The following is a 57,671-nucleotide window of genomic DNA, read 5'->3' as shown; positions in this document are numbered from 1 at the left end:
AGCGCACCGGAATGCGCAGCGAGGCCACGTCCGGCAACTCGCCACTCATGCCGATGCGGCCACGTTCGGCGGCCGACTGGATCGGCGACAACGGCGGCACATACCAGACCATCGGCAGCGTGCGGTACTCCGGGTGCAGCGGCAGGGCCAGCTTCCAGTCGATGGCCATCTTGTAGACCGGCGACTGCTTGGCCGATTCCAGCCAGCTGTCCGGAATGCCTTCCGCACGTGCGGCGGCAATCACCGCCGGGTCATGCGGGTCCAGGAAGATGTCCAGGTGGGCCTGGTACAGATCCTTTTCGGCGGCCACCGATGCGGCCTCGGCAATGCGGTCGGCGTCGTACAGCATCACGCCCAGGTAGCGGATGCGGCCGACACAGGTTTCCGAACAGATCGTCGGCTCACCCATCTCGATGCGCGGGTAGCAGAAGATGCACTTCTCAGACTTGCCGCTCTTCCAGTTGTAATAGATCTTCTTGTACGGGCATGCCGACACGCACATGCGCCAGCCACGGCACTTGTCCTGGTCGATCAGCACGATGCCGTCTTCTTCGCGCTTGTAGATCGCGCCCGATGGGCACGCCGACACGCACGCCGGGTTCAGGCAGTGCTCGCACAGGCGCGGCAGGTACATCATGAAGGTCTTTTCGAAGGCGCCGTAGATCTCCTTCTGCACTTCATTGAAGTTGTAGTCGCGCGAGCGCTTGCTGAACTCCGAGCCCAGGATCTCCTCCCAGTTCGGGCCCCACTCGATCTTCTGCATGCGCTCGCCACTGATCAGCGAGCGCGGCCTTGCGGTCGGCTGGTGCTGGCTGTCCTTGGCGGTGTGCAGGTTCTGGTAGTCGAAGTCAAACGGCTCGTAGTAATCGTCGATCTGCGGCAGGTCCGGGTTGGCGAAGATCTTGGCCAGCATCCGCCAGCGACCGCCAGCGCGTGGCACCAGCTTGCCGCTGCCGGTACGCACCCAGCCGCCGTTCCACTTCTCCTGGTTTTCCCATTCCTTCGGATAGCCGATGCCCGGCTTGGTTTCAACGTTGTTGAACCAGGCGTACTCGACACCCTCGCGCGAGGTCCAGACGTTCTTGCAGGTGATCGAGCAGGTGTGGCAGCCGATGCACTTGTCCAGGTTCAGCACCATCGCGATCTGTGCACGGACCTTCATCACACCACCTCCTTGGCGGCGGCCGGGACGGCCTCGCCATCCAGCCAATCCACCTTGTCCATCTTGCGCACGATCACGAACTCGTCGCGGTTGGTGCCGCAGGTGCCGTAGTAGTTGAAACCGTAGGCCAGCTGCGCGTAGCCACCGATCATGTGGGTCGGCTTGAGCACGATGCGGGTCACCGAGTTGTGGATGCCGCCGCGGGTACCGGAAATCTCCGAACCCGGTACGTTGATGATGCGTTCCTGGGCGTGGTACATCATCGCCATGCCCGGCATCACGCGCTGGCTGACCACCGCACGTGCGGCGATCGCGCCGTTGACGTTGAACAGCTCGATCCAGTCGTTGTCAACGATGCCGGCACTGTGCGCGTCGTCCTCGCTGATCCACACGATCGGGCCACCGCGCGACAGCGTCTGCATGATCAGGTTGTCGCTGTAGGTGCTGTGGATGCCCCACTTCTGGTGCGGGGTGATCCAGTTCAGCACGATCTCCTTGTTGCCGTTCGAGCGCTGGTTGAGCAGCGGCTCGATGGTGCGGGTGTTGACCGGCGGCCGGTAGCTCATGAAGGCCTCGCCGAAGTCGATCATCCACTCATGGTCCTGGTAGAACTGCTGGCGGCCGGTCACCGTGCGCCACGGAATCAGCTCGTGCACATTGGTGTAGCCCGCGTTGTAGCTGACGTTGTCGTCTTCCAGCCCGGACCAGATCGGCGAGGAGATGATCTTGCGTGGCTGCGCCTGGATGTCACGGAAGCGGATCGCCTCGTGCTCCTTGCCCACCGCCAGATGGGTGTGCTCGCGCCCGGTGAAGCCGCCCAGCGACTCCCATGCCTTCACCGCCACGTGGCCATTGGTTTCCGGGGCCAGGTGCAGGATCACTTCGGCCGCATCGATGGCGGTCGAGATGGCCGGCCGGCCCTGGCTGACGCCCTCCTCGCGCACGGTATGGTTCAACTTGCCGAGGAATTCCACCTCGTGCCTGGTGTCCCAGTTCATGCCCTTGCCGCCATTGCCGTGCTTGTCCAGCAGCGGCCCCAGCGAGGTGAACTTGCGATACAGGTTCGGGTAGTCGCGCTCCACCACCGTCATCGACGGCATGGTCTGGCCGGGGATGGCCTCGCACTCGCCCTTCTTCCAGTCGGCCACGCCGAACGGCATGCCCAGCTCGTTGGGGGTGTCGTGCAGGGTCGGCACCAGCACCAGGTCCTTCTCCACGCCCAGCACGCCGGGCGCCATCTCGCTCACGGTGCGCGCAACCTCCTTGAAGATGTCCCAGTCACTGCGCGATTCCCACGCCGGGTCCACCGCCTTCGACAGCGGATGGATGAACGGATGCATGTCCGAGGTGTTGAGATCGTCCTTCTCGTACCAAGTGGCCGTCGGCAGCACGATGTCCGAATACAGCGCGGTGGTGCACATGCGGAAGTCCAGCGTCACCAGCAGGTCGAGCTTGCCTTCCGGCGCCTCGTCGCGCCACTTCACTTCCTCCGGCTTCACCGCCCCCATCTCGCCCAGGTCCTTGCCCTGCAGACCGTGGCGGGTACCCAGCAGGTGCCGCAGCATGTACTCGTGGCCCTTGCCCGACGAACCCAGCAGGTTCGAGCGCCAGATGAACATCATCCGCGGGTGGTTCTGCTGCGCGTCCGGATCGGCGAAGGCGAAGTCCAACGAACCGTCCTTGAACTTGCCCAATGCGTAATCGGCAGGGGCCACGCCGGCCGCTTCGGCCTCGCGCACCAGCCGCAGCGGATTGCGGTCAAGCTGCGGCGCGCATGGCAACCAGCCCATGCGCACGGCGCGCAGGTTCAGGTCGGCCAGACTGCCGCTGTACTTGCTGGCGTCGGCCAGCGGTGACAGCAGCTCGTCCACCTGCAGCTTCTCGTAGCGCCACTGCCCGGTGTTGAAGTAGAAGAACGACGTACCGTTCATATGGCGCGGCGGCTTGCTCCAGTCCAGGCCGAACGCCAGCGGTTGCCAGCCGGTCTGCGGGCGCAGCTTTTCCTGGCCCACGTAGTGCGCCCAGCCGCCACCGGTCTGGCCCACGCAACCGCACATGATCAACATGTTGATCAGGCCGCGGTAGTTCATGTCGTTGTGGAACCAGTGGTTCATGCCCGCGCCGACGATGATCATCGAGCGGCCATGGGTCTTGTCGGCGGTACGCGCGAACTCGCGGGCGATCTCGATCACCTCGCCACGCGGCACGCCGGTGATGCGTTCCTGCCAGGCCGGCGTGCCCGGCACGTTCTCATCGAAGCTCGTGGCGACATTGGCGCCGCCGAAACCGCGGTCCACGCCGTACTGCGCCAGCAGCAGGTCATAGACCGTCGCCACCAGGGTCTCGCTGCCATCGGCCGTGGCCAGGCGGCGCACCGGGATGTTGCGGTCCAGTACTTCCTCGGCCGGGGCGGCCGTCCAGCCGTCACTCTCGATGCCACCGAAATACGGGAAGCTGACCGCCTCGATGCCATCGTTGGCATCGGACAGACTCAAGCGCAGGCGCGTATCCGCCCCGTTGCTGGCCTTCTCCTCGATGTTCCAGCGACCCTTTTCGCCCCAGCGGAAACCGATCGAACCGTTCGGCACCACGATCTGGCCACTGGTCTCGTCGTAAGCGAGGGTCTTCCAGTCCGGGTTGTTGGCCTCGCCCAATCCACCCAGCTCACTGGCGCGCAGGAAACGCCCGGCCACCAGGCGGCCGTCGGCGCGACGCTCCAGGCGCACCAGCATCGGCATGTCCGAGTACTGGCGGCAGTAGTCCTGGAAGTACTGCGACGGTGAATCGACATGGAACTCGCGCAGGATCACGTGACCAAAGGCGAACGCCAACGCGGCGTCGGTGCCCTGCTTCGGGTGCAGCCAGTGATCGGTCAGCTTGGCCAGCTCGGAATAGTCCGGGCAGATCGAGACCGTCTTGGTGCCGTTGTAGCGCGCCTCGGTGAAGAAGTGCGCATCGGGTGTACGCGTCTGCGGCACGTTCGAGCCCCAGGCGATGATGTAGCGGCTGTTGTACCAGTCAGCCGATTCGGGCACGTCGGTCTGCTCGCCCCAGACCTGCGGCGAAGCCGGCGGCAGATCGCAATACCAGTCATAGAAGGACAGGCAGGCACCGCCCAGCAGCGACAGGTAACGCGCACCGGCGGCGTAGGACACCATCGACATCGCCGGAATCGGCGAGAAGCCGACCACGCGGTCCGGTCCGTACTGCTTCACCGTATACAGGTTGGAGGCCGCGATGATCTCGTTGGCCTCTTCCCAGTTCAGCCGCACGAAACCACCCATGCCGCGCCGGGTCTTGTACGAGCGCGCCTTTTCCTTGTCCTCCACGATGCTGGCCCACGCATCCACCGGCCCCTGGGTCCTGCGTGCTTCACGCCACAGGCGCAGCAGCGTGCCGCGGATAAGCGGGTACTTCAGTCGGTTGGCGCTGTACAGGTACCAGGAATAGCTGGCGCCACGCGGGCAGCCACGCGGTTCGTGGTTGGGCAGGTCCGGGCGCGTACGCGGGTAATCGGTCTGCTGGGTTTCCCAGGTCACCAGGCCATTCTTGACGTAGATCTTCCAACTGCACGAACCGGTGCAGTTCACACCGTGGGTTGAACGCACGATCTTGTCGTACTGCCAGCGCTGGCGGTAACTGTTCTCCCAGTCACGGCCTTCGCTCTTGGCAAACCCATGGCCATCGGCAAAGGGCTGGGGGTCACGCTTGAAGAACTGCAAGCGATCAAGGAAATAACTCATCGGGGGTCTCCCTTTGCGGACATCTGCATCGTGGCTGTGTGTGTCATCTGGCTGCGGTGCGTTTTCATGTCAGCAAGGCGTCTCTGCGCCGCGCCGGTAGTACCACCACCAGGTCACGGCCAGGCAGGTGACATAGAAAACGACGAACCCGTACAGCGCCATGTCGGGGCTGCCGGTCAACGTGATGGAAGAGCCATAGCTCTTGGGAATGAAGAAGCCGCCGTAGGCACCGATCGCACCCGAGAAGCCCACTACCGCGGCCGACTCGATGCTGGCCTGGTGCGCCGACGTGGCCTTGCCCTCAGCATTGGCACCTGCCGACAGGCGCTCATGCAGCGTGCGGAAGATCACCGGAATCATGCGGAAGGTGGTGCCGTTGCCAATGCCGCTGAGCACGAACAGCGCCATGAAGCTGAAGAGGAAGCCGTAGAAATTGCCGCCCTGGCCATCGCTGGGCAGGAAATGCAGCACGCCGAACACCGCCGCGATCATCAGCGCGAACACCCAGAACGTCAGCCGCGCACCGCCCCAGCGGTCAGCCATGCTGCCGCCCACCGAGCGCATCAGCGCACCCAGCAACGGGCCGATGAAGGCGTAGGCCAGCGGGTTCACGGCGGGGAACTGGCTCTTCACCAGCATCGGGAAGCCGGCCGAGAAACCGATGTAGGAACCGAAGGTGCCGATGTACAACCAGCACATCAGCCAGTTGTGCTTGCGGCGGAAAATCACCGCCTGTTCGGCGAACGAGGAGCGGGCGCTGGTCAGGTCATTCATGCCGAACCAGGCCGCCACCGCACAGATCGCAATGGCCGGCACCCAGATGAAGCCGGCATTCTGCAGGTACAACGGCGCACCGCCCTCCACCACCGGCTGCGGCGCACCACCGAGGGCACCGAACACGCCCACCGTGATCACCAGCGGAATCACCGCCTGTGCCACCGACACGCCGACATTGCCCAGGCCGGCATTCAGGCCCAGCGCCAGGCCCTGCTTCTGCTTGGGATAGAAGAAGGAAATGTTGGACATCGACGAGGAGAAGTTCGCCCCACCAAAGCCACACAGGATCGCAATCACCACGAACACCCAGTAAGGCGTCGCCGGGTTCTGCACCGCAAAGCCAAGCCAGATCGTCGGTGCCAGCAGTGATGCGGTGGACAGCGCCGTCCAGCGGCGACCGCCAAAGATCGGAATCACGAACGAATAGAAGATGCGCAGCGTCGCGCCGGACAGGCTGGGCAGTGCCACCAGCCAGAACAACTGATCGGTGCTGAAGCCGAAGCCGATCTTCGGCAGGCTGATGGTCACCGCCGAGAACAGTACCCAGACCGAGAACGCCAGCAGCAGCGAGGGAATGGAGATGACCAGGTTGCGGGTGGCGACCCGCTTGCCGGTGCGCTCCCAATAGCCGGGATCTTCCGGCGTCCAGTCGCTGATGACGCGACCAGGACTGGCAGTGCTGCGGACAACAGGATCGCTACCGACGGTCATACATGGCTCCAAGGCTGTGGAATGACGTGGGTACTGCTTTCAAGTTGTAACCCGTCGTCATGCAGCCATTAGGCCGTGCAGCAGCAACGACGGGGTTGATCTGGATCAATCAGGCGCGGGTTTCCCCCTCGCCCCTGACAAATGTCAAACCGGTGATGCGGAACTGCGGCGGGTCACCCCGCGCTGGCGCACGCTGTCGCGTACATCCACATCGAACTGCAGCTGCAGCGTGGTGCCGTCGTCCAGATACAGCGCAAAGGCCAGACCATCGCGGCATGGCAGGCGCCCAGCCAGGTCCTCCACGGAAGACCGGGGCAATACCAGGCGGCAATCGGTGCCGCTGTCGAGCAGCACGGCCGATTCGCCACCATGCAGCGAAACGGCCGTACCCCAGCCGCCACTGCCACCGAACCGGGTCAGGTTTTCCACCGTTTCACCGGCCAGCAGCTGCGCGAGTTCGGCTTCGTCCAGGCGCAGGCGCATTGTCTGTTCTTGCAACTGCACCTTCATGAGGCAACGTCCTCCCATTGGGTGGGGGTATTGCAGTTGACCAGGGCGCTTTCATCAGCGTGGGCAAGGCGCAGGGTCTGCGCGTCCAGCCGGTGTTGCAGGGCCTGCAGGGAACGCGGGCCGAGGGGATCGTGGATCATGTTTTCGAGGATCGTGCGACTTTCATTGTCCACATTAAACAGCATCGGAAGCGGATGCCCGTCAAAGATCGTGCAAGCGCTGCGATGCCAGTCACGCAATTGCTGCAGCAGATCCGGGGTCAAGCGGGGCGTATCCACCGGCACCACCCAGGCGGGGCCATCGGGCATCTGCATTGCCACGCTGAACAGGCCGCCCAGCGGCCCGCACCGTGTGATCTGGTCGGGCACGCCGCCGAAGGCCGGATAGCGTCCGCTCACCCAGACACGGTCTGCCCCGGCCAGCCGCAACGTGCCGCGCATGTGCTCCAGCAGCGTGCGCCCCTGCCAGGGCAGCAGCGCCTTGTCGCGGCCCATGCGGCTGGACAGGCCACCGGCCAGCACGATGCCGGCGATGGGTCCGGGCAAGGTCATACTCACGGTAGAGCCACGCCATGCGTGGCTGCCCCGGCCGGGCGCGACGGGAAGGCCCCATCCACGCATGGCGTGGATCTACTGGGGTCAATGGTGGTGCTCATGGGCCGGTTCACTGTCGGCGTGGCATAGCGTGCAGCCTTCGCTCCACTCGCTGTCGCCGTCTTCGTAATGTTCCTGTTTCCAGATCGGGCACTGGTGTTTCACCGCCTCGATCAGCTGTCGGCACGCGCGGAACGCTTCATCACGGTGCGGGCTGCCCGCGGCCACCACCACCGCCACATCGCCAATGCCCAAACGGCCCTTGGCATGTGCCACGTACAGTTTCAGCTTCGGCCCGAACGTCGCCTCGATCTCCGCCGCCAAGCGCTGGATCTCGTTCACCACCAGCGGTTCGAACAGGTCGTAGGTGATGCCGGTCACCGGCCGCCCCACATTGAAGTCGCGCACCTTGCCGATGAACACATCGATGCCGCCGAATGCCGGGTCGGACACCGCTGCGATGCCTTCGGCCGGATCGATGGCGCGCTGCGCGCGGTCCACCACTTTCGCAGTCACGTTGCTCATGGCTCAGCCCCCACTCACCGGCGGCAGGATCGCCACCTTGCCATCGGCGGGCAGCGCTTCGTGGTCACGCAGCACGCGCTGCTGGTCGGCGAAGGCCGAATAGTCCAGCAACCCAGCGCGGAAACCGGGAAAGCGCAGCGGCAACAGCTCACGCAACGCCTGGCGCAGATCGGCCACGGTGCCACCGGCCACCTCCAGCGCGATCTCGCGGCTGGCATCCAGATCGGAAAACGCACCGAACAACTGCAGATTCACCTGTTTCATCATGACTCCTGGTTCGCAAGCTGCAGCGGGTCCTGATGGCCCCAGCCCTGCACGCGCACCGGTGTGCCGGCCGTGGCCAGGTCGCCCTCGCCCTCCAGCACTACCCAAGCGTTGGCCTGCAGCATGGATTTCAAACGGAACGATTCCTGGCCGGCCAGCACGCGCGCGCTCAAGCGTCCCTGCGCGTCCACTTCCACCCGCGCCCGCGCGTGGAAGCGCAGGCCCGGCGGCTTGCGCACGTCGGCCTGCAGCGGCAGCTGCAGCAGCGGCTCGGCGGCCAGGCCCAGCATGCGACGCAGCACCGGTTCAACGAAGAAGCGCTGCCCCACTGCCGCCGACACCGGGTTGCCGGGCAGGCCAAAATACAGCGCGCCATTGGGCAGCACTGCAAACAACAGCGGCTTGCCCGGGCGGATCGCCACTTTGTGGAACACGATGCGGGCGCCACGCGCGCGCAGCGCATCCGGAATGAAGTCGTAGCGGCCGGCCGACACCGCACCGGTACTCACCAGCACCTGTGCTCCTGCCGCCAGCGCGTCATCCAACACGGCATCGAAGGCAGCCACCTCATCGCCCACCGTGCCCTGCCACACCACCTCGGCACCGGCGGCCTGCAGGCGACCGATCAGATAGGGCCGGTTGCTGTCACGGATCTGTCCGGAGTCCAGCGCCTGCGCCGCTTCGGTCACCAGCTCCTTGCCGGTGGCAATGACAGCGACCTTCGGCCGCGCCACCACCGCCACCTCGGCCACGCCGATGGCGTGCAGCAAGGTGCGCGCATTGATGTCCAGCGCCTGCCCGGCCTGCAGCACGCGCTCGCCCTCTTCCACGTCCTGTCCACGCAGGCGCACGTTCTGGCCAGGCTTCACCGCGCTCTTCAACGCGATGCGGGTCGGCCGGCCATCGTCGCTGGCAAGGATCTCCACGTTCTCGATCGGCACCACCGTATCCAGCCCGACCGGCATGCGCGCGCCGGTCATGATTTCCCATGCGCCCTCGCCGCCCTCGGCACCGGCATCGCCTGCGGCCTGCCAGCCCTGCACTGCAAACCCGGTACCGCTTTCGAAGGGCGTGCCATTGGCGCGCAGCGCGAAGCCGTCCATCGCCGAATTGTCGAACGGCGGCAGCGACTGCCCGCTGATGATGTCTGTGGCTAGGATGCGACCGCCCGCCTCATGCAGTGTCAGGCGCTCGGCCGGCAGCGGTGTGGCCGCCTCCATCAGGTGCTGCAGCGCTTCGCTGTAGGCAATCATGCGTGGCCACCGCCATCGACCATCGCCAGCGCGTGGCCCAGCACAGGCGCCAGAATGTCCAGGCACTGCGCAGCCGCGCGCGGGCTGCCCGGCAGTGCAAATACCAGCATGCCATCCAGCTGCACCACCTCGGCACGGCTCAGCCAGGCCATCGGCGTGTGCTGCGCACTCAACGCGCGCACCATCTGCGCCAGGCCGTGCACCGGTCGCGCGTTCAACGAACGCAGCGCTTCCGGGGTCAGGTCGCGCGGGCAAAGCCCGGTGCCGCCGGTACACAGGCACAGGTGTACGCCCTCGCCCGCCAGCGCGCGCAGGCGGCCCGCAAGCGGTTCGACGCCATCGGGCAGTACCTCGGCAGCCACTACCTCGCCACCGAGCGACTGCAGCCCGCTCACCAGCTTCGGGCCGGACTCGTCGGCATAGGTGCCCTCGCTCGCGCGATCGCTCAGGGTGATCACCGCACAGGCCGCACCGTTGAGGCCCTTGGGCGGGCGCGGCCGGAAGCGCTCGCGCTCACCCTCGTCCATGCCATCCGGATGCAGCCACAGGCCGCGCTTGCCGCCTTCCTTGAACAGCAGGCGGATGCCCTCGATACGCAGCGCCGGCTCCACCGGCTTGCTCAGGTCGTACAGGGTCAGCAGTGCGGCGTTCACCCCGGCCAGTGCTTCCATCTCCACACCGGTGCGGGCCTCGCTGGCACACTCGCACCACACGCGGATCGACTGCCGTTCCGGCACCGGCGCGCAGTACACCTGCACCAGCTCCAGCGGCAGCGGGTGGCACAGCGGCATCAGCATCGAGGCCATCTTCGCGCCCTGCAGGCCGGCAATCTCGGCCATCACCAGCGCATCGCCCTTGGGCAGGCGGCGCTCGACAATCAGCGGGTAGGCCACCGGTCCGGCATGCAGCTCGCCCACCGCCACCGCGCGGCGGCGGGTAACGCGCTTGTCGCGCACATCGGCCATGTGGAAGGCCGCGTTCAATTCACCACTCATCGTGTTCCTCATCCTCCGATCGACGCCAGGTGCGGGGTCAACCCGGTCTGGCCCTGATGCAATCCGTGCCCGGCCGCTTTCAGGCCAAGCTGTGTGGTGATGCGTGCCAGCAGCGCGTCCTGGTCATCGTCGCTCTGCAGCAGCGGGCGCAGTGGCACGCCGAATTCGCCGAACAGGCACAGCCGCAGGTCGCCCTTGGCGGTCACCCGCAGGCGGTTGCAGCCCTTGCAGAAATCACGCGAATACGGAGCGATGATTCCCACCGTGCCGCGATGCTGCGGGTGGCTGAACTCGCGCGCCGGGCCGGCATCGGGCGCGCGCGGGCGCTCATGCCAACCGGCGGCATGCAGCTGGTCGATCACGTGTTCGGCACGCAGGTGGTGCCGCTGGAAATAAGCTTCGTTGTCGCCGGTACGCATCAGTTCGATGAAGCGCACGCTGAAGGGACGGTCGCGCAGGAAGTCCATCCACTGCGGCAGCTCGTCGTCGTTCAGGCCGCGCAGCAGCACGGCGTTGAGCTTGATGGCCGGCAGGCCCAGTGCCTGCGCCATCTCCAGCCCCTGCTGGATTTCCGGCAGGCGGTCGTGGCCGGTGATGGTGCTGAAGCGCTCGCGCTGCAGGCTGTCCATGCTCACGTTCAGCGCGGTCAGGCCGGCACGGTGCCAGCCCGGCAGGCGGCGCGGCAGCAACGTGCCATTGGTGGTGATGGCCACCTTGCGGATGCCCGGCACGGCTGCCACCGTGGCGATGATTTCGTCCAGATCCTTGCGCAGGCTGGGCTCACCACCGGTAAGGCGGATCTTGGTCATCCCCAGCATGGCAAACGCGCGCACCAGGCGCGCGATCTCGTCCATCGCCAGGAAGCGCGGGCGGCCATCGGCCTGGTAGCCATCGGGCAGACAGTAACTGCAACGGAAGTTGCAGGCCTCGGTCAACGACAGGCGCAGGTAGGGAAAGCTGCGCCCGAATCCGTCGGTGAGTTGGCTCATGGCTGGTCCACCTTGTTGTTCCACCGTCTTGCCTGTGCCCGGAACGGCCCGGATACCCTCGCCTGCTGAGACTGACGCCAGCCTACGCGGCATGCATTGGCAACGGGATGACTTAAATCAATCGCCGCCGGCCACGCCGCGCGGGCGTTGTGGCAGCATGCGGCTTTCCGTGCCGTGTGCGTGTGACAGCCATCATGATGATGAACGATTTCCAGCAATTGCTGCAGGCCGCCGGCGAACAGGCCGAACCGCAACGCCTGCTGTTCGTATTCGCCCGCGCCGACCTGCCCGAATCGCCCACCGACGACCAGCGTGACCGGCATGACCGCCGCGAAGGCGGCACCCTGTCGCCGGTGCTGTGCGTGGACAAGTTGCCGACCGAGGTGCCCAGCTTCCAGGCGTTGGCCAGCGAGTCCACCACCACCGGCGTGGAATGGGACATGGTGTTCGTGGCCGCGATGGACGGCCGTGCGGGTTTTGCCCCCACCACCGACGAGGCCACCCGCCCACTGCGGCTGATGGTCAACGCCATCAACGACGGCCAGATCGGCCGCTTCGCCGCCTTCGACCGCAGCGGTGAGCCGATCCAGTTCTATTGAGCCACCAGCTGCAGGGTCAGGAAGAAAATCACCAGCACCGTGTTCAGGCCCCAGGCCACGGTCAGCCCGCGCGCGGCAACGCCCAGGTTCGGGGTGCGCGCGGCAGGTGCTGCGCGCCAGACCGCGGGGATGATCCAGCCGGTATAGAGCAGCAGCACGGCGAACACCGCCAGCACCAGTGTGGTGCGCTGGTTGGCCAGGGCCCAGAGGGCAACGGCCCAGAGAATGTTGCTGGGAATGACCCCCTGCAGCCAGAAGACGTTCCAGAGGCGTGAACGGCCTTGGGTGTCGGGCGCGGGGTGCAGAGACGCGGTGGCTGTCATAAGTCTCCTTTGTGTTTAGGAAACGTGCTGGGCAAGCCTGCGCTCGGTGGCTGGGAACGTCAAGGCACGACGCAATCGGTAGCGCCGGGTCGTGCCCGGCGGAATGCATCCGGGTTCACTGTGCCGCGCTCGCTGGGGACGGCCCGGCGCTTCCGATGTGATGTCGCCTTCGCCCCGGCCGCCCTGCTCTCTCCACGCCTACAACCACGACACCTGTCGCAGATTGCCTGGTCGCGCTGGACCATCGCGGCGACCAGAGCTACCAGTACTTAACAGCGTGGTTCAATGCCGAAAGCGTCTTCAATCGTGAGTTATTTACAACTCGTCTGATTGGCATTGCACAGCGACGCACGCTCAGATGGCGTGCCACCGAAAACGGGTGGCCGGGTTTCGAATCCCGTGTTGACCTTGAGTGATTGCGCTTGCCAGTCGGCGTCCACATTCCGTGGCGCCGGCTGGCAATCCGTCTGCCGGCTATGGCGGGCGGTGCGTGGGGGCGTTCGCGCCCGCCGGCTTGAGGTCAACCCGGATTCGAACCACGTACCGTCCGCCACCTCTGTGTGGCGGCTACCGATTGCCTTGCACGGAGCCTCGCCATGAACGGATCTGACCTTCCCCATCTGCACGCCTACCGTGACCCGGCCAATGCCGATGACCTGGCAGAGGCTGTGTCCTGCGCGGATGCGAATACCCTGATTGCCAACCTGAAGCGGATCGGCAAAGGCGCTGCCGCCGACGGGCAGCCCTGGCCGGAGCGGCATCAGTTGCCCGGGCGCTGCATGGCGCTGGCCGATGCGGATTGCGCGTTGGCCGGGTTGCGGGTGGTACAGGAGGTGCTGCTGGCGGCAGAGCGGACCCGGCAGAACGGCGAGCCCGAGGACTATGTGGGCGACCGGGTGATGCAAGGGCTGATGCTGGCGTGCCTGGCGTTGAGTGCGCAGGCTGTGAGGCGGTTGCAGGTGGAGGGGTGAATGCCACACGCAACGCTTCAGCGAAGAGCGCTTTCAGCAGGCGTCAGTGCCCGCTGAAAGCGCTCCTCGGATCGAGGCAGATGATCGGTGAGAAGTCCACCGCCCACAATTCGAGCTCGAAGAGCTGATCGTGATCGTCCACATACAGGGTGGCCATCACCGGCATACCGCGACATCGACAAGCGTTGCGGTGGCAGCGTCACGGCCAAGGACCTGAGTCTTGCTGGAGAGAAACAGCACGCCCCGAGTCCGAGGACATCCGCCTGGGCGAGCGCCAGATCCTTCAACAGCTGCTCGGACAACTCGGTAGTCCCAGGCAGCATCCTCTGGATGAGGGAGACCTCGTCGGAGGTGAGCAATCTGGGCATCGGACGTCCTTCAGAGAACCGTATGCGCCATCGACAGGTTCTCGACCCGCCATGTCCTTGCATAGACGAGAATGACGCTTCCGGTCGAGCAGGCCTCGATACGGAAACACTTCAACCCGGACGACGGGTAGCCTACCGCCTTCCAACGATCAAGAAGATCGATGAGCCCCGGCTCGTCATCGTCAACCGGGGGGAAATCTATTCTCTATTCATCTACCGGAATTTCGGATCGCGATCCCCAGGCGCAGGGCTGAAATGCTCACATTTCTGGTCCAATTGGTAGTGGGAGTACTTCTGCCCTTTGGTACCCGGCGGCGTCGCCGGATCTATACGCAGTCGCTCTTGACACTTGCCACCCACCATCTCACCGAAGCTTCCAGGCCCATGGGGATTTTGAACGCAGCGGAACGCACCCGGCAGAACGGCGAACCCGAGCCGTACGTGGGCGGCCGGGTGATGAGGGGGTTGGTCATCTTCTGCCAATCGTTATGCGCGCAGGCGGCGGGGTGGTTGCAGCGGGAGGGGTAGCGTAGTGCATACCGCTCCCAGCGGCGTCAGCCAGCATCTCGCGGACGAGAGGCATTCCTGCCAATTCTTCGCCCACTCTCCTTCCCGCCACAGGATCTCTTGAGCTTCAACCATGCAGCGCAGAAAGAAAGTGCCCCAACAGCCCAGCTGCCAAGTAGCAGCGATACCGGGACGTCCCAAAGAGCAGCAATTGCCCCATATCTTTCGAAGCTGACAACGAGCCGCTGAAAGCCATCAACGATTACCAAATTGGACAGCGTAATGGCGAATGTCCCGCCTACAACGCCGGCAGCAGCCCCGATCCCAGCAACCGCGAGCACCGTCCATTCTTTGCGAATCAATGCAAAGCCATAGAATGCGAAAGACAGAATTAACGAAATCAGCACGACGTATGGAATCCGCATCCCCTCAATCTTCACAAATGCCGAAACCCATCTCCATGCCGCAATGTTGATAACAACACAAAGCATGAAACAAACTGAAGATGCCACCAACCTATCTTTCACTTGACCGGGCATTCGGCCTCCTTCGCCATATCATTCAGGACACCAGGACGGAACGTTTGAGTGATACCACACATTCCACTCAACGCACCCGACACAGAGGCTGCACACCCGAAACCACGAGGATCGCCCCATTCCTCTGCATTCTGGACCAGAGTAGCTTCCTGCTCCGGCGACAGGTGAATAACGGTGAACTCAACACGGCTTCCAGTCGCGCGCTGATACCTGCTGTATCCAGCCAAGCTAGCATCATCCCCCTCGAAAAGCCCACCAGTTCCCCGACGTCCACCGGGCGCGTACGAACCTGCTGGATCGTATAGGAAGTCGGGTTGTCCGGGCCTTGCGACATGGATCGCAGAGTGACTCCCAATTCCAAAATCGTAGGTGGTTATCAAGGTGGTCTTTAGCCCCCTCGGATCGGTGAAATTCATCGGCCTTGAAAATACATAAGCATATGTATTCACACCAGAATTCAACCCAATCGGATCACTCTGGGAATAGCGTCCCACTGCCGGGTCGTATTCCCGCTGGTAGTTGTAGAACAGCCCACTCGCATCCGTCGACTGTTGCCCGGGGAAGCGCAGCGCCAAGTCGAACGCCACGCCATCGCCATCCGGATCAGCACTAGGAATCTGATCACCGAACACTTCGCTCTTGTTGCTCCACTCCCAGATCGCAACATCGCGCACGGAGTCGATCACCACGCGCGGCGTGCCCAGGTGGTCCGGCTGGATGTAGGCCAGCTCCGGCACGCCGGTGCCCGGCACATTGATCAGTGCCACCGGATAGTTGTCCAGCCAGATCGCCTGTTGCTGCGCCTCCCCCGTGGCCGAATAGTTGCCCAGCCACTGCCCTGCCTCGCCATACAGCGTGAGCTGTGCTGCACCACCGGCTGGGGTGCGCAGCACGCGCTCGCCGCGATGGTTGTACGCATAGCTCTCCAGCACGGCGCTACCCTGCTTCACCGCGTTCATCCGGTTGGCATCGTTATAGGTGAACACCTTGCTGCCAATGCTGGTGGTGTTGCCCGATGCGTCGTGATTCCGCACCTCGCCATCCACCGCAGTCAGCCGGTGGCTGGTTGCCGGATAGGTATAGGCGGCCGTTCCAGCCGACGTAGTCAGCGAGGTCCGGTTGCCGGTGGCGTCGTAGCCGTAGGTTTCAATCGGCGTGCCGGTCGTACCGTCCTGGGTCTGGGTCAGGCGGCCGAGCGCGTCATAAGCGTACTTGGCCAGCACTTCGGACCCTGCGCCGTTCTTCAGCTCGGTGATCGAACCCACCGGATCATAGCTATAGCTCAGCGACAGGCCCCCTGCGGCCGGGTCATGCACGACCTGCGGGCGGTAGTCCAGGTCCAGCGGCCGCTGCAATTGACGGCCGTTGCCATAGGTCCAACCGGTCGCCGGGCCGAAGGCTGCATAGCTCACGTTGTTCACCACGATCTGGCGCGCTTGGCCAGGCCGGGTCAGTCCGATCTGGCTGATGCGCCCTTGGGTATCGCGCAAGTAGTCAGCCACGCTGCCGTCCGGGTAGGTCAACGACGTCAAGCGGCCCGACTTGCTGTAGGCGTAGCGCAGTGTACTGGCGACACCGTTGACAGCCTGCACCTTGCGGGTGATCTGGCCGAAGCGGTCGTAGCAGTACTGGGTGCTGCCACTGGCGTGCAGCACCTGCCCCAGCCGCCCCTTGGCGAATCGCTCATCAGCCACGCAGACGGCCGGCGCCACATCATAGCTGTAGCCCACGTCCAGATTGGGGTCCGGATAGGCAATACCAGTCAGGCGGTTAAGTGCATCGTAGTGATAGGTGGCAGTGATACCGCGCGCGTCGGTGGCGGTCTTGCGGTTGCCTGCCGCATCCACGGTGAAGCTGCTGGCGCCACTGTCCGGGCTGACCTGGCCGGTCAGATCGCCAAAGCCGTTGTAGGCGTAGGTGGTGTGCAGGCCCTTCGGGTCGGTCACCTGGGTGACCTGGTCCAGCGCGTTGTACTGGCTGCGGATTTCCGCAGCAACACCTCCCACGTCCTGCAGGGTCCGAGCCAGCCGGTTCAGGGGATCGTACTGCTGGCTGGAGACGCGCTGCAGGGCGTCGGTCACCGTCTGCGGGTTGCCGTTTACATCGTAGGTGAAGCCTGTGGCGTGGTTGCCGGCGTCTTTCAGCGCCGTAAGCTGGCCAATCGTGTTGAAGGTGCGTGCCAGGGTGCGGCGCAGGGTGCCGCCCGCATCCAGAGTGTCCTCCTTCAGGCGATTGCCGGCATTGTCCAGCGTGTAGTGGACGGTGTTGCCGGCGTTGTCCTCGATGTCGGTCAGTCGTTGTGCAGCGTCATACACGTAGGTCACGCTGTTGCCATCGGGCTCGGTGATCTGTTGCACCTGACCGGTGGGCCAGTAGCTGATGTGGGTGGATCGATCATCGGCGGTAGTGGCTCCGCGTACGGTCACCGAGGTGGGCCAGCCACGAGCATGGTAGGCGTAGTCGGTGACCACGCCATTGGCATCCTTCACCGACAACGGTCGCCCGTAGGCGTCGTAGGCCAACGTCTCCACCGTCTGACCGAGTGCATTGGTGACGCTGCGCAGGTCGCCCTTGCGATAGGTGCAGGCCCCATTGGTCGCGCACCCTGCGTCGTCTGCGGCGTAGTAGGCATAGGTGCTGACGTCGGCCACGTCGGTGCGTGCGCCGTCCACGCTCTTCAGCAGCCCCTCCACGGGGCAACTACCCGCTGCGGCCACATCCGCGGCCTCGCAATAGGTATATGTGGTCGTACGCGCCTGCGCGGACGCCAGGTCCTTCAGGGTCACGCTCACCGGCTGTCTACGGGCGTTGTAGGCGGCCCGCGTCTCACGCTGACCAATGGTCGTAGCCAGCACCGCGTTGGTCACACTGTCGCGTGTGGTCTGCACAACACGCTGCTCAGGCAGGCCGACCGCATCGGTGATGGTATGGGTGTTGACCGGTCGGCCCGTCACCGCGTCGACGCCTTCGCTGTAAGTGTGCTTGGTCTGGACGCCGCGCCGGTCCGTATAGGTATCCAGACGCCGGCGGAAATCGACCGCGCCGTCATAGTAGGTGCGGCTGATCGAACCCTGGGCATCGGTCGTGCCCGACACCTTGCGGGGAGGCGCGCTGTCGCCACCGGGCGTCAGCGTGTAATCGGTCTGATGGCCCAATGCATCGGTGACCACCGCACCGCCATTTGGGCTGTAGGCAAGGGTTACGCCATCAGCGCCACCCGCGTGCTGGCTCGAAATGACGCGACCGATGGTGTCATAGGTGAAGGTGCTGTAGCGGCGCCCATCCTCGGCGGTAATGCCGGTCAGGTGCTGGGGGAAATCCTGATTCTCGTAGTGATAGGTGCGCACCCCGCCGCCCGCGTAGGTGACGGTAGCGACCTGCCCATGCGCAGTATAGGTATAGCTCGCCTGCGGCACGCCCGCGACCAGAACGGAGCTGATCAGGGCTTCGTAGTCGTTGGATTGATAGACGAATTCAAGCGTACGGCCACTGCTGTGCACAACGGCAGCGAGGCGCTGGCTGTCGTCATAGACGAAGGTGAGCGAGGTACCGTCCACAAAGCGCTTCGCGGCGAGCCGACCCGCATCGTCGAATGTCGAAATGGCGTCGGACGCGTACAGCGTCCAGTTTCCATTCTGGACCAGGCGATCGCCACTGCTGTCAGCAGCCTCGTAGACCTGGCCGATCTTCTTGAAGGCGCGCTGGAAACCGGTGGCTTCAACGATGCCTGCGCCACCCGCCCCATCCAGTGCCAGTTGCGCTCCAAGCGAATGTGTCCAGCCGTGGCCGAAGCCTCCGGACGAGGTGGATATTCCCGAATGGTAATAGCGCGTCAGTGCGATCCAGCCCAGATCGAAGTCCTGCGCGATCTCGTACTTCTCGCCGGTCTTTACGTCGCAGGGGTTGCCTACCGCTCCAGTGCACGGAGGCTCCTGCGATGCCGAAGTGCTGGAGGGGTTCGGGCTCATGCCACTCATGGCGCCGTTACCCGAGGTCGGACAGTTGCCATTCCCGCCATCCTTGTCGCACTGCGTCGTCTTGGAGGTAATGGTTGCTACGAACTCTTCGCTGACGCAGGCTTCGTACTTGTTGGACCACTGGGTGAAGGGGACCGGGCAATTTAGGCGCCGAGTCCGCGTCATCTGCGCATCGCTTGGATAGGGCGTGCACGGCGACTCGGCTGTGTTGTCGCCGGTCATGTATATCACTTCAAATTCACGTGTCTCGATGGTTCCTTCCATGTCCGGGCTGAGCGCATACCACTCGCTTGTAGGCGTGACGGCTGCACCCGGGCATACTGGATTGAATGCCTTGATATAAGCGAGATAGGAAGCGACCATCGCCTCTTCGGTTGGGAACATATCGGTACTGAGATACGACCATTCAGGATCGGAAGGCTGGGACTTTCCCATCCAGTAGGTAATTGAAGTATTGCCTTCCAGGTCGACCACGGTGGACTTGATCGAATTGACGGATTTCCAACCAATCTGGAACTCCGGCGGGAACGGACTCGGCGCGGGCAGGCTCTGGATCGCCTGCACCGCTGCCTGCTGGGTCTTGTACTGGGTCGAATTTCCGCCTGGCTGCGAGATGCGCCAGGTTTTTTTGCTTTCCTGCGCCTGCGCGGCAAGAGGGGCCGCGCAGCCAAGCGCGACCATCGTCAGCGCCAGACACGCCAGCTTCATTGTCCGTCCGAACATCCGTGTTCTCCTTCCTGGGCGAATACCGCGCCGGGAGGGACGAAGGCGCACAGGCGGATCACCGCCCTGTCGCGCCCTGCTTCGGATCGTCCCTGTTCCGGAATGCGGCAATGCCGCATGGCGCCTTTATCGCGCAAGACCATTACATAATCAAGTCAAGCCCTGAGATATAGGTCACGGTTATCGATAGCGAAAATGGCGGTCGACCCAGGTCGGGAGCAGCCCCCTTCCAAGCTACGTCCCACCCAACATCCGTGATAGCGTGCGCCATCAAACTTTCCAACAGGTGCAAGGATGCGCAGCAGGATTGGATATGGCCTGGTCATCACCTCCGCCTTCCTGGCGACGGACGCTCCGGCAGCACCGCCGGCCGCAACTCCCAGCGATCGGGCCCAGGACTTCGTGCAGACACAGGCGATCTCGGCGCGCTGCCAGAAGATCCTGCCTGGCCTGAAACTACAGTTGCAGGACGGCCGCGAACGTTGGCTGTCGACCTTCGATCCCGCGCAGCTTCAGGTGGCGCAGGCCTACGCTGCCAGCAAGGAGGGAAAGAGGCTCGGCAATGAGGTCGAACGTGATGCCTCCCGAGCCTTTGGCCGCAATACGCTTTCTGCCGCCGCGACCTGCATCAGCCTTCTGGGCGAGTACTCGCCGGCCCATCCCCTGCCGACTGGCTCGGCAATGCCGGCCGAGAGAGTGCAGCATTACATGTTCCATTTCACGCCGATGGCACTGGCAAGGCTGCAATGCGCGCGCCTGGACGGGATCGATGTGGCAACGCAAGCGGACGGCTCGGAGACTTGGCAGTACCGGGCCTGCGGCCGGGTGGAAACCGTGCGCATGGCGCCGGTCGGTCAATCGTGGTCGATGACCGATGCGGATCGAAACCGTCTTTTCGAGGCATTGACCCGGTAGATCGCGAGGCAACGCATGGCAGCAATGACGTTCCGACAACGTGCCAGAAGCAGCATGAGGCTGCCCATCCTCTTCGCACTCTGCTTGATACTCACCTCCTGCGATCTGGATCTGGTGATGGACAGTTCTTTCGCCACGAAGCAGGAAGCCGTCGACGCCGAGATGATTGCCAAGGGCTGGATTCCCGCGTGGGTGCCCGAGGAGGCGACCGACCTGCGCGAGGTGCACGACCTCGATTCAAACGTGAGCGCGCTTGCCTTCACCACGCCACGCAGTAAGCAGCTGTTGTTGCCATCCGATTGCCGGCCCGTCGACCACAGCGCTGTCCAGCCGGCACTGTTCAATCGAAGCTGGTGGCCGAGTGAGGCGGCTCTGAAGCGCGCCTACACCTTCTTCCGTTGTGAGCCCGAGTTCGACAAGTCAGTCTTCGTCGCGACAAACAGAACCGGCAATCGTGTGCTCTTCTGGCGCACGTACGCTCGCTGATGCGCATGCCCGCCCTCCCCTTCAACCCGACACTACAGATGCACATTCCAGGAACGGTCCTCACCACCCTCGCCCTTTGCCTGTTGCCCTGCCTTCCGGCCTACGCAGAGCAAAGCACGCCTGCCGATGTGCAAGCGATCGAACAGGTGATCGAGTCCTTCCGCACCTCGCTGATCAACAAAGACAAGCCGACCTACATGGCGCTGTTCTTCTCTGACAAGCCGGAAGACATTGGCTGGCAGTTGGTGTCCGAGGACCGGCGATTGGCGGACATCCGCAGGGCCAAGCCCGATGCGATCAAGGCACGAAATATCCCATCGAACAACTTCATCTCGCTCATCGATGAGGCCGTGGCCACTGCAGAGCCACGAGAGGAGAAGTTCTTCAACACGAAGATCGACACAGACGGCGATGTGGCATCGGTGTCGTTCGACTACAGCTTCCACGCCAATGGCGCGAAAGAAAACTGGGGCAGGGAAATGTGGCAGCTGGTCCGCACCGAGCAAGGCTGGAAGATCTTTTCAGTGATCTATTCGATACGCGACAAACGCAGTTCCGTGGAGAGCTGATACTTCCTTTCAGCCAGTCAACGTCAATCGCCACGAGCAGCAGAATCCTGATTCCGCAGCCGCGCGACAAAATACCGCGTAGGCGACTGCCCCAGCGCTTTCTTGAACATCGTGATGAACGCTGTCACCGACTCGTAGCCCAGGGTTTCAGAAACCCGTTGCACCGCTGCGCCGCCGGCAAGCTCGCGAATCGCAACCAGCAGATGCAGCTGCTGTCGCCAGCGCCCGAACGACAGACCGGTTTCCCGATCAATCAGGCGAGTCAACGTGCGCTCGCCCAGTGCCAGGCGCTTGGCCCATTCACTGATGGTGCTGCGGTCCGCCGGATTGGCCGACAGCGCCGCAGCCAGCGCACGGATCTTGGGGTGATCGCTCACCGGCAGGTACAACCGCTCGGCCGGCATCTGCACCAGTTCGTCCAGCAGCACCCGCGCCAGCCGCTCGACGTGCCCGCCGCGCGGGTAGTCCTGCGGCACATCGGCCAGGTGCAGGATCATCTCGCGCACCATCGGTGAGATCGACAGCGTCACGCAGTGCAGCGGCAGGTCGACGACGCCCGGCTCGACGAACAGATAGCAGAGGCGCGCGTTCGCCGTGGCGCGATTGCTGTGCGGCATGCTGCCGGGAATCCACACGCCGCACTGCGGCGGCACGATCCAGAGCGCATCGGCCACCTCGCAGGTCACCGCGCCATGAAGTGCCAGGATCAGTTGTCCCTTGCGATGGTCGTGGACCGGAATCTCGGCATCGTGATCGGCCACCTGCAGGCGGCTGGCCACTGCAGGCCGATCCGTCGCGTCCGGGTCCAGATCAAAGCCAGGCAGCGAAATGCGAGTCATTCTTAATGACCAGATTCAGCGATTGTCTGACATTCTAGCGAAATTCGGCGGCGGGGTCGGCTGAATACGATGGCGGCATGCAGATTCCCGCCCCCACCCGCCCCTGGCTTTCGCGCCCCAGTGCGCTGCTGACGTCGCCCGCATTGAAGGTCGACCGCGAAGCGGTGCTGTTCTCGCTCAAGTGCCTGCTCGCCGCGATCCTCGGGCTGTATGTCTCGCTGCGCATCGGCCTGACCCGCCCGTTCTGGGTGATCGGCACGGTCTACCTGGTGTCGCAGCCGATGTCCGGCGCGACACTCAGCCGGGGCCTGTTCCGCCTGCTGGGAACCGTCGGCGGTGCGGTCGCTACGGTGTTGCTGGTGCCGCGGTTCGCCAACGCGCCTTTGGTACTGAGCGTGGTGCTGGCGGCCTGGATGGGCCTGTGCCTGTACCTGGCCATGCTCGACCGCACACCGCGTGCGTATGCCTTCCTGCTGGCCGGGTATACCACCAGCCTGATCGGTTTCCCGGCGGTGATGGTGCCCGGTGAAGTCTTCACCATTGCCATCACCCGCGTGCAGGAGATCTCGATCGGCATTCTTGCGGCAACGCTGGTCCACGGGCTGGTGCTGCCACGCCGGGTCTCGCCGCGTGTGCACGCGCGTGTGGCGTCGATCCTCGGCGATGCGGAACGCTGGACGCAGGACATGCGCGCAGGCGCCAAGGAGACGGTACTGGCGGAGGATCGCTCCAAGGTAGCCGCGGACCTGCTCGAACTGCATACGTTGTCCATCCACCTGCCGTTCGACAGCGCGCACGGCGTTGCCCAGGTGCAGATCCTGCGCGCACTGCATGACCGGATGCTCGATGTGCTGATGCTGTCCAGCGCGGTGGATGAATCGATGGCCCAGCTGCGCGCGCAGCCTGTTGGCACGACAGACACAGCATGGCCTGACCTGCTGCGTGCAGCACTTTGCACACGTCAGGCCGAACTCGATGCTGCGCATCACGACTGCCGGCTGCTGGAAGAGCAGCTGCACGCCGCCCGCCCGGACTGGCGCCGGCGTGTGCCCGCGCACCTCGCCAGCAAGGCGAATGGCCACGTGCTGCACCGTGATCACCGAATCGCCCTGCGCAGCGCCTTGGGTGCATTCGTCGGCATCGTACTGAGCTGCGCGCTGTGGATCGCCACGGCGTGGTCCGATGGGGCAACCGCCGTCTCCATCATCGGCACGGCCTGCGTGTTGTTCGGGACCGCCGAGGCACCTGCCGGGCATGTCATGCGCTACCTGATCGGGTCGACCATCGGCGTGGTCGTCGGGCTGCTCTACGCGCTGGTGATCTTTCCGGGCCTGTCCGATTTCGTCGATCTGGCCATGGCGCTGGCGCCCGCGCTGCTGCTGTGTGGCTCGTTCCTCGCACGCCCACCGTTCATCATGGCGGCGTTGGGCGTAGTGCTCACCTTCCCGCTCATTGCAGGATTGGGCGCCACCAATGCCAGCAACATCGTGGGTGCACTCAACAGCGGCGTCGCGCTGTTCGTCGGCACGGCGGCGGCGCTGTGCAGCATGTCGCTGTTGCAGACCCTGGACAGCAATCGCAGCCGCGCGCGCTTGCAGGACGTGATCAGGCGGGACATCGCGCGTCGGGCGGCCGGGCAGGTGCGAAATGCCAGCGACTGGACCAGCCGCATGGTGGATCGGCTTGCGCTGCTTGCTCCTCGCCTGCGCGGCCATCCGGATGCGGCCCGCACATTGCGGACGATGTTTGCAGACATGCGCGCGGCCAGTGCCGTGGCCGAACTGCGCGTGATCGGCAGGAAGCTCAAGGACCGGAGCAGCCGCGAGTGTCAGGCGCTGCTGATGCACAGGGCCACCGCCCACTTCCGCGCTCCCGCTACCCGCCTGGTGAATGCGCCGCTGCTGGAATCGCTCGAGAACACACGCGACGCCATCCTCGCTGGCAGCCCACCCGAAACCGAGCGCGTTCTCGCGCTGCTTTCCGGCCTGCGCCGCGACCTGCTCGCTCATGAGGACTGATGCGATGTTCTCCGATATCTCCATCGATGGCGTCTTCGTTCCCGGCCTGCTGGCGGTGGCGCTCATTGCGTTGGCCCTGTCGATGATGGCCTCGCGGCTGTTGGCAAGCCTCGGGTTGTACCGGCTGTTCGCCTATCGCCCGCTGGTGGGCCTTTCGCTGTTCGTGATCCTGGCGGAGCTGTTGATCCAGCTCGCCCCCCTGTTCGAGAAACTGAAATGAAACACGTGCTGAGTGTCATTGGCCGCTGGAGCGCAACGCTCTGCCTGTTCGCCGTCGCCGTCATCGCGGCCCTGTCCCTCTGGAACCGATACGAAACGCAGCCCTGGACGCGCGATGGCCGGGTACGCGCGGATGTGATCCGCGTGGCGTCGGACATGGGCGGACTGGTGACCCAGGTGCTGGTGCAGGACAACCAGCGGGTGAAAGCCGGGCAGCTGCTGCTGGTGCTGGACCAACCGCGCTACGCGGCCGCGCTGGAGAAGGCGGATGCCGCAGTGAGCAGCGCGCAGGCCACGCTCACCCTCGCCCGCCGTGAATCGAAACGGGATCTGGCGCTGGGCAACCTGGTCGCCTCGGAGACACGCGAGCGCAATGCGGCCAAGGTTGATACCGAAGTTGCCGGTCTGGCGCAGGCCCGCGCGGAGCGGCGGGTGGCACTGTTGAACGTGCAGCGCACCGAAGTGCGCGCCAGCGCCGATGGCACCGTCACCAATCTCGACCTGCACCCGGGTGACTTCCTGCAGCCCGGCGCGCAGGCTCTGGCCCTGATCGACAGCAGCAGCCTGAGGGTCGAAGGCTATTTCGAGGAAACGAAGCTCAACTGCATCAACGAGGGCGATGCCGCGGTCGCCCACCTGATGGGCGATGGTCGCGACGTGCGTGGGCATGTCGAGAGCATCGCTGCCGGTATCGCCGACGACCAGCGCTCGAGCACCCACAACCTGCTGCCGTCGGTCGCGTCGACCTATACCTGGGTGCGGCTGGCGCAGCGGATACCCGTCCGCATCCGCCTGGATGACGTTGCACCGGCTACCCGCCTGATTGTCGGCAGAACCGCCAGCGTGACCATCACTCCGCGCGCGCAGGGGGCCTGCAAGTGATATTCACCGCATCACGTGTGGGCGTGCTCGCCTGTGCACTGTCGCTGGCGGGCTGCGTGTCCGGCCCCGACTACACACTTCCGGCCAACGCGGTCGCCGCGGCCCCGGCGGCCCGCCGCACATTCGTATCGGGGCACGAAGCTGCCTACATACAAGCCGAGCCGCCGGACCGCTGGTGGCAGCTGTACGACGATCCACGGCTCGATGCCTACGTCAGCGAAGCGCTGCGGGCCAACACCGATCTGCGCGCGGCCGACGCCAACCTGCGGCGCGCCACGGCGATGGCGCTGCAACTCCGGGCCGAGGGCTCAGTAGGCACCGACGCCGACGCATCGGCTACGCTGGCCCGCGCCGGGGGATACACCTCGCCTTCCTCGCCACCGCAGGTGTACGCGCTCGGCATCCACCTGTCCTACCCGCTGGATCTGGCCGGCGGCATCCGCCGCGGTATTGAAGCTGCCAGCGCGGATGCAGAGGCTGTCGCTGCAGCGCGCGACCAGGTTCGGGTGGTTGTCGCCGCTGCCGTCACCCGCGCGTATGTCGGCATCTGTTCGACCAACCTCACCCTGGCGGCGACGCAGCGTGTGCTCGATACGCAGCGCGCCACGTTGGACGCCACCACCCGCTTGGCCAACGGCGGACGCGAAACCGAATTCGACGTGAGCCGGGCGCGCGCGGCGGTCAACCGCAGCGCCGCGGCGGTGCCGCATCTGGTTGCCGAGCGGCAGGCGGCCCTGTTCGAACTGGCAGCGCTGATGGGCCGACTACCAGCGGACTACCCGCAGGACGTCGCCAACTGCCAACAACCGCCGCGCCTGCAGCAGCTGATTCCTGTCGGCGATGGCAGCCAGCTGATCCAGCGTCGCCCGGATATCCGCGCGGCGGAGCGCAGCCTGGCGGCCGCCACTGCAATGATCGGCGTGGAAACGGCGGGGCTGTATCCACAGGTGAGTATCGGCGCGTCCGCTGGCATGGCAGGTTCATTCAAGAAGCTGCTGGGCAGCGACAGCATCGGCGCGTCCATCGGACCACTGCTGTCGTGGCGCTGGCCGAACCGCCGCGCAACCCACGCACGGATCGACGCTGCCGGGGCCAACGCCGATGCTGCGCTGGCATCGTTCGATGGCGCGGTGCTGGATGCGTTGCGGCAGACCGAAACCGCGCTGTCGGCGTATGCACAGGAGATCGATCGCGAGCGCAGCCTTGCCCTGGCCCGCGACGACGCGGCACGTGCGAGCGACCAGGCCGGGCAGCTGTACCGGTTCGGCAGGATCGGCTTCCTCGATGTGCTGTCTGCCGAGGCCGCGCTGGCCGATGCAGAATCCGCGCTCGCAGCGTCGCGTGCGCAGCGGGTGGACCGTCAGGTGGATCTGTTCCTGGCGCTGGGTGGGGGTTGGGCCGAGGCAGGCAATCGGACACTCGCCCCCGGTGGTACACAGGACTGATGGACGAGCGGTTCACGTGCAGCCAAGCATGCCTGCCGGAAACTTCCGCAACACACTTGCATCGAGCGTACCGCGCGGCGACGATGCGGTTCGGTTTAGGGGAACCCTGCATGGAATTGCTGACGCTCGACCATTTCACCCGCCACGTCGATCAGACCTTCTCGGCGGTCATCAACGACGGCGAGGTTCCGTTTGTGCTTGTGGAGGCGCGAGCGTTGAATCCATCGCAACTGCCACCGGGCGCGGCGCGTGTGCCGTTCTCACTGTTGTTCCGCAACGGCTCGGCCTTCCTGTTCCCGCAGCAGATCTATCAGATGCGCCATGACGACATCGGTGAGGTGGGCATATTCCTGGTGCCGGTAGCGCGTGAGCAGGCCGGATTCCTGTATCAGGCGATCTTCAACTGAGAATGTGAGCCCGCGGCCAGGCTTGCGGCGGCGTGTCGCCGGCTCAGCCCGGTGCCCAACGCAGCAGCAGATGCGAGCCTTGATCGTGGATCAGGGCAAAGCCCGCACGCCGGTACAGGCGCTGCGCAGCGACGTTGTCAGCCTGCACGTGCAGGGTCACGCCGCGACCCAGCGCGGCGGCCTCGCCCTGGCTGTGAGCAATCAGGGCCGCGGCCACACCGTGACCGCGCTCACCGGGAAACAAGCAGATATCGACGATCAGGTGATCCGGCGCACTGCGCTGCAGGTAGTAACGGCCCACCACCACGCCGTGGCGTTCGATGGCCAGGAAATCAGAGTCGCTGTAGTGCGCCTGGTAGTGCTGGTGCTGCAGTGCGAACTGGCTATCCAGAAACGCGCGCTTGCTCGCTTCGGGCCAAGGCACTGCCGCCAGTTCCTCCGCGCGGGTGCTGGCGTACAGTTCGCGCAGCCAGCTCAGGTCATCGTCGCACAGCGGCCGCAAAGCGTACCCGCGCTCGCCAAGGAGCGCGGGGACGGCCAGGTGGTCGTTGCGGCCCGCCGGAAACGAAGTGAGCTGCGACATCGCTTGCATGTTGTCAGCCAAAGCTGGGGAACACCCCCTCCAACGCGATGCAGAAGTTCGTCGCGAGGTAGGGCTGGCGGTTTTCGTGGGGCTGGCCGCCGCCAGACGGACCGATCATTTTGGGACTGAACTGTGCGTTGGCGGTGGCGCTGGGCACGAACGGTGCACCTGAGGTCGGCAGACCCAGGTAGTTGCCCGCGACCGGGGTGCCGGTGCGCTTGGTCTGGTCAGGCTGGTTGTAGATCGTCAGGGAGTGGCTGTGCGACGGCATCTCCACAGTGTTCAACGTCACCGAATTGCTGCCATAGGCCTCGCCGATGGTGTGCGGGGTCAGGCCAGGGCCCTGGCCCTGTTCGGTAGCCGCGCGGTTGACGAAGTTGGGCAGCTGGAAATTCGTTCGTCCGTCGCCACCGTACTGGGTGCCCAGCAGCGAAAACAGCGCAGTGTTCTGCTGGATCGGCAGGGTGACGCCATTGCAGCTTGCCCAGCCACGTGGCGGGAAGTTGAAGCCGAAGATCTGGATTTCGCCGATGAAAGGTTCGGTCATGGTCGTGTCCTGGAAGCGGGTATGCGCGGGTGACGACTCAGCTCTGCGACGGGAAGATGCCCGCCCACGCGATGCAGAACTGCACCGTGAGCGTAGGCATCTGGTTGTCGTGCGGCTGGTTGCCACCCATGCTGACAACTGCATTGGGCGACATGACCGCAGCATTGGCGCCGGTGATATCGGTGACATACATGGTCTCGCCCGACAGCGCCGCCGGCAGCACGGTAGCGCCAACCGCACCGGTGGTTGCCAAGGCCGTGGTGGCCATCAGCGACGGGGTATGCTGGGGCAACTGCGTCTGCAGCAGGGTGACACTTTCGTTGCCCGCCTTCTGCCCCATCACGTAGGCGCTCAATCCCGGGCCGCGGCCTTGATGGATCGGCACGCAGCCGCGCAGGTCGGGCACACCAAAAGTGGTGACGCCGTTACCGCCGTACGTGGTGCCGATCAAGGTGTACAGCACTTCGTACTCGGCAATCGATTGAAGCGAACCGTCGCATGCGAACCAGCCGTTGGGCACGCGCGCAAAACCGAACATCCGGATTTCTCCGATGTAAGGGGTGCTCATGGGGAACTCCTGTAATGGGCTTCGGAAAAATCAGTTGCGCGACGGGAAAATGCCGTTCAGTGCGATCACGAAATTGATCACGGTGTAGGGCTGCAGGTTCGCGTGCGGCTGGTTGCCACCGCCCGGCCCCACGCCATTCAGCGGAACCAGGGTGCCGTTGGCAGGTCCGAAGATTGCACTGCCGCTGGTGCCATACAGACCGCCTGTAGGATTGCGCGCCGTACCTGCAGTGGTGGTGCCATTGACCACCGGGCTGTGGGCCGGAACCTGAGTGGGCAGCAGGGTAACGCTCTCCACGCCGCCCACTTCCCCTTGGACGTAAGGCGCAGGATTCCAGCCCCCATCCGCCGAAGGGCCGGCGCCCACCGGGGTACGCGATTGCAGATTGGGCAAGGCGAACGTGGTTCTGCCGTCACCGCCGTACATGGTCCCCAGCAGAGAAAACAGCGCCTGATTCTGGGCAATGGAAAGCAACTGTCCGTTGCAAACGGCAAATCCCTTGGGCGCGAACGCGAACCCCGTGAGCATTATCTGCCCGAGGAATACCTGGGTCATACCTTTTCCCCCGAAAGGTTGGTGGCACGGACGTCATGTCCGCTGCCGCCGCTACTCTCGCTCACACTCCACACGCCGTACAAGCGAAATCTTTGTGCGAATGCAACATTAACCATTCATGAATATATAGGCACTTTCTTTTTCACTCTGAATCCTGCTTGAATGATTGGCAGCAGTTCGCAAGGGGTGCGGTGCCGGGTCCAGCCCGGTGTCCGCGGACAGGGGTAAGGTCTCGCCGTTCTGGCTCGATGTCCTTGGGGACGGTCGAGCCCGTGCGGTGCCAACAGGGGCAGAACATGCATCAGTCATCAGCGCAACGCGTGGAGACGCCGCGTGCGCGTTCGCACGCTTTCTTTTCATCGTTCTGCTCCTGGTTCATCGTCGCGCTGTTGTGCGCGGGCAGCCTGTGGCCGCAGTTGGCGACGGCAGCCTCATCGACGTTCTGCCCGACGCTGAGCATGTCGGTGGCCAACAGTGGCTCGCAGACGATCGACATCAACCACTGTCACGGCGGCTTTGGTATCGCCGCAGGCACGGCAGCAACTCCGCACGGCAGCCGCACGGTAGGTTTGCAGTCGGGTGCCAACCTGCCGCTGACCTACACCCACAACGGCGACAGTGCCTCCACCGATACCTTCGTCATCCAGGACGACTTCGGCGGTGACATCACTGTCACCGTAACGATCGCTCCGGCGTCGGCCATCACCCTCGTCGCCACCCCCGCGGTCAACCTGACGGTGGGCGTGCCTTTCAGCACCAGCCTCAGTGCCAGTGGTGGCACCGGCCCCTATACCTACAGCCTGGACAGCGGCTCCATTCCGCCGGGGCTGAGCCTGAGCGGAAACATCATCAGCGGTACGCCGACCCAGCGCGGCGCCTACGCCTTCACCATCCGCGCCACCGACAGCGCCTCTGCCAGCGGCGTGCGCAGCTTCAGCGGTTCGGCAGCCAACCCGACGCTTACCATCGCGCCGTCGTCGCCGTCTGCCGCGCTGAACCTTCCCTACTCTGTCACCTTCACTGCCAGCGGTGGCGTGCCCGGCTACACGTTCGCGTATGAAAACGGCACCCTGCCACCCGGCCTGAGCCTGAGCGGCGCGACCCTGAGCGGCACGCCCACCACCCAGGGCAGCTACACCTTTGGCATCCGCGTCGCCGACAGCAGCACCGGCACCGGCAGCTATGCGGAGGTCAAATCCGTGACCCTGCAGGTGGTTGCGCCGCCGACCATCGTGATCAACCCGGCCACCGTTCCGGGTGCAACCGTCGCTGTGGCCTACAGCCAGACCCTCAGCGCCAGCGGCGGCACTGCGCAGTATGGCTTCGCCATCACCGCAGGCGCCCTGCCCGCAGGGATGAGCCTCAACACCAGCACCGGCGCACTGACCGGTACGCCCACCGCGGCCGGCACCTTCAACTTCACCGTGACCGCAACAGACGCCAATAGTTTCACCGGTTCCAACGCCTACACCCTGGTGGTGGCACCGCCGGTAATCGTTATCGCTCCGGCCGCGCTGACAGGCGGCACAGTCGGCGGGGCCTACAGTGAGACCTTCATTGCCAGCGGCGGCATCGCCTCGTACAGCTATGCCATCACTGCCGGTGCCCTCCCGGCGGGGGTGACGCTCAATGGCAGCAACGGCGTCATCAGCGGAACACCCACCGCAGGCGGCACCTTCAACTTCACCGTTACAGCGACCAGCAGCAGCACCGGCACGGGTGTGCCGCACAGCGGCTCGCGTGCCTATTCGACGACGTTCCTTCCGGCAACGGTCCTGCTGCCGGCCACCACTCTGGCCAATGGCACCGAGGGCGTGGCGTACAGCGCTGCGCTCAATCCCGCCAGCGGCGGCACCTCGTCGTACACCTATGCGATCACTGCGGGCAGTTTGCCGGCGGGCATCGCGCTGAACGCCAGCACGGGAGCCCTGTCGGGCACCCCCACATCAGCGGGCATCTCCAATTTCGCGGTGACCGCCACCGACAGCAGCACCGGCAGCGGGCCCTACAGCTCGGCGCCACGTGGCTATTCGCTACAGATCATCAACAGTCCGCCGGTTGCCAATCCGGTGTCGGCGACCGTGGCCTACAACAGCAGCGCCAATCCGATCACGCTGAACATCACCGGCGGCGTGCCGACCTCGGTGGCCATCGGCACTGCAGCGGCTCACGGCAGTGCCGTCGCCAGCGGCACCACCGTCACCTACCAGCCCACCGCGGGCTACGCGGGCCCGGACAGCTTTACCTACACCGCAACAAACACTGCCGGCACCTCGGCGCCCGCAACGGTCAGCATCACGGTCGGCAATCCGACCATCACCGTGACTGCGGGCGGCCCGATGAGCGCCCAGGTCGGCGCAAGTTACAGCCAGACGTTCACCTGGAATGGTGGCACCGCACCCTATAGCGGATTCACTGTCACTGGCCTGCCAGCGGGTGTGGGCATCAGCGGCACCACCGCCAACAGCGTGACCGTAAGCGGCACGGTGAGCGCGGCGGGCAGCTTCAGCCTCGTCGCCAGTGCAACCGACAGCAGCTCCGGCAACGGTCCGTTCACCACCGGCCAGGGCTTCACGCTGACCGTTGGTGCGCCGACCCTGAGCATGACCCCGGCGCCGGGCAACCTGCCGATGAACTACGGCGTGGCCACCACCATCAATTTCGCCAGCAGCGGCGGCATCGCGCCGTACAGCTACGCACTGGTCGCCGGCTCGCTGCCGGTGGGGGTCACCCTGACGTCGGCCGGTGTGCTCAGCGGTACGCCGACCGTCCCTGGCAACTACAACATCGCCGTGCGCACCACCGACTCCAGCACCGGCGCGGGAGCGCCGTTCTCGCTGCAGCAGAACTACACCATCGTCGTTGCCACGCCGGCAATCGCCATCGATCCGCCCAGCCTGCCCAACGGCAGCGCAGGGGTGGCCTACAACGCGCAGTTGAGTTCCAGCGGCGGTATAGCCCCCTACAGCTACGCGCTGCTCAGTGGTGCGCTGCCGATCGGCATGTCCTTCACCTCCGCTGGCGCACTGGCCGGCATCCCCCGATCGGATGGCAACTTCAGCATCACATTGGGTTCCACCGATTCCAACGGCCAGACCGCCAGCCGCGTGTACACCTTCACGATCACTCCGGCGACCGTGGTACTGACACCCGCCACCCTGCCCAGCGGCACGGTGGGCACGGCCTATTCGCAGAGCCTGAGCAGCAGCGGTGGCATCGCGCCGTATACCTATGCGATCGCCTCCGGCACCCTGCCCCCGGGCATTGCCTTCAGTTCGGCGGGTGTGTTCAGCGGTACGCCGACCACGGCCGGCAGCTATACCGCAGTGGTGCGTTCCACCGACGACGCCGGCTACAACGCCACCCAGAGCTACAGCGTCGTCATCGCTGACGCGGTACCGGTGGCAGTGGATGACAGCGCCACCACGCCATCGCAGCAACCGGTGACGATTCCGGTAACGGCGAACGACGGCGGAGTGACCACCTCGATCGCCGTGGCAGGCGCGCCGGCACATGGCACCGCCACCGTCAGCGGCGTGACGGTTGTCTACACACCAACAGGCACCTACTTCGGCGCGGACAGCTTCACCTACACCGCCACCGGCCCAGGTGGCACCTCGGCCCCGGCCACGGTGTCGATCACCGTCAACGCGCTGCCGGTGCCTGCGGGGCAGCCGCGCGCGGCTGTCGCCACCGTGGCAGGGCAGCCGGTGACCATCGACACCACGGTGGGTGCCACCGGCGGTCCGTTCACCGGTGTGACCCTGGTGACGCAGCCGGCCACCGGCACCACGACGGTGACCGGTACCAACATCACCTACACGCCGCTGGTCACCGCCTCGGGCACCGCGAGCATCGTCTACACATTGAACAACGCCTATGGCGCTTCGGCTCCGATCACCACCACGATCACCATCAACCAGGTGCCTGTGGCGGTCTCGCGTCGGGTCAGTGCAAATGCGGGTGTTGCGGCGGTGGTCGAGCTGACGACCGACGCCACCGGAGGCCCGTTCACCGCAGCCACCCTGGTGTCGCTGTCACCGGCCGCTGCCGGCACTGCCACCATCGCACCGTCCGGTAGCGGCGCCAGCGCGGGCTATCGCCTGACCTTCATCCCGGCGGCTACGTTCGCCGGTACCGCCACGGCCACCTTCACGTTGGCAAACGCATTCGCGACCTCGGCGCCGGCGACCATCGACTTTGATGTGATCGGCCGACCGGACCCGACCCTGGACGCGGAAGTGATGGGCCTGCTGGGCGCGCAGACCGCTTCCACCCGTCGCTTCGCCACTGCGCAGATCGGCAACTTCCAGCGCCGCATGGAAGGCCTGCATGGTGCCGGCAGAGGCACACGCTTCGAGAACGGGCTGAGCTTCGGCGTCGACCGCGACCGTCGCTGCCAGGATGAAGTGCGACGCATGCCCGGCGGCGATTGCCGCCAGGTCACCGCGCTGGACGAATCTGTTCTGAGGGACGACGTTGCTGTCGCGCCCGTCGGCGGGGATCGCGGCAAACGTAGCGGCAATGGCGATAACGGCGCCCTGACCCTGTGGACCGGCGGTTCGATCAACAGCGGTGATCGCGATGGTCGCTCGGGCAGCGCCGGCTTCGACTTCCAGACCAGCGGCATCAGTGCTGGTGCCGATACCCGCGTGAACCAGTCGTTCGCCTTCGGCGCCGGTATCGGCTACGGCCGCGACACTACCGACGTCGGTCACAACGACACCCGCAGCCACGGCGAGAGCTACACCCTGGCTGCGTACGCCAGCTATCACCCGGGCCAGTACTTCTTCGTTGATGGCCTGCTGGGTTATCAGTTGCTGTCGTTCGATTCGCGCCGCTACGTGACTGCCAATGGCGCGATGGTGCAAGGTGACCGCGACGGCAAGCAGTGGTTCGCCTCGCTGTCGGTCGGTGGCGACTACCAGCGCGACCGGTTGTCGGTGAGCCCGTACGCGCGCCTGGATCTGGCCCGCGCCACATTGAACGGCTATACCGAACGCGGCGACGCCATCTACGCCCTGCGCTACGAGGACCAGGATGTGGATACCACCACCGCCAGCCTGGGCGTGCACATGGACTATCGCTTCCCGGTGCGCTTCGGCACGCTCTCGCCACAGTTGCGGCTCGAATACCAGCACGACTTCCAGGACGCCAGCTCGGTGACGATGGGCTACGCCGATCTGCCGGGCGGTCCGTTCTACCGCGGCGAAATCGACGGGCTCAAGCGCAACCGGTTCGTGTTCGGTCTGGGTGCGGTGCTGCAGACCGAGCGCGACCTCAGCCTGCGGATCGAGTACCGCGGCCTGTTCGGCAGCAGCGAAGACACCGACCACGGTGTGCAGCTGAACCTGGAAAAGAAGTACTGATCACGTGGGGCGCGGCGACGCGCCCCACCCTCCCGCCGGTCGTGCATGTCGAAGGCACCGGCTGATCCTGCCGCCGATCAAGCCGGCCGGGCATGGGCCCGGCGCTACGACGCAGCCGTCAATTGGCCAGGGCGAAATCCAACCCCGCACACACCGCTGCCACCTGGGCGTCGTTGCATTCCTGCGGATTGGTGCGCGGGCTGTCCGGGTACACCTCGGTGGTGGTGGCATACAGCGCATCGGTGAAGCCGGCACATGCACCGATGGAACGCGACTCGCCCCACACCACGCCCGGCGACTGCAGCGGCATGCCCACCAGATTGCCTTCGGCGTCGGCCGGGGCAATGTGGGTGATCGGGGCCACGGCGGCGATCAGTGCCTTTTGGAATTCGTGCTGCGGGTCTTCGCTGTTGCCGATCACGTAGAAGCCATCGGGAATGGTGTCGCGCTCGAACGGCTTGCCGTCGCGGGCGCAACGGGCCGGGTCGAACTCGTGCAGGTCGCTGTCGGTGGTTTCGTGCAGGTCCAGGTGGACCCGGATGTTGGCCTTGCGTTCGGCCACCCAGCGCATCAACGAGGCGGCTTCTTCGATCAGGCCGCCGTCACGGAAACTACGGTTGGGGTCGATGGCATTGGGATTCCAGCGCTGGATGCGCTCGTAGCCCCACGGGCTCACGCACGGGGCCACGATCAGGTTGAAGCGGCCCAGGTAACGCTCGGCATGCTGTTCCAGGAACTGCAGGGCGCCATGCACGCCGCTGGTTTCGTAGCCATGCACGCCGCCGGTGACCAGCGCGGTGGGCAGGGCCGGGTTCCAGTCGTGGTTCACCACCGCAAACAGCGGGTAGTGGTCAGGGGCGTAGTCAAGCTGGCCGTACTGGACCACGTCGAAGCGCTCGTCCAGCCGTTCCAGCGCGGTCACCACGTCCTCGTGGTAGCTGCGCTGCCGCTGCTGGCGGGCCCGCCACTGCGCTCGTTCGACGTCGCCCCAGGGCTGTCCGGGGGTGCCGATCGGGTAGAACTGCGCAACGGTCATCTCAAGCTCCAGAAGTCGGGGTACGGTGGTACAGCCGACCATTTTAAGCCCTGTGGCCCGATCGTTGCTGCCCCCGCGCCCCGCCTTCATACGGCCGCCCTCATCTGGTTGTAAAATCAATGGTTTTTGGCCCCCACCCCCTTGATGGCGAACGCAGCGCAGCCGGTCCTGGGTGGACCGGACTTCCTCCGTCTGCTCGCCCGTCTCAGCGACGGCGCGATGCCGGCCTCCAGTCCCGCCCTGACCGATCGCCTCGGCCAGTGGGTGGACTGGAGCCGTGCCGTGGCCCTGGCGGGGGCGCTGGATGGCCGCCTGGCTGAACCGGCCGAGGCCGCCGAAGCGCTGGATGATCTGCTGGCCGACTGCGCCCAGGCCGAAGCGAGCCTGTTGGCCTCGCTGAGCGAGGATGCCGAGGCCGAGCGCCTGCTGGACCTGGCCGAGGCCGCTGCGGCACCCAACTTCGCTTCGCTGCGGCAGCGCTACCGCGTGCTGCAGCAGGCCATCCAGACCGCCACCGGCCGCCTGCGCGGCCGCCTGCGTGACCAGCTGGTGCTGGCATCACCGGAGCTGGCGCGGCTGGCCGAGGTCGATGCGGTGATGGAACAGACCTTGAGCCCGCGCGAGCACACCCTGCTCGCCACCGCCCCAGCAGTGCTGGGTGCCCGATTCGAACGCGTGCACGGCCAGCCCGGCTGGCGCGCGTCCTTCCGCCACGACATGCGCACGCTGCTGCTCGCCGAGCTGCAGCTGCGCTTCCACCCGATCCAGGGGCTGCTTGCCGCCCTGCGCTCACACTGACCGGAACACCATGTCCAGAACTGTTTTCCACGTCCTTGTCTTCCTTGCTGGCCTGCTGGCCGTGTGCTGGATCGGTGTCGGCTATGTCTCGGTGCACCCGCTGGGTGCGGCCGTGGCAGCGATCATTGCGGCCTGCTACATCGCCGGTGGCGTGGAGCTGTACCGCTACCGGCAGGCCAGCAATGGCCTGCGCGCGGCGCTGAATGACGTTTCGCTGGCCCAGGACAGCCTGGCGCCGTGGCTGGAGCGTGTGCCGCTGGGCCTGCGCAACGCCGTGCGCCTGCGCGTGGAAGGCGAGCGCACCGCCCTGCCCTCGCCGGTGCTGACCCCCTATCTGGTAGGCCTGCTGGTGCTGCTGGGCATGCTCGGCACGCTGCTGGGCATGATGGACACCCTGCGCGGCACGGGCCTGGCCCTGCAGAGCGCTACCGACATGGCCGCCATCCGCGGCTCGCTGGCCTCGCCAGTGCAGGGCCTGGCGGTGGCGTTCGGCACGTCCATCGCCGGTGTCGCCAGTTCGGCCATGCTGGGCCTGTTGTCGGCGCTGCTGCGCCGCGACCGCCTGCAGGTGGTGCAGCAGCTGGACCGCGCCATCGCCACTGACCTGCATCCGTATTCGCAAGCCTGGCAGCGCGCCGAGTCGCTGCGCCTGCTGCAGTCGCAGTCCGCGGCGCTGCCTGCGCTGGTCGATCGCCTGCAGGCGATGACCAGCACCTTCGAACAGCACAGCGCGGCCGCCAATGAGCGCCTGCTGGCCGGCCAGGCCGAATTCCTGGCGCAGAGCCAGGCGTTGCAGGAACGCCTGGCCACCTCGCTGCAGCAGTCGCTGCGCGAAGGCGCCGAAGCCAGTGCCGCCGCCATCGGGGGCGCGCTGCAGCCGATGGCCGAAGCCACGCTGGCCGGTCTGGCCAGCCACGGCCAGGCGCTGCATTCGCGCGTCGAACACGCGGTGCAGCAGCAGTTGAAGGGCCTCACTGAAGGCTTCGAGCGCAGCCGCGTGGCCACCGAGGCCAGCTGGGCCAACGTCGTGGCCGAGCAGACCGGCGCGCAGCAGGCACTGGTTTCTGAACTGCGCCAGCATCTGCAGTCCTTCAGCGAAGGCCAGAGCACGCAAGGTGAAGCCCTGGTGGCACGCATCGGCGAGCGCCTGCAGGCCGATGCCAGCAGCAACGCCGAGGCCTGGCGCGCTGCTGCCGAACAGCAGCATGCGTTGAACAGTGAACTGGTCGAGCGTCAGCAGCAGGCACTGCAGCGTGCCAGTGGCCACCTGGACGAACGTGCGCAGGCGCTGCTGCAGGCGCTGGATGAGCGCCACGCCGCCGGCCAGTCGCTGCTGCAGGACCACGAACAACAGCGCCTGCAGGACTGGCAGGCTGCACAGGCCGCCACCGCCACGGCGCACGCCGAACTGCAGGCGGGCCTGGATGCACGCGAACAGCAGCGTCAGGCACGCTGGGACGCGGTGAGTACCGAGCTGCAGCAGGCGCATGCCGCATTGCAGGCTCAGCTGGTGGCCGCTGACGAACAGCGCCTGCAGCGCTGGAGCGATGCGTTGCAGAACGTTTCGACCGAGCTGGCCGAGCGCCTGCAGGCCAATGGCGAACGCTTGTCCACGCAGCAGCAGCAGGTGTGCGACACGCTGGCGCAGACCGCGCAGCAGATCGGCGAGAACGGCCGCGCACAGGCCAGCGCCACGCTGGCCGAAGTATCCACCCTGCTGCAGACCGCGGCCGAGGCGCCGAAAGCCGCCGCCGAGGTCGTCAACGAACTGCGCAGCACCCTGTCTGAAAGCCTGGTGCGCGACAACGCGATGCTGGAGGAGCGTGGCCACCTGCTGGCCACGGTGCAGACTCTGCTGGAGGCGATCAACCACGCCTCGCACGAGCAGCGCACGGCCGTGGACGCGCTGGTCGGTGGTTCGGCTGAACTGCTGGAACGCGTCGGCAACCGCTTCACCGACCACATCGCCGCCGAGACCGGCAAGCTCGATGGCATCGCCACCCTGCTCAACGGCAGTGCCGGCGAGGTAGGTCAGCTGGCCGGCACCTTCGGTTCTGCAGTCGAACAGTTCGGCACCGCCTCGGCGGAGCTGTCGGGACGCCTGGAGCAGATCGGCGGTGCGTTGGATGCCTCGCTGGCGCGCAGCGATGAGCAGCTGGCGTACTACGTGGCACAGGCGCGCGAGGTGGTCGACCTCAGCCTGCTGTCGCAGAAGCAGGTGATGGAAGAACTGCAGCAGCTGGCCGCGCGCCGCGGCAAGGCCGGCAGCGCATGAGCGACGAGCTGGAGGTCGATGGCGGCTCGCACGCCCCGATCTGGGCGGCATTCGGCGATCTGATGTCGGTGCTGCTGGGCGCGTTCGTGCTGATCCTGGTCGGCGTGGTTGCGGTGCAGCTGGAGCTGTCACAACGGCTGGACCAGGAGGTCAAGCAGCGCCAGGCCGAGGCCAAGCGCCTGCAGACGCTGGAACAGGCGCTGGCCGGTCCGCTTGCCGCCGGCCGGGTGACGCTGGTGGATGGCCGCATCGGCATCAGCGGCAACGTGCTGTTCGCGCTGAACTCCGACCAGCTGCAGCCGGAAGGCCAGGAACTGCTGCGCAGCCTAGCCGCGCCGTTGGCGGCGTACCTGGGTTCGCGCGAAGAAATCCTGATGGTCAGCGGCTTCACCGATGACGCGCCGGTACGCCAAGGCAACCGCCGCTTCGCCGACAACTGGGAACTGTCCGCGCAGCGCTCGCTGACGGTGACCCGGACCCTGATCGCCGACGGTGTACCGGCCGATGCGGTGTTCGCCGCCGCCTTCGGCAGCGAGCAGCCGGTCAGTTCCAATGCCAGCGAAGATGGCCGCGCGCGCAACCGCCGCGTGGAGATCGCGCCGATTCCCAAGCCCAAGGCGGCTGCACCGGGTGAAAAGAGCGGCGATGGCAGCTGAGTCCTCGCCGTTGGATGGACTGCGTGCGCTGGTGCGCGATCTGGATGCCGGCTCGCATGCGCTTGCGCACTATCCGCAGGTGCCGATGCTGGACGACGTGCGCCGCGAGTGGTCCGAACTGCGCAGCGAACTGCAGGTGCGCCGCTCGCTGCGCACCGAGGCCCCGGCCGACGGCGGCCCACTGAACTCGGCAGTGCTGGTGCAGCGCATGCTGGACACGATGCAGGCGACCAGCCCCGGGTATCTGCGCCACTTCATCGACTACGTCGATACGCTGTCGTGGCTGCAGGCGTTGCAGGATGGTGCAGCCAGCGTTGCGGATACCGCAAAGCCGAAACGCACACGCAAGCCACGCAAGGCGGATTGAGCACGCGTTGACGCCGACCTCGATCGGCGCTTCTGGAAACGACGATCCTGATCCGCGCTCCTGGTAGACGCCAACCTTGGTTGGCGCTCCACAAACCGGGTAGCGCAGCGTCCATTCGACGCTGCGCATGCCAACCAAGGTTGGCATCTACCACAGCAGTGCGCCGGTCGTTCCAACGTTCAAAGCAGTGCCGCCACCCGGCCCAGTCGCAAGCACAGATGACGATGTCACCAGACAGTCATCTGTCTAGCGCACCATTTTCACGTTGATCGAACGGCGCCTCCGGTGCCCGCGATCGCATCGCGTGTTTCCCCTTTCATCTGCCTGAGCTCCGCTTCCATGCGGCGGCTCGCGCCTGCCTGAGTGCCTGCTCCATGACCAAGACCCTGTTGGCTGCTGCGTTGTCCCTTGCCCTTGCGCCGACCGCATGGGCGCAGCAGGCGCCGTCGGCCACCGACCTCGATGCGGTCTCAGTCATCGGCAGTGGCGAGGCGCGCCAGGTGCAGCGCATCACCCGCGAGAACCTGGACATCCTGCCGCCAGGCACCAGCCTGCAGAAAACGCTGAACCTGCTGCCGGGCGTCAACGCGCAGTCGGCCGACGCGCTGGGTACCAACGAACAGTCGATGACCCTGAGCCTGCGCGGCTTCAACGCCACCCGGCTGGGCTACACACTGGACGGCGTGCCGCTGGGCGATGGCGCGTACAACAACTACAACGGCCTGACCATCAACCGTGCGTTGATCAGCGAGAACATGGCGGGCGCCGAGCTGGCCGTGGGCATCGGCAGCCTCGGCACGCCGTCCACCAGCAACCTCGGCGGCACCATTTCCTATACCTCCGACCGCCCGGCGCAGGAACTGGGCGGCCGCGTGGTGCAGACCTTCGGCAGCGATGCCAACCGCCGCACCTTCGTGCGCGTGGACAGCGGCGAATACAACGGATTCTCCGGCTACGTGTCGGGCATGAACGCGGTCTCGGACCTGTGGAACGACCAGACCGCCTACAACAAGTCCACCACCAAACAGTTCAACGCCAAGGGCGTGTGGAACTTCGGCAGCGGCCAGATCACCGGCTTCGTCGACACCTCGCGCACCAGCCAGGCCGACTACTTCTACCTTTCGAAGGACGAGATGTCCCGCGGCCTGGGCTGGGACTGGGGCGGCTACGCACCGGACTGGAACAAGGCCGTGGCCAAGGCCTACTGCAACACCGCCAGCCTCAACGCGAAGAAGTGCGACAACAGCGGTCCTGACAAGGACGCCGACGGCGCCTTCACCGCCGGGCAGATCCTGCGCGATGACAACCTGTACTACCTGGCCGGCGACTTCTTCCTCGCCGACGGCTTCACCCTGCGGGCGCTGGCCTACCACCACGACGATCGCGGCGAAGGCCACAACTGGAACAGCGGCGCCTGGTCGAACAAGGGCACTGCGCAGGAAATCCCGATCATCTTCCGCAACACCATCTACACCATCGATCGCGATGGCGGCACGCTGTCGTTCGATTGGGAACTGGGTGCGCACCGCATCGAAGGTGGCGTCTGGTACGAACGCAACACCAGCAGCGCCGAACGCTACCAGACTGCGGTGGACGGACCACGTGACCTCAGCGGCATGAACACCCTGCCCTCGGATGTGGGTGTGTTCGCCCAGCGCACGCGTTGGAAAACCCACCAGTTCTTCCTGAAGGACACCTGGCGCCTGCTTGACGACCGTTTGACCCTGGAATTCGGCGCCAAGAGTCCGCATGCCACCTCCGACGCGCAGGCACTGCCCGGCGATGCGAAGACACCGATCTCGCCAAGCTCGAACAACCAGTTCGCCACCGGTTCGCTGAAGGCCAGCAAGAACTTCCTGCCCAGCGTTGGCGCCAACTTCCGCCTCAGCGAGCATCACGAAGTGTTCGCCAGCTACGCCGAGAACATCGCCATGTTCCAGGGCGGCTTCAAACTGGGCCCGCAGGCGGTCAGCCAGGCCACCTGGAACGCGCAGGGCAACCTGAAACCGGAAGAATCACGTTCGCTGGAGGCGGGCTACCGCTTCGTCACCGACACCCTGCAGGCGTCGGTTGCTGCCTACAGCGTGCGCTTCGACAACCGTCTGCTGCAGTACAACCCCTGCGACTCGCGGCAGGCGGTCGGACCGACCTGCGGCAACCGCTTCTACAACGTCGGCGGCGTCGACAGCCGCGGTGCCGAACTGACCGTGCTGTGGACACCGAACGAGCACTTCAGCTGGTACACCTCGGCGTCGCTGAACCGCTCGACGTATGCCTCCAACTACATCCAGGCTGGCGTCGAGCAGCAGATCAAGGGCAAGATCCAGACCGACACGCCCAAGCAACTGCTGGCCACCGAGATCACCTGGCGCGACAACGGCTGGTTCGCCAGCCTGCGCGGCAAGTACACCGGCGAGCGCTTCTACACCTATACCAATGACCAGGGTTTCGGCGGCTTCACCGTGTTCGACCTGGCCGGCGGCTACGATTTCGGCCAGGTTGGCTTCGCCAAGGGCATGCGCCTGTCGCTGAACGTCACCAACCTGGGCGACAAGCGCTACGCCAGCAACCTGGATTCGAGCGTGTTCGCACCCAGCGACCCGTCGGGCAAGCTGTATGTGTTCCATGCGTCGGCACCGCGCCAGGTGTTCGGTACCATCGACGTCCGCTTCTGATCGCCGGCCGAGGAGTCCATTGATGTCCGTTACTGCCCTGCTGTTGGCCGCGCTCTCGGTCAGCGGTTACAACGCACCGCATGAAGCCCGCGGCATGCCCCCACGCGCGGTGGACGTAGGCAGCTTCACCTACGTGGACAAGGGATTGGTCGCCGCCGGGCGATTGCCGGCAGGTACCGTGGACTTCCTCGGCGATACGCTGGGCTCGTTCTCTTCATTGGCGGTGCGGCCGGGCACGTGGCGGCGCACCGCGCGGGGTTACGAGGGGGTGCTGTGGACGCTGCCCGACCGCGGCCGCAACGATCCGGAGGCCGGCCTGTTCTACGACTACGCCGGCCGCCTGGAGCGCATGAAGCTGCGCGTTGACTGGCCGCAGGGAACATCCAAGGGCTTCGGCGCGGTGGCGCTGACGCCCGACAAGGGGCTGGTGCTGAAGGACTACAACGGCCAGCCCTTCACCGGCGCCGACCCGGGGGATCACACGATCAACCAGCGTGGTGTGGTGCTGCCCTCGCCCGCCGTGGGCCCGGGGGCCGGCAAGGTCGCACTCGATGCCGAATCGCTGCAGTTCACAGCCGACGGCCACTTCTACATCGGCGACGAGTACACCGCCAACGTCTATTACTTCGATGCACAGGCCCAGCTGCAGGGAGTGATCGTGCCGCCGCTGGCGATCCAGCCACAACGTGATGGCAAGCCTGCCTTTGGATCGTTGACTCCGCCGCAGACCGGGCGCCGCAACAACCAGGGCGTGGAAGGCATGAGCCTGTCGCCCGACGGCACGCGGCTGTTTGTTGCCCTGCAGAGCGCCTTGATCCAGGACAGCGCGCCGGGCAATGCCGCCGGTCGCATCAATACCCGCGTGCTGGTCTACGACGTATCTGCCAACCCGACGCCGACGCAACCGGTCGGCCATCACGTGATGATCCTGCCCGCCTATGCCCATGACGGCAAGGGCAAACTCGACCGTACCGCCGCGCAGAGCGAGCTGCGTGCATTGGATAACGAGCGTTTCCTGATGCTCGCGCGCGATGGCAATGGACTGGGCAAGGATGGCGACGACCCGATCGTCTATAAATCGGTGCTGCTGGTGAACGTGGCGCAGGCGTCCAATCTGGTGGATACGGAATATGAGACCGGCACTGCATCGGTGCTGGCCGACCCGGCTGATGCGATCTTGAAGACCGGTATCGTTCCCGCCAACGTCAAAGAGGTGCTGAACCTGCTCGACCGGCCACAACTGGCCCGGGCCGGGCTGGACCTGGATACAGGGCGCGGCCCGCACCAAGGACTGCTGTCGGAGAAATGGGAAGCGATGGACGTGTTGCCGGCGCTTGATCCAGAGCACCCGAACGACGTACTGCTGCTGATCGGCAACGACAACGACTTCATCGCCCGCAGCTGCCGCATGCAGGGCGAGCACTGCGACAGCGCGTACGACAACGACAACCGGGTGTTGGTCTATCGGCTCACCCTGCCGCAGCCACTACCCGTCACGCCACGATAGATTCTGTAGAGCCGAGCCCATGCTCGGCTGCGCTGCACGGAATGTTCCCGCATTGAGTAATAAGCCGAGCATGGGCTCGGCTCTACAGAGTGCATTCCTACCCGCGCAGCGTGGCGCCACCATCCACGTACAGGTCACTCATCGCTACGTGCCCGGCCTGCTCGGACAACAGGAACATCACTGCCTGTGCGATGTCCTCCGGCGTGGCCAGCTTGCGCAGGGGAATGCCCGCCTTGTAGGTCGCCGGATTGCCAGCGATCACCCGCGCCGCGCCCTGCTCGTCTTCCCACATGCCGGTCTGCATCGGGGTCAACGTGGAGCCCGGCGCAACGATGTTGCAGCGGATGCCGAGCGGCGCCAGCTCCAGGCCCAGGCAGCGGGTGAACATCGTCGCCGCCGCCTTCGAGGCGGCATAGGCGGCCATGCCATGCCGTGGCACGCCCGCCGCGTTGGAGCTGACGGTCACGATGGCGCCTTGCCTGCGCGGTGACATCACCCGCGCCAGTGCGCGACCGACATGGAACACACCGTCGGCATTGACCGCGAACACCCTGCGCCAATCCGCGTCGCTGGTATCCACAACCTCGCCGACATGCAACACGCCAGCCACGCTGGCTGCCAGCATGATCGGCCCCACCGTGGCTTCCACCTGGTCGACCAGGGCGTCCACGGCCGCGCCGTCGGTGACGTCCAATGCGAAGGCCTGCACGCGCCCATCGTCGGCCGCCAGCGCAGGCCGCTCACGATCGGTCGCCACCACGCGGCATCCTGCGTCCAGCAGCTGCCCCACCAGTGCCGCGCCGATACCGCCGGCTGCGCCGGTCACCAGCGCCACGTTTCCTTCAAAACCCGTCAACTGCACGTTGCATTCTCCTGTTGCCTGTCCCATTGCTGCAGACGCGCCGACAACCACGGTGCCAGCTGTGCCACGGCATCGCGACCGGTCAGTTCGGCGTGCAGGAACGGCAGCTCGATGGCATCCACCTGCAGTGCATGGGCCTTCCACAGTGCGGACTGCAACTGCGGCCGCGCCTGATGATCGCGTCCGGCGCGTACATGCGCCAGCGTTCCCACGAAGGGTCGGTGCTGGTGTTCGCGGATCAGTCGATTGGTTCCGGTCACCGCCCGCACCACACCGTCGAGCACCACCTCGGGCAGGCTGCCCAGCGCGCTGCCGCCGCGCCGCAGGAAGGCGAGGATGCGCGCGCGGTCGTCCAGCTCGGGATGCGCGTCAGGATCGTGCCCGGCGATGGCCAACAGCGCCCGCAGCGCCGCGATCGGGTCGGGCTCCGGTTCGGCACGCCAGCATTCGCTGGGATAGGCATCGAGCAGCACCAGTTCGCCGACCTCGCGGCCGATGTCGTGCAGGCGCACCGCCATCGCCTGCGCAAGGATGCCGCCGACCGACCAGCCGAGCAGATGGATCGGCCCCTGCGGCTGCAGCGTGATCACCCGCTGCACATAGTCATTGGCCATGGCCTCGATGCTGCCTGGCAGGGGTTGCGTGGGATCGAGTGCAGGTGATTGCAGCCCGTACACCGCGCGCGTTGGCTGCAACGCCCGCGCAAGCGCGCGGTAGTTCCATGCAATGCCGCCGGCCGGGTGCAGCACGAACAAGGGCGCCACGGTTGGCTCGTCGGACGCAGACAGCGCAATCACCGGTCCCAACGCGTGATCGGCACGTGCGGGCGGCTCGGCAATGCGTGCCGCCAGTGCGGCAACGGTTGGCTGCGCGAACAGCGCGCCGAGACCCAGCTCGCAACGCCAGCGCTGCTCGATGGCCAGCAGCAGGTGCACGGCCGAAAGCGAGTCGCCACCGAGACTGAAGAAATCCACATCGACGGCCACCGGCTCTTCACGCCCCAGCGCCTGCGCGAACAGCCCGGCCAGTTCCCGCTCCAGCGGGGTGCGCGGTGCCTGCCCCGTGATCTCCTGCTGCGGCGGCTTCGGCAGCGCAGCCCGGTCCAGCTTGCCATTGGCAGTCACCGGCCACTGATCCACGCCCACGAACGCAGACGGCACCATGTAGTCGGGTACCCGCGTCAACAGATGACTGCGCAGCACCGCTGCATCCGCCTGGGTCGACGGCACATAGGCGACCAGCCGCGCCTCGCCGGGAAGATCATCGCGCAACAGCACTTCCACCCGATCCATGCCAGGCAGCTCGCGCAACGCCGCTTCGATCTCGCCGAGTTCGATGCGCAGGCCGCGCAGTTTCACCTGGTGGTCGCTGCGCCCCAGGTACTCGACAGCACCGTCGGCCCGCCAGCGCGCCACGTCGCCAGTACGATAGATGCGTTCACCCGGCAGGAACGGATCGGCCAGAAAGCGCTCGGCGGTCAGGTTGTCGCGGCCGAGATAGCCGCGCGCCAACTGCACACCGCCGAGGTAGAGGTCACCTGCTACGCCCACCGGCACGGGCTGCATCCGTGCGTCCAGCACATACAGGCGGGTGTTCCAGACCGGGAAACCGATCGGCACCGGGCGCGAGCAATCATCGGCCGACGCCGGCCACCAGCTCACATCCACAGCAGCTTCGGTCGGCCCGTACAGGTTGTGCAGTTCGGATTGCATTCTCGCGTGGAAGCGATCACGCAGGGCGGCATCCAGGGCCTCGCCACTGGTGAACACGCGCCGTAGCTGCAGGTCCTGTGAGGCCGGTGCAGCCAGGAACGCATCCAGCATCGACGGTACGAAATGCGCGGTGGTGATGCCATGCACGCGGATCAATCGCGCCAGCTCGGTCGGGTCGCGGTGTGCGTCCGGCCCCGCCAGCACCAGCGTCGCGCCACACAGCAGTGGCAGGAAGAATTCCCATACCGATACGTCGAAGGTTGCCGGGGTCTTCTGCAGAATCCGGTCGTCGGCGCCGATGCCGTAGTGCTCGCGCATCCACAGCAGGCGATTGACGATGGCGCGGTGCTCGATCACCACGCCCTTGGGCTCGCCGGTCGAACCGGAGGTATAGATCACATAGGCCGCGTCGTCGCCCATCGGGCCCGGCCAGGGTGCGGCGAAGCTCACATCGGTCCACTGCTCCGGCGGCAGCACCGGTACGTCTGCCAACCGGGATTGTGCGCTGGCCTCTGCCAGGATGCAGACAGGTTGCGCCGACGCCAGGATGCGCGCCAGGCGCTCAGCCGGATGGGCAAGGTCCAGTGGCAGGTACGCGCCGCCTGCGCGCAGTACCGCCAGCAGCGCCACCACCAGTTCCAGCGAACGCGGCAGCGCTATGGCGACGACGGTGCCCGGGCCCACGCCCAGCGAACGCAGCTGCGCGGCCAGTGCGAAGCTGCGCGCCTCAAGCGTGGCATGATCCAGCGTCGTATCGCCGAACACCAGCGCCGGTGCCGACGGATCACGGTCCATGCCCTGCTGCAGCAGTTCGACCAGGGTGGTGTCAGGCAGCGGATGGGCGGTGGCATTGAAGCCATGCAGGACCTGCCTGGATTCTTCCGGCGTGGCCAGCGGCACCGCCGCGATGTCTTCGGCCTGCAGCGCCGCCGACACGAAATGCAGCAGCCGCCGGGCATGCGCCTTCACCTCGTCCAGATCGTACAGGGCGGGGTTCGCTTCAATCTCCAGATCCAGCAGGGTCTGTCCATCGCCACGGAAGCCCAGTGTCAAATCGTCCACCGGCCCGGTGCTCAGCACCTCCAGCGAGGCCCGCACACCCGGCAGCGCCAGCGGCTTGTAGAAGGGCTGTACGTTGATCAACGGCCCATGCAGGCGGTGCTGTGCGCCGACCAGCCCAAGGTCACGACGCAACTGCTCGCCACGGTAGCGGCCATGCTTGCGGCCCTGGCTGAGCTGGCGCCCGATGCGCCGGCAGAATTCCTCGACGCTGTCCTCGCCGCCCGCCACCCGCAGCGGCAGTACGTTCATCACCATCGCCGGCACCCGCGCCGCAACGCTGCCCAGCCGCGCCATGTAGGGCACGCCGAGCACGACTTCCCCGGACGCGCTCATGCGGCGCACATACTCGGCGGCCAATGCAGCGAGCACATCCGGCCACGGCTGCAGCCACGATGCCGAAACCTGCAGCAGGCGCTCGCGGAAAGCAGGGTCCACCGGCTGCACCCAACGCACGGCATCGTCACTGGCAGCGGAGGTTCCGGCCAGGCCGGTGGAGGCCGGCGCGCCCTGCAGTGCCTGCAGCCACCACTGCCTGTCGGCGTCGCGGCGCGCATCGCTGCGATAGCTGGCATCGTCGGCCAGCACGCCCGCCAGCGCTGGCAACGCGCTACCGGTGCGGCCCGCATACAGTGCGCATACACGGTCAGTAATCAGCGCCATGCCATAGCCATCGGTGGCCAGGTGATGCACGCGCAGGTACCAGGCCCAGCGCTGGCCGCCCAGGTTGAACAGCACCTGCTGGCTCAGTCGGTCGCGGGTCGGATCAACTACGCTGGAGCGATCGGCCTGCATCGCGGCGCGTGCCGTCTGCTGCGGATCGGCCGCAGCAGCAACATCGCGCAGCTGCAGTGATGGCACCCGCGTGGATTCATGCCATTGCACCGGCTGGCCGTCCTCGGCCTCGGCGAAACGCAAGGCCAGCGCCTCGGCCTCGGCGGCGGCCTGATTGGCGGCGGCAGTGAACGCCGCCACATCCAGCGAACCCTCGATCCACACCGCATGCGCGGTATTGAATGCAGGGTTTTCCGGTGCCAACCGCTGGGCGAACCACAGCCCGGCCTGCGCCTCGGTCAGCGGCAGCGGCAGTCCATTCATGCTGTCTGCGCGGCCTGCAGCTGCTGCACCACTGCCCACCACTGGCGCAGCGTGGTGTGTTCGGCCAGCTGCGAAAATTCCAGTGGCAGCCCGGAGTTGCCCCAGGCCAGCACCAGTCCCAGCATGCGCATCGAATCCAGATCCAGATCGATCAGGTTGTCATCGTCACCGATGTCGGCCGCCTGGCAGTCCAGTACGCGGGCGACGTCGGCGCGCATGCGCTCCAGCGTCAAGGTTTCGGTCGTCGCGTTCATCACAATGCTTCCAGCAGCTGGTCGGTGGTCATCGGTACGCCGCAGGTGCGGGCGATCCAGTGCAGCGCCTGATCATGGTCGGCACGCGAGAAATCAGCCACGGCATCGGCAGCGATGAAGGTCTCTATGTCGCGCTGGAACGCCTCCACCGCCGTGGCGGTGCATCCGATGTGCGCGTACACGCCGGTGATCAGCAGCTGGTCGCGGCCACGCACGCGCATCAGGGTCTCCAGATTGCTGCGCTGGAATGCGCTGTAGCGGTGTTTGACCAGCACATGCTCGCCCGTCGCAGGTGCCAACGCGTCGATGATCGGCTCGTGGTCGGCACGACGGCCCATGCCCGGGCCCCACAGATCTGCCTGCAGGCCGCGGTCACGGCGGTCCTGGTCGCCGTGCTGGGCGGTGTAGAAGACGGGAATGCCGTGTGTACGGCAATGCCCCAGCAGCCGCGCGATGTTGTCGACCGCCGGCCGCAGCGGCGCATTGCCCGCATCGAAGGCGGCAAGGAAATAGCGCTGCATGTCGTGCACCAGCAAGGCAACACGATCACGCTGGGGGCGCCAGGCGCCACGCGCCTGCGGCAGTTCCGCGGCGGTCGGCAGGGAATACGGGGCAATACGGGGCAGCGCCATCAGCGCGTTCCTCCTGTCTGTTGCAGATGACGCGCACGCAGCTGCGCGCGCAGTTCGCGGCGGCTGATCTTGCCAACCGCCGTGGTATCGAAGCTGTCCACGAAAACAATCTGATCGGGCACCTTGAACGCGGCCAGGCCACGTCCACGCATCCACGCCTTCAGCGCTGGCGCCTTGATCGCCTCGCCCTGCTGGATCACGAAGGCACAGCTGCGCTCGCCCAGATAGTCGTCGGGAATGGAGACCACGGCAGCATCGAACACGCTGCCATGGGCCAGCAGATGGTCTTCGATCTCCTCGGCAGAGATCTTCTCGCCCGCCCGGTTGATGTGGTCGCCGGCACGGCCCTGCACCACCAGGTAGCCTCCGGGCAGCTGCTGCACACGGTCGCCGGTGCGATAGAAACCATCGTCAGTGAACGAGCGTGCATTCGCCGCCGCATCGTTGTGGTAACCGCGGATGGTGTACGGGCCCCGCGTGAGCAGATGGCCAACCTCGCCTTCGGCAACAGGCTGGTCATGGTCATCGACCACGCGCACTTCATCATCGGCGCTGATCGGCCGCCCCTGGCAGGCAACGATCAGTTCCTGCGGATCATCCAGCCGGGTGTAGTTGACCAGGCCTTCGGCCATGCCGAACACCTGCTGCAATGTGCATCCAAGGCCATCAATGACCCGCCGTGCGGCCTCCGGCACCAGCTTGGCTCCACCAACCTGCAGGACCTGCAGGCTGGACAGATCGTGCTTGCTGGTCGCCGCCGCCTGCGCCCACAGCAGCGCCAGCGGCGGTACCAGACCACAGCAGGTCACCTTCTCGCGCGCGATCAACGGGAATGCCGTGTCCGGGCCAGGGCCCGGGCTGAGCACCACGCGGGCGCCGGCGTACAGCGCACCGAAGAAGCCGGGCGAACTCATCGGGAAGTTGTGTGCCGCCGGCAGCGCGACCAGGTACACGCTGTCGCGGTCGATACCGCAGATTTCGTTGCTGGCACGGAACGAGTAGATGTAATCGTCGTGCGTGCGCGGAATGAGCTTTGAAAGCCCGGTGCTGCCACCAGAGATCTGCAGGAACGCCACCGACTGCGGGTCAGGATCGGCCGGCAGCTGGCTGCGGTCGCCCTGCAGCGAGTCCAGCGCGACGAACTCGGCCGCATCGCCATCGATCAGCACGTGGCGTACCGCCGGCACGTCCGCCTGCAGCGCGCGCGCCAGGCCCCGATGATCGAAGCCCTCATGTACATCGGTGGTGATGTAGGCACTGGCCTCGGCCTTGCGGGCGAAGTGGGCCAGCTCGGTGATGCGGTGTGCCGGCAGCGCGTACACCGGCACCAGCCCGGCGCGGAACAGCCCGCAGATGGTGCTGATGAAACTGGCGGTGTTGCCCAGCTGCACCAGCACGCGCTCACCGGGTTGCAGGCCCAGCGTCAGCAGGCCGGCGCCAATGCGCCCGGCCTCATGCCAGAGCTGCGCATAGCTCAAGCGCACATCGCCAGCCACCACCGCGATGTCATCGGCATGGCGCTCGGCGCGTTCGCGCAGGAAACCGGGGAAGGTTTCGCCACGCCAATGACCTGCAGCCCGATAGCGCGCGACCAGGGCTTCGGGCCATTGCTGCTGCAGCGGCAGGCGGGAGTCAACGGCGGACGGCGTCATGCGGATACCTCGATCAAGGGCAGCGGGTCCTGCACGCCCAGTGCGTTCAACAGCGCAGCGAACTTGGCGGCGGTCTCGGCGACCTCGGCGGCGGGCTGCGAGTCGGCGACGATGCCGGCGCCGGCATACAGGCGCAGCTGGGTGCCCTGCAGGCGCGCGCAGCGGATCGCCACATACCAGTCGCCGTCGCCTTGTGCATCCAGCCAGCCCACGGCACCGGCATAGAAGCCGCGCGGTACCGGTTCCAGCGCACGGATGCGCTGCAGTGCTTCCAGCCGCGGGGTGCCGCAGACGGCCGGGGTGGGATGCAGCTCGGCCAGCAGGGTCGCCGCCGAGGTGGCAGCGTCCTTCAGCGTGGCGTGGATGCGTGTTCCCAGATGCCACATGCTGGCGGTAGCGTGCAGCACCGGGCGCGGCTGCGCCTCGATGTGGCTGCACCAGGGCGACAGGCCATCGACGATGGCTTCCACCACATGGCGGTGTTCGTCGTGATCCTTTGCCGATGCCAGCAACGCCTGCGCGGCGCGCTCGTCGGCGACCGGATCGGCACTGCGCCGCGCCGAACCGGCAAGCGGATGCGACAGTACCTGCGCACCGCGCTTGCGCAGCAGCAGCTCCGGCGTCGCCCCCACCAGCCACGCCGGCGCCTGGCCGACGTCCACCGGCAGCGGCACGGCGTAGGTCGCCACCGAAGGATCGGTGCCCAGGCGGGCCAGCAGCGTTTCCGGCGACAGCGCCTGCTGCGTGTGCGCCAACAGGCTGCGCGCCAGTACCACCTTGTGCAGCGCCGGGTTGGGTGCGCGCATCACGCTGACCGCGTCCGCCACCGCCGCTGCATAGTCCTGCGCGGACGGCTCAGCGGTTAGCACTCCGGCCAACGCCGGCGCTGCCTGCGACTGCACGGGCGGTGCCGGCAGCAGGCGCTCGGGCTGGTACAACGCATCATCGGCACGCGGCTCGAACGGCACCGCGCCGACCAGCAGGCCCGGGCCACCGCGCTGCTGCGCGAAGAACGTCGCCACGCGCTCGGCCAACGTCGCCAGCGCGCCCGCCGGCAAGGGTGCGCGGCAGCCCCGCGCGTGCATCTGCTGATCGGCCTGCCGCAGCAGGAACAGCGATGCTTCAGCGGTGGGCTCCGGCAGCATCGACGCAGCCTCCGGCCACGCGCCCTGCATCAGGGAATCGTTCATGTCGTCTCCTTCATCCGATATGCTGCGGCCAGCACGCACAGCACCAGCAGCAACACGCCGACCAGCAGATAAGGCAGGCTGGCCCCGCCGCGATACAACAGGGTGCCGAGCATCGGCCCGGCCACCATGCCCAGCCCCTGTGCCGCCGCGACCGTGCCGGCCGCCGCACCCTGTTCGTGCGCCTGCACCGCATCGGCGGCCAACGCCTGGAACGAGGGAAACACGAAGCCCATGCCGAACGCCGCAAGCGCGTACGCTGCTGGCAACTGCCAGGTCTGCTGCACCGCGGCCACCGAGGCGAAGCCGATGCCGGCGATCAGTGCGCCGAGGATGATCCAGCGCCGGGGATGCACGTCCAGCTTCATCACCAGCCCCTGCGCAAGAATCAGGCCCACGCCCACTGCAGTCAGGGCGATGCCGGCCATGCGTGCGCCTTCGGCTGCATCCAGGCCGAAGCGATCGATGGCGAAGAAGCCCACCGTGACCTGCGCGATGGTGACCGACACCATCGCCACGAAGGCGGCCATCTGCGGCAGACGCAGACGCGGGTCGAGGCGCGACAGTGGTATGCGCTTGCGGTTCTGTGCGGCAGCCACCGGGGGCGTGGCAGGCAAGCGCCACGCCAGCAGGCCCAGCGCGAGCAGCGGCAACAGCGCCGCCACATACAGCGCCAACGGCAGGTTCTTGTAGGCAAGCCATCCGGCAGCAGCCGGGCCCAGCACCATGCCCAGCGCATTGGCGCTGCCCAGCCGGGCCAGGAACTTTGTGCGTTGGCCCGGTGGGGCCTGGTCTGCGATCAGCGCAGCGGCGGTTGGCGGCACGGCCGCATAGAACAGGCCCACCAGCCCGCGCGCACCTACCAGTACCAGTACCGAGACCAGCACCGGCGGTATCGTCTGCAGCGCGACATCGATGAACACCGCCAACGCGATGTAGACCAGCGTGTAGGCGCTCATGGCCAGCACCAGCACGCGCTTGCGGCCGATGCGATCGCTGAGCTGGCCCCAGGGGCGAGCGGCCAGCATCCACAACACACCCGCGGCCGTGACCGATAGACCGGCATGCCATTCAGACAGGCCCAGCAGGCGGACCACCGGGCCGATGACGGCGACGAAGGACATCATCGCCATGGTGCCGATCAGGGCAGCCAACACCAGCGCCGGCAAGCCGGGAACCACGGGACGTGCATGCATGGAACACCAACCGTAACCAAGGAGGGAACGCCGGGCGCTTCCGCACCCTGCGCGACGTCGCCCTGTCAGGCGGCGACGCCATCCTTAAATGATAACGGCTCGCATTTGCATTTGATACCCATTCGCTTAACGGGCATGCACCCGCGGGTGCATCACTGCGCTGCGCGTACCGACAGCAGGCCGCGACGCTTGAACCACCACTCCAGCGGCAGGGTCACCAGCGGCGGAATCGCGGCCAGCAAGGCCAGCCCCGTTGCCCACCATGGCCAGCGCAGGCGCAGCGCCGCGAACAGGGTCACCGCCACGTACACCATGAACGCCACGCCATGCAGCGGCCCGAACAGCTTCACCAGCGCGACGTTGGCCTGCGGGCCGTACTTGAGCCACATGCCGGCCAGCAGACCGGCCCAGGTGATGGCCTCGATGAAGGCGACGATCGCGAACAGGCGTCCGGTCGGATGCAGCGGGTTGCGGTGGGTCACGCAAGGCTCCAACAGTGGATATCAAATGCGAATGATACGCAGATGCGAACGATCCGAAAACCGAGGGTAGTGCCGGGCCATGCCCGGCGAACGGTAGAGCTGTGTCCACCAAGGTGGACACCTACCGAAGCGTATCCGGCAGGATCTGCTCGCCGATCTCACGCAGCACGTCGTCCATCGGCCGGCCGTTGTCGACCAGGTTGAACATCACATGGGCCACACCCTGCGCGTGCACCCGCAACAGGTAGTCGCGCAGGCCATCGCGGCCCACCTTCAGGCCCAGCGGCAGCGGTTCTGCCGGCGCAGCCGGGTCGGCCTGCAGGTCCAGCAGCATCGACTGCACGAACGGTTTGGGCGTGCCGCCGCGTTGCGCCAGGGCCTGCTGCCAAAGACCGATACGCCCTTCCTGCGCGGTTTCTTCGCGGTGATAGGTCGCCCAGCCTTCGGCTTCGCGCGCGATCCACTGCAGGCTCTGCCGTGCAGTGCCGACCACCAGCATCGGAATGCGCCTGGCCGGCGCGGGAAGTACGTCGTATCCACCGGTTGCCTGCAACACCGGCGCACGCTCGGACGGTTCGGGCGACAGCGCTGCACGCAGCAGCGACCAGCGTTCACGGAAGGTCGCTGCCCTGCTTTCCAGATCCTCGCCGAATGCCGCGAACTCCTCAGGCCGATCACCCGAGCCCAGGCCCAGCACGAAGCGCCCACCACTGATCCGGTCCAGGCTCAACGCCGACTTCGCCACCTGTAACGGTTGCCGCAACGGCAGCACGATGGCCGCAGTGCCGATCACGATGCGTTCGGTCGCCGCGGCCAGCATGCCCAGCCACAGAAATGGATCATCCAGCGCGCTGGCAGTCGCATCCGGCCCCTGCGGCACCATCAACGGCACATCGCGGGTCCACAGCGCGGCGAAACCCAGATCATCGGCCAGCCGCGCGATGCGTCGTGCCTCATGCGGATCGGCCAGGCCGTGTGCGGCCACTGGCGTCATCAGGCCAAGGCTGAGGCCCTGCGTGGGAAACAAGCGGGCATGGGCAGGATTGAAATCAGTCATGCCGCCAGCTTAGCGTGGGGCATTGATGTCGTCCCGCCACAGGAAGTACAGCGCATGACCAGGATCCGCCCCGCCCACGTCGATGACCTGCCCGCGATCAGCGCGGTGTGCATGGCGGCGTTCACTGCAGCCGTTGCGCCCATGCTCACCGCCGAGGGCATCGCCACGTTCGGCACGGTGGCCGCAGCCTCCGCGTTCGCCGAGCGGCTGCAGGGCGACAACCACATCCTCGTGGCCGAACAGGAAGGCCGGGTGGTCGGCGTGGTGGAACTGAAGGCCGGCCAGCATCTGGCAATGCTGTTCGTCGCGCCGGAGCTGCAGGGGCAAGGCATTGGTCGTGCCCTGCTGCAGGCGGTGCTGCCGCAGGTGCGAGGCCCGCAGATGACCGTGCGCGCCTCGCTCAACGCGGTGCCCGCCTACGAACACTATGGATTCGTGCTGGATGGTGACGTCGGCCAGTTCAACGGCCTGATCTACCAGCCGCTGGTGCTGACGGTGCCCGCTTCGGTGGGTGCGGACCTGGGTCCGCACTGATCTCCAGCCCACATGCCGTGCTGCGCGTGCGACATAAGCAAACTGCATCAGCCAGCACCCCGACCGTTCCTACAATGGCTCATCACCCTGTCCTTCGAGATGCTGCCGATGCGCGTCGCGCTTTCCATGTTGCTGCTGGCCTCGGCCCTGAGCGCCTGCTCACCCGCTTCCGCTCCGGTGCCGACGGCGCAGGCCGCCTCCACCGCCCCGGCCTCTGCCATCGCCTGGCGCCAGGGCGATGTGGATGATGCCTTCAACGAAGCCGCCGAGAGTGGCAAGCCGGTGCTGCTGTACTGGGGCGCGATGTGGTGCCCGCCGTGCAACCAGCTCAAGGCCGGGCTGTTCAAGGATCCGGCCTTCATCGCCCTGACCGGCAAATTCGTGCCGGTGTACCTGGACGGCGACGAGGAAGGCGCGCAGGCGTGGGGCGAGCGCTTCGGCGTGCGCGGCTATCCGACCCTGATCGTGCTCGACCCGCAGCGCAACGAAATTACCCGCGTGGCCGGCGGCAACGACGCGGCCGAACTGACCCGGGCACTGACCGTCGCCGCCAGCCGCCGCAGCGCCGTCGCCGAGACTCTGGGCACCGCACTGGCGACGCCGGCCAAGCTTGGTGCCGAAGACTGGCAGGTGCTGGGCGACTACGGCTGGGAGGTCGATGCCAACCGCCTGGCCGGCAAGCGCAGCACGCAGGACGTGCTGCAGCAACTTGCCAAGACCGCACCCGAACCGGCGCTGCAGCGTCGCTTCGCGCTGCTCGCCTTGGCTACAGCCGAGAAACCGACGACAGCGCCCACCCAGGTACGTGAGCTGTTGCAGGCCGTGCTGGCGCAGCCGGCGGAAGTACGTCGCAACCGCGAGCTGCTGGGCTATGCCGGCGCCGGGCTGGTCAAGCAGGCCAGCGCCGGTCCGGCCAGCAGCAATACCCTCGGCCAGCAGCTGCTGGTCGCGCTGGAACGTGCCGATGCCGCGCGCGGTGATCGTGCTGACGATGCCTTGTCACGCGCGCTGACCGAGCTGGCGCTGGCCCGCCAGCAGCAGCCCGAAGGCGCGCTGCCGGCAGCCCTGGTTGAGCGGGTGAAGCAGCGCGTGGCCGCCGCCGATGCCGCCGCCACGGACACGCATGCGCGCCAGGCCACCATCAGCAGTGCCGTCTACGCGCTGCGTCAGGTCGATGACGATGCGGGCGCCGAGGCCTTGCTGCTGGCAGAGCTGAAGCGCAGCGAGCAGCCTTACTACTACATGCCGGAGCTGGCCGAACTGGCCGAGCAGCGCGGTGATACCGCCGGCGCCCTGGAGTGGTTGAAGCGTGCCTACGAAGGCGCGCAGGGGCCTGCCACGCGCGTGCAGTGGGGCGTGCTGTACGTGGAAGGCCTGCTGCGGCTGGCGCCCGATGATGCACCGCGCATCGAGCAGGCCACCGAGGCGTTGATCGCCGAGCTGGACAAGCAGCCGTCCGGCTACCACCAGCGCACGCGTCAGCGCTTCGAACGGCTGGCCGGACAGCTGCAGGCGTGGAGTGCGAAGCACAAGGGTGCGGAGACGCTGGCACGGTTGCAGCAGCGGATGCAGACCGCCTGTGGCGATCAGGTTGATAGCGCGTGCAAGGATTGGTTGAGCTGACGCCAGACGCAGAACTCGACGGATACCGGTAGTGGGGGGGGGGGGGGGGGATCCCACAACAACCCAAAATGGGAGCAC

General features: G+C 66.0%; 48 protein-coding genes (1 of these 48 running past the window's edge). 19 read left to right on the top strand and 29 right to left on the bottom strand.

What is annotated here, in order from left to right:
* The 10 genes from narH to moaA form a co-directional block, all read right to left on the bottom strand.
* Nucleotides 1-1,162, bottom strand: partial view of a nitrate reductase subunit beta gene (gene narH / locus AC27VL_RS00240; RefSeq protein ID WP_100552687.1) — the 5' portion only. The gene continues 383 nt to the left of window position 1, outside the view; 1,162 of the gene's 1,545 nt are visible here — the first part of the coding sequence; the start codon lies at nucleotides 1,160-1,162; its stop codon lies beyond the left edge, outside the window.
* A complete protein-coding gene (locus AC27VL_RS00235) occupies nucleotides 1,162-4,905 on the bottom strand; it encodes a nitrate reductase subunit alpha (protein WP_488765215.1) in 3,744 nt (1,247 codons plus the stop codon). Before AC27VL_RS00235 ends, narH begins: the two co-directional genes overlap by 1 nt.
* Nucleotides 4,906-4,974: 69 nt before the next feature.
* Nucleotides 4,975-6,393: a NarK family nitrate/nitrite MFS transporter gene (locus AC27VL_RS00230; RefSeq protein WP_375070371.1), complete on the bottom strand. Its 1,419-nt coding sequence runs from the start codon at nucleotides 6,391-6,393 to the stop codon at nucleotides 4,975-4,977.
* Between the two features lie 144 nt (nucleotides 6,394-6,537).
* Entirely contained in the window at nucleotides 6,538-6,903 is a 366-nt protein-coding gene (locus AC27VL_RS00225) for a hypothetical protein (RefSeq protein WP_089235848.1), read from the bottom strand.
* The gene (gene mobA / locus AC27VL_RS00220; RefSeq protein WP_488765395.1) at nucleotides 6,900-7,454 is read right to left on the bottom strand and encodes a molybdenum cofactor guanylyltransferase; all 555 of its coding nucleotides are present in this window, start codon (nucleotides 7,452-7,454) and stop codon (nucleotides 6,900-6,902) included. The genes AC27VL_RS00225 and mobA overlap by 4 nt, the downstream gene beginning before the upstream one ends.
* A gap of 87 nt (nucleotides 7,455-7,541) precedes the next feature.
* On the bottom strand, nucleotides 7,542-8,021 hold the full coding sequence (locus AC27VL_RS00215; protein ID WP_191077938.1) for a molybdenum cofactor biosynthesis protein MoaE: 480 nt from the start codon (nucleotides 8,019-8,021) through the stop codon (nucleotides 7,542-7,544).
* Between the two features lie 3 nt (nucleotides 8,022-8,024).
* Nucleotides 8,025-8,285 carry a MoaD/ThiS family protein gene (locus AC27VL_RS00210; RefSeq protein ID WP_191077937.1) on the bottom strand — a complete coding sequence of 87 codons (261 nt, stop codon included), beginning with the start codon at nucleotides 8,283-8,285 and terminating at the stop codon, nucleotides 8,025-8,027.
* The gene (locus AC27VL_RS00205) at nucleotides 8,285-9,538 is read right to left on the bottom strand and encodes a molybdopterin molybdotransferase MoeA (RefSeq protein WP_488765212.1); all 1,254 of its coding nucleotides are present in this window, start codon (nucleotides 9,536-9,538) and stop codon (nucleotides 8,285-8,287) included. The genes AC27VL_RS00210 and AC27VL_RS00205 overlap by 1 nt, the downstream gene beginning before the upstream one ends.
* Complete coding sequence (gene moaCB, locus AC27VL_RS00200; protein WP_488765211.1) at nucleotides 9,535-10,533, bottom strand: bifunctional molybdenum cofactor biosynthesis protein MoaC/MoaB; 999 nt, start codon at nucleotides 10,531-10,533, stop codon at nucleotides 9,535-9,537. Before moaCB ends, AC27VL_RS00205 begins: the two co-directional genes overlap by 4 nt.
* Before the next feature lie 8 nt (nucleotides 10,534-10,541).
* Complete coding sequence (gene moaA / locus AC27VL_RS00195; protein WP_488765209.1) at nucleotides 10,542-11,522, bottom strand: GTP 3',8-cyclase MoaA; 981 nt, start codon at nucleotides 11,520-11,522, stop codon at nucleotides 10,542-10,544.
* Nucleotides 11,523-11,716: 194 nt separating this feature from the next.
* Between moaA and AC27VL_RS00190 the strand changes: the two genes are divergently transcribed.
* Nucleotides 11,717-12,121, top strand: coding sequence for a ribonucleotide reductase subunit alpha (locus tag AC27VL_RS00190; RefSeq protein WP_488765208.1), 405 nt, complete (start codon nucleotides 11,717-11,719; stop codon nucleotides 12,119-12,121).
* On the opposite strand, the gene AC27VL_RS00185 is transcribed toward AC27VL_RS00190, so the two are convergent.
* On the bottom strand, nucleotides 12,115-12,444 hold the full coding sequence (locus tag AC27VL_RS00185; RefSeq protein ID WP_488765207.1) for a hypothetical protein: 330 nt from the start codon (nucleotides 12,442-12,444) through the stop codon (nucleotides 12,115-12,117). The genes AC27VL_RS00190 and AC27VL_RS00185 overlap by 7 nt on opposite strands.
* A gap of 596 nt (nucleotides 12,445-13,040) precedes the next feature.
* Between AC27VL_RS00185 and AC27VL_RS00180 the strand changes: the two genes are divergently transcribed.
* Nucleotides 13,041-13,415 (top strand): hypothetical protein, encoded by a 375-nt coding sequence (locus AC27VL_RS00180; RefSeq protein ID WP_488765205.1) that lies wholly within the window; start codon nucleotides 13,041-13,043, stop codon nucleotides 13,413-13,415.
* 43 nt (nucleotides 13,416-13,458) lie between these two features.
* Here AC27VL_RS00180 and AC27VL_RS00175 read toward each other — a convergent pair whose 3' ends face one another.
* The 3 genes from AC27VL_RS00175 to AC27VL_RS00165 form a co-directional block, all read right to left on the bottom strand.
* Nucleotides 13,459-13,572 carry a DUF6984 family protein gene (locus AC27VL_RS00175; RefSeq protein ID WP_415846961.1) on the bottom strand — a complete coding sequence of 38 codons (114 nt, stop codon included), beginning with the start codon at nucleotides 13,570-13,572 and terminating at the stop codon, nucleotides 13,459-13,461.
* 765 nt (nucleotides 13,573-14,337) lie between these two features.
* Entirely contained in the window at nucleotides 14,338-14,829 is a 492-nt protein-coding gene (locus AC27VL_RS00170; protein WP_133120075.1) for a hypothetical protein, read from the bottom strand.
* Nucleotides 14,814-19,529: an RHS repeat-associated core domain-containing protein gene (locus AC27VL_RS00165; RefSeq protein ID WP_488765203.1), complete on the bottom strand. Its 4,716-nt coding sequence runs from the start codon at nucleotides 19,527-19,529 to the stop codon at nucleotides 14,814-14,816. The genes AC27VL_RS00170 and AC27VL_RS00165 overlap by 16 nt, the downstream gene beginning before the upstream one ends.
* 294 nt (nucleotides 19,530-19,823) lie before the next feature.
* Between AC27VL_RS00165 and AC27VL_RS00160 the strand changes: the two genes are divergently transcribed.
* From AC27VL_RS00160 to AC27VL_RS00150, 3 genes are read left to right on the top strand one after another with little or no spacing between them, the layout of a single operon-like run.
* Nucleotides 19,824-20,444, top strand: a complete 621-nt coding sequence (locus tag AC27VL_RS00160; RefSeq protein WP_223880147.1) for a hypothetical protein — start codon at nucleotides 19,824-19,826, stop codon at nucleotides 20,442-20,444.
* Nucleotides 20,445-20,498: 54 nt separating this feature from the next.
* Nucleotides 20,499-20,930, top strand: coding sequence for a YbbD-related protein (locus tag AC27VL_RS00155; protein ID WP_488765201.1), 432 nt, complete (start codon nucleotides 20,499-20,501; stop codon nucleotides 20,928-20,930).
* 38 nt (nucleotides 20,931-20,968) lie between these two features.
* Nucleotides 20,969-21,499 (top strand): nuclear transport factor 2 family protein, encoded by a 531-nt coding sequence (locus AC27VL_RS00150; protein WP_488765394.1) that lies wholly within the window; start codon nucleotides 20,969-20,971, stop codon nucleotides 21,497-21,499.
* Nucleotides 21,500-21,522: 23 nt separating this feature from the next.
* Here the strand turns inward: AC27VL_RS00150 and AC27VL_RS00145 are convergent, their stop codons facing one another.
* Nucleotides 21,523-22,338, bottom strand: coding sequence for an AraC family transcriptional regulator (locus AC27VL_RS00145; protein ID WP_488765200.1), 816 nt, complete (start codon nucleotides 22,336-22,338; stop codon nucleotides 21,523-21,525).
* Between the two features lie 77 nt (nucleotides 22,339-22,415).
* Between AC27VL_RS00145 and AC27VL_RS00140 the strand changes: the two genes are divergently transcribed.
* The 5 genes from AC27VL_RS00140 (at nucleotide 22,416) to AC27VL_RS00120 (ending at nucleotide 27,309) form a co-directional block, all read left to right on the top strand.
* A complete protein-coding gene (locus tag AC27VL_RS00140) occupies nucleotides 22,416-24,356 on the top strand; it encodes an FUSC family protein (protein ID WP_488765198.1) in 1,941 nt (646 codons plus the stop codon).
* A gap of 4 nt (nucleotides 24,357-24,360) precedes the next feature.
* On the top strand, nucleotides 24,361-24,576 hold the full coding sequence (locus tag AC27VL_RS00135; protein ID WP_099818682.1) for a DUF1656 domain-containing protein: 216 nt from the start codon (nucleotides 24,361-24,363) through the stop codon (nucleotides 24,574-24,576).
* Nucleotides 24,573-25,457, top strand: coding sequence for an HlyD family secretion protein (locus tag AC27VL_RS00130; RefSeq protein ID WP_488765196.1), 885 nt, complete (start codon nucleotides 24,573-24,575; stop codon nucleotides 25,455-25,457). Before AC27VL_RS00135 ends, AC27VL_RS00130 begins: the two co-directional genes overlap by 4 nt.
* Entirely contained in the window at nucleotides 25,454-26,902 is a 1,449-nt protein-coding gene (locus tag AC27VL_RS00125; RefSeq protein ID WP_488765195.1) for an efflux transporter outer membrane subunit, read from the top strand. Before AC27VL_RS00130 ends, AC27VL_RS00125 begins: the two co-directional genes overlap by 4 nt.
* Nucleotides 26,903-27,012: 110 nt before the next feature.
* Nucleotides 27,013-27,309, top strand: a complete 297-nt coding sequence (locus AC27VL_RS00120; RefSeq protein WP_488765194.1) for a DUF6916 family protein — start codon at nucleotides 27,013-27,015, stop codon at nucleotides 27,307-27,309.
* Between the two features lie 43 nt (nucleotides 27,310-27,352).
* On the opposite strand, the gene AC27VL_RS00115 is transcribed toward AC27VL_RS00120, so the two are convergent.
* The 4 genes from AC27VL_RS00115 to AC27VL_RS00100 are packed head-to-tail and all read right to left on the bottom strand — an operon-like array spanning nucleotide 27,353 to nucleotide 29,562.
* Nucleotides 27,353-27,892 (bottom strand): GNAT family N-acetyltransferase, encoded by a 540-nt coding sequence (locus AC27VL_RS00115; protein ID WP_165780982.1) that lies wholly within the window; start codon nucleotides 27,890-27,892, stop codon nucleotides 27,353-27,355.
* Nucleotides 27,893-27,905: 13 nt separating this feature from the next.
* Nucleotides 27,906-28,439 carry a phage tail protein gene (locus AC27VL_RS00110; protein ID WP_100552708.1) on the bottom strand — a complete coding sequence of 178 codons (534 nt, stop codon included), beginning with the start codon at nucleotides 28,437-28,439 and terminating at the stop codon, nucleotides 27,906-27,908.
* 37 nt (nucleotides 28,440-28,476) lie between these two features.
* Nucleotides 28,477-29,007 carry a phage tail protein gene (locus tag AC27VL_RS00105; RefSeq protein WP_100552709.1) on the bottom strand — a complete coding sequence of 177 codons (531 nt, stop codon included), beginning with the start codon at nucleotides 29,005-29,007 and terminating at the stop codon, nucleotides 28,477-28,479.
* Between the two features lie 30 nt (nucleotides 29,008-29,037).
* Complete coding sequence (locus AC27VL_RS00100; RefSeq protein ID WP_100552710.1) at nucleotides 29,038-29,562, bottom strand: phage tail protein; 525 nt, start codon at nucleotides 29,560-29,562, stop codon at nucleotides 29,038-29,040.
* A gap of 296 nt (nucleotides 29,563-29,858) precedes the next feature.
* On the opposite strand from AC27VL_RS00100, the gene AC27VL_RS00095 reads away from it, so the two are divergent.
* Nucleotides 29,859-34,931 (top strand): putative Ig domain-containing protein, encoded by a 5,073-nt coding sequence (locus AC27VL_RS00095; RefSeq protein WP_488765193.1) that lies wholly within the window; start codon nucleotides 29,859-29,861, stop codon nucleotides 34,929-34,931.
* A gap of 118 nt (nucleotides 34,932-35,049) precedes the next feature.
* Here the strand turns inward: AC27VL_RS00095 and AC27VL_RS00090 are convergent, their stop codons facing one another.
* Nucleotides 35,050-35,967: a M14 family metallopeptidase gene (locus tag AC27VL_RS00090; protein ID WP_488765192.1), complete on the bottom strand. Its 918-nt coding sequence runs from the start codon at nucleotides 35,965-35,967 to the stop codon at nucleotides 35,050-35,052.
* A 144-nt stretch (nucleotides 35,968-36,111) separates the two neighbouring features.
* On the opposite strand from AC27VL_RS00090, the gene AC27VL_RS00085 reads away from it, so the two are divergent.
* The 6 genes from AC27VL_RS00085 to AC27VL_RS00060 all read left to right on the top strand — a co-directional run bounded on the left by AC27VL_RS00085 (nucleotide 36,112) and on the right by AC27VL_RS00060 (nucleotide 44,245).
* Entirely contained in the window at nucleotides 36,112-36,765 is a 654-nt protein-coding gene (locus AC27VL_RS00085; protein WP_488765191.1) for a DUF3348 family protein, read from the top strand.
* 10 nt (nucleotides 36,766-36,775) lie between these two features.
* Nucleotides 36,776-39,040 (top strand): DUF802 domain-containing protein, encoded by a 2,265-nt coding sequence (locus AC27VL_RS00080; protein WP_488765190.1) that lies wholly within the window; start codon nucleotides 36,776-36,778, stop codon nucleotides 39,038-39,040.
* A complete protein-coding gene (locus AC27VL_RS00075; RefSeq protein ID WP_312703878.1) occupies nucleotides 39,037-39,696 on the top strand; it encodes an OmpA family protein in 660 nt (219 codons plus the stop codon). The genes AC27VL_RS00080 and AC27VL_RS00075 overlap by 4 nt, the downstream gene beginning before the upstream one ends.
* Complete coding sequence (locus tag AC27VL_RS00070; RefSeq protein ID WP_488765189.1) at nucleotides 39,593-40,063, top strand: DUF2894 domain-containing protein; 471 nt, start codon at nucleotides 39,593-39,595, stop codon at nucleotides 40,061-40,063. Before AC27VL_RS00075 ends, AC27VL_RS00070 begins: the two co-directional genes overlap by 104 nt.
* A 374-nt stretch (nucleotides 40,064-40,437) precedes the next feature.
* Complete coding sequence (locus tag AC27VL_RS00065) at nucleotides 40,438-42,738, top strand: TonB-dependent receptor (RefSeq protein WP_488765188.1); 2,301 nt, start codon at nucleotides 40,438-40,440, stop codon at nucleotides 42,736-42,738.
* A 22-nt stretch (nucleotides 42,739-42,760) separates the two neighbouring features.
* On the top strand, nucleotides 42,761-44,245 hold the full coding sequence (locus tag AC27VL_RS00060; RefSeq protein ID WP_488765187.1) for an esterase-like activity of phytase family protein: 1,485 nt from the start codon (nucleotides 42,761-42,763) through the stop codon (nucleotides 44,243-44,245).
* Between the two features lie 97 nt (nucleotides 44,246-44,342).
* On the opposite strand, the gene AC27VL_RS00055 is transcribed toward AC27VL_RS00060, so the two are convergent.
* From AC27VL_RS00055 to AC27VL_RS00015, 9 genes are all read right to left on the bottom strand, one after another.
* A complete protein-coding gene (locus tag AC27VL_RS00055) occupies nucleotides 44,343-45,107 on the bottom strand; it encodes a 2,3-dihydro-2,3-dihydroxybenzoate dehydrogenase (protein ID WP_488765186.1) in 765 nt (254 codons plus the stop codon).
* Entirely contained in the window at nucleotides 45,098-48,976 is a 3,879-nt protein-coding gene (locus AC27VL_RS00050) for an amino acid adenylation domain-containing protein (protein WP_488765185.1), read from the bottom strand. The genes AC27VL_RS00055 and AC27VL_RS00050 overlap by 10 nt, the downstream gene beginning before the upstream one ends.
* Nucleotides 48,973-49,230, bottom strand: a complete 258-nt coding sequence (locus AC27VL_RS00045; RefSeq protein ID WP_488765184.1) for a phosphopantetheine-binding protein — start codon at nucleotides 49,228-49,230, stop codon at nucleotides 48,973-48,975. Before AC27VL_RS00045 ends, AC27VL_RS00050 begins: the two co-directional genes overlap by 4 nt.
* Nucleotides 49,230-49,862 carry an isochorismatase family protein gene (locus tag AC27VL_RS00040; protein ID WP_100552721.1) on the bottom strand — a complete coding sequence of 211 codons (633 nt, stop codon included), beginning with the start codon at nucleotides 49,860-49,862 and terminating at the stop codon, nucleotides 49,230-49,232. The genes AC27VL_RS00045 and AC27VL_RS00040 overlap by 1 nt, the downstream gene beginning before the upstream one ends.
* Entirely contained in the window at nucleotides 49,862-51,514 is a 1,653-nt protein-coding gene (locus AC27VL_RS00035; protein ID WP_191077921.1) for a (2,3-dihydroxybenzoyl)adenylate synthase, read from the bottom strand. Before AC27VL_RS00035 ends, AC27VL_RS00040 begins: the two co-directional genes overlap by 1 nt.
* Nucleotides 51,511-52,704: an isochorismate synthase gene (locus tag AC27VL_RS00030; protein ID WP_488765183.1), complete on the bottom strand. Its 1,194-nt coding sequence runs from the start codon at nucleotides 52,702-52,704 to the stop codon at nucleotides 51,511-51,513. Before AC27VL_RS00030 ends, AC27VL_RS00035 begins: the two co-directional genes overlap by 4 nt.
* The gene (locus AC27VL_RS00025) at nucleotides 52,701-53,897 is read right to left on the bottom strand and encodes an MFS transporter (protein ID WP_100552724.1); all 1,197 of its coding nucleotides are present in this window, start codon (nucleotides 53,895-53,897) and stop codon (nucleotides 52,701-52,703) included. The genes AC27VL_RS00030 and AC27VL_RS00025 overlap by 4 nt, the downstream gene beginning before the upstream one ends.
* Nucleotides 53,898-54,049: 152 nt before the next feature.
* Nucleotides 54,050-54,379 carry a DUF3817 domain-containing protein gene (locus AC27VL_RS00020; RefSeq protein ID WP_331273752.1) on the bottom strand — a complete coding sequence of 110 codons (330 nt, stop codon included), beginning with the start codon at nucleotides 54,377-54,379 and terminating at the stop codon, nucleotides 54,050-54,052.
* Between the two features lie 121 nt (nucleotides 54,380-54,500).
* On the bottom strand, nucleotides 54,501-55,436 hold the full coding sequence (locus AC27VL_RS00015) for a TIGR03571 family LLM class oxidoreductase (RefSeq protein WP_191077919.1): 936 nt from the start codon (nucleotides 55,434-55,436) through the stop codon (nucleotides 54,501-54,503).
* Nucleotides 55,437-55,490: 54 nt separating this feature from the next.
* Between AC27VL_RS00015 and AC27VL_RS00010 the strand changes: the two genes are divergently transcribed.
* The gene (locus AC27VL_RS00010; RefSeq protein ID WP_488765181.1) at nucleotides 55,491-55,970 is read left to right on the top strand and encodes a GNAT family N-acetyltransferase; all 480 of its coding nucleotides are present in this window, start codon (nucleotides 55,491-55,493) and stop codon (nucleotides 55,968-55,970) included.
* Nucleotides 55,971-56,069: 99 nt separating this feature from the next.
* Nucleotides 56,070-57,593, top strand: a complete 1,524-nt coding sequence (locus AC27VL_RS00005; protein ID WP_488765180.1) for a thioredoxin family protein — start codon at nucleotides 56,070-56,072, stop codon at nucleotides 57,591-57,593.
* Nucleotides 57,594-57,671 lie beyond the last annotated feature (78 nt).

It is taken from the genome of Stenotrophomonas sp. 14P6.2.3 (assembly GCF_057799055.1).
This window is presented reverse-complemented; position numbering and strand designations above follow the sequence as displayed.

Coding starts and splice junctions, on each gene's coding strand:
- AC27VL_RS00165 (WP_488765203.1), bottom strand. CDS start 19,529: ATGTTCGGACGGACAATGAAGCTGGCGTGTCTGGCGCTGACGATGGTC.
- AC27VL_RS00205 (WP_488765212.1), bottom strand. CDS start 9,538: ATGATTGCCTACAGCGAAGCGCTGCAGCACCTGATGGAGGCGGCCACA.
- AC27VL_RS00155 (WP_488765201.1), top strand. CDS start 20,499: ATGAGGCTGCCCATCCTCTTCGCACTCTGCTTGATACTCACCTCCTGC.
- AC27VL_RS00145 (WP_488765200.1), bottom strand. CDS start 22,338: ATGACTCGCATTTCGCTGCCTGGCTTTGATCTGGACCCGGACGCGACG.
- moaA (WP_488765209.1), bottom strand. CDS start 11,522: ATGAGCCAACTCACCGACGGATTCGGGCGCAGCTTTCCCTACCTGCGC.
- AC27VL_RS00035 (WP_191077921.1), bottom strand. CDS start 51,514: ATGACGCCGTCCGCCGTTGACTCCCGCCTGCCGCTGCAGCAGCAATGG.
- AC27VL_RS00105 (WP_100552709.1), bottom strand. CDS start 29,007: ATGAGCACCCCTTACATCGGAGAAATCCGGATGTTCGGTTTTGCGCGC.
- AC27VL_RS00085 (WP_488765191.1), top strand. CDS start 36,112: ATGGCGAACGCAGCGCAGCCGGTCCTGGGTGGACCGGACTTCCTCCGT.
- AC27VL_RS00150 (WP_488765394.1), top strand. CDS start 20,969: ATGCACATTCCAGGAACGGTCCTCACCACCCTCGCCCTTTGCCTGTTG.
- AC27VL_RS00185 (WP_488765207.1), bottom strand. CDS start 12,444: ATGACAGCCACCGCGTCTCTGCACCCCGCGCCCGACACCCAAGGCCGT.
- AC27VL_RS00180 (WP_488765205.1), top strand. CDS start 13,041: ATGAACGGATCTGACCTTCCCCATCTGCACGCCTACCGTGACCCGGCC.
- AC27VL_RS00070 (WP_488765189.1), top strand. CDS start 39,593: ATGCCAGCGAAGATGGCCGCGCGCGCAACCGCCGCGTGGAGATCGCGC.
- AC27VL_RS00190 (WP_488765208.1), top strand. CDS start 11,717: ATGATGATGAACGATTTCCAGCAATTGCTGCAGGCCGCCGGCGAACAG.
- AC27VL_RS00005 (WP_488765180.1), top strand. CDS start 56,070: ATGCTGCCGATGCGCGTCGCGCTTTCCATGTTGCTGCTGGCCTCGGCC.
- AC27VL_RS00060 (WP_488765187.1), top strand. CDS start 42,761: ATGTCCGTTACTGCCCTGCTGTTGGCCGCGCTCTCGGTCAGCGGTTAC.
- AC27VL_RS00080 (WP_488765190.1), top strand. CDS start 36,776: ATGTCCAGAACTGTTTTCCACGTCCTTGTCTTCCTTGCTGGCCTGCTG.
- AC27VL_RS00230 (WP_375070371.1), bottom strand. CDS start 6,393: ATGACCGTCGGTAGCGATCCTGTTGTCCGCAGCACTGCCAGTCCTGGT.
- AC27VL_RS00095 (WP_488765193.1), top strand. CDS start 29,859: ATGCATCAGTCATCAGCGCAACGCGTGGAGACGCCGCGTGCGCGTTCG.
- AC27VL_RS00110 (WP_100552708.1), bottom strand. CDS start 28,439: ATGACCGAACCTTTCATCGGCGAAATCCAGATCTTCGGCTTCAACTTC.
- AC27VL_RS00075 (WP_312703878.1), top strand. CDS start 39,037: ATGAGCGACGAGCTGGAGGTCGATGGCGGCTCGCACGCCCCGATCTGG.
- AC27VL_RS00065 (WP_488765188.1), top strand. CDS start 40,438: ATGACCAAGACCCTGTTGGCTGCTGCGTTGTCCCTTGCCCTTGCGCCG.
- AC27VL_RS00160 (WP_223880147.1), top strand. CDS start 19,824: ATGCGCAGCAGGATTGGATATGGCCTGGTCATCACCTCCGCCTTCCTG.
- AC27VL_RS00130 (WP_488765196.1), top strand. CDS start 24,573: ATGAAACACGTGCTGAGTGTCATTGGCCGCTGGAGCGCAACGCTCTGC.
- AC27VL_RS00135 (WP_099818682.1), top strand. CDS start 24,361: ATGTTCTCCGATATCTCCATCGATGGCGTCTTCGTTCCCGGCCTGCTG.
- AC27VL_RS00115 (WP_165780982.1), bottom strand. CDS start 27,892: ATGTCGCAGCTCACTTCGTTTCCGGCGGGCCGCAACGACCACCTGGCC.
- AC27VL_RS00215 (WP_191077938.1), bottom strand. CDS start 8,021: ATGAGCAACGTGACTGCGAAAGTGGTGGACCGCGCGCAGCGCGCCATC.
- AC27VL_RS00010 (WP_488765181.1), top strand. CDS start 55,491: ATGACCAGGATCCGCCCCGCCCACGTCGATGACCTGCCCGCGATCAGC.
- AC27VL_RS00225 (WP_089235848.1), bottom strand. CDS start 6,903: ATGAAGGTGCAGTTGCAAGAACAGACAATGCGCCTGCGCCTGGACGAA.
- AC27VL_RS00120 (WP_488765194.1), top strand. CDS start 27,013: ATGGAATTGCTGACGCTCGACCATTTCACCCGCCACGTCGATCAGACC.
- AC27VL_RS00045 (WP_488765184.1), bottom strand. CDS start 49,230: ATGAACGCGACGACCGAAACCTTGACGCTGGAGCGCATGCGCGCCGAC.
- mobA (WP_488765395.1), bottom strand. CDS start 7,454: ATGACCTTGCCCGGACCCATCGCCGGCATCGTGCTGGCCGGTGGCCTG.
- AC27VL_RS00015 (WP_191077919.1), bottom strand. CDS start 55,436: ATGACTGATTTCAATCCTGCCCATGCCCGCTTGTTTCCCACGCAGGGC.
- moaCB (WP_488765211.1), bottom strand. CDS start 10,533: ATGAGTGGTGAATTGAACGCGGCCTTCCACATGGCCGATGTGCGCGAC.
- AC27VL_RS00090 (WP_488765192.1), bottom strand. CDS start 35,967: ATGACCGTTGCGCAGTTCTACCCGATCGGCACCCCCGGACAGCCCTGG.
- AC27VL_RS00025 (WP_100552724.1), bottom strand. CDS start 53,897: ATGCATGCACGTCCCGTGGTTCCCGGCTTGCCGGCGCTGGTGTTGGCT.
- AC27VL_RS00030 (WP_488765183.1), bottom strand. CDS start 52,704: ATGAACGATTCCCTGATGCAGGGCGCGTGGCCGGAGGCTGCGTCGATG.
- AC27VL_RS00100 (WP_100552710.1), bottom strand. CDS start 29,562: ATGACCCAGGTATTCCTCGGGCAGATAATGCTCACGGGGTTCGCGTTC.
- AC27VL_RS00140 (WP_488765198.1), top strand. CDS start 22,416: ATGCAGATTCCCGCCCCCACCCGCCCCTGGCTTTCGCGCCCCAGTGCG.
- AC27VL_RS00235 (WP_488765215.1), bottom strand. CDS start 4,905: ATGAGTTATTTCCTTGATCGCTTGCAGTTCTTCAAGCGTGACCCCCAG.
- AC27VL_RS00050 (WP_488765185.1), bottom strand. CDS start 48,976: ATGAATGGACTGCCGCTGCCGCTGACCGAGGCGCAGGCCGGGCTGTGG.
- AC27VL_RS00040 (WP_100552721.1), bottom strand. CDS start 49,862: ATGGCGCTGCCCCGTATTGCCCCGTATTCCCTGCCGACCGCCGCGGAA.
- AC27VL_RS00170 (WP_133120075.1), bottom strand. CDS start 14,829: ATGCCCGGTCAAGTGAAAGATAGGTTGGTGGCATCTTCAGTTTGTTTC.
- AC27VL_RS00175 (WP_415846961.1), bottom strand. CDS start 13,572: ATGGCCACCCTGTATGTGGACGATCACGATCAGCTCTTCGAGCTCGAA.
- AC27VL_RS00210 (WP_191077937.1), bottom strand. CDS start 8,285: ATGAAACAGGTGAATCTGCAGTTGTTCGGTGCGTTTTCCGATCTGGAT.